Below are 57671 nucleotides of genomic sequence, written 5' to 3'. Positions count from 1 at the left end.
CGGTAGTATGGCTGATGTGGAACTTATCACTCATAAGGCTGGTTACTTCAGCCAAGATAGCTTGCTCGCTGCGGGAAGCCGAGTCAGCGACAAGATGGACGCTCATAACACTTTTACCACTGGTCAAAGCCCAGATATGCAAATCGTGGATATTCTTGACCCCCTCAATGCCATAAAGCGTTGCCTCTACCTTCTCAATATCGATGCCCTCTGGAACCCCTTGCAGCAATATGTTCATGCTTTCCTTGAGCAATGACCAAGTCCTGGGCAGCACCCAGAACCCGATGCCAGCCGCGACAAGTGAATCAACCCAAGTCCAGCCGGTGAAACGGATCAAAAGAGCTGCGATGATGACGCCAATAGACCCCACCATATCGCTCCAGACCTCTAAATAAGCGCCCTTCACATTGAGGCTTTCCCCACTGGCAGCACTCAGTAGGCGCATTGAAACAAGGTTGACGATGAGCCCGAACACCGCAATGACCAACATGCCAGTCGACTGGATTTCCGCCGGGACTTTAAGTCGCAGATACGCTTCATAAACGATGTACATAGCGACTAAAAACAGCAAGACCGCATTGAAGGTGGCTGCAAGTATTTCAAATCGTGCGTACCCGAAGGTCCGCTTCCTATCCGCAGAGCGTTTGGCTATATGAATAGCGACCAAGGATATCGCCAAAGCCGCAACGTCCGTCAGCATGTGGGCCGCGTCGGATAATAAGGCCAGGCTGCCGGTGACAAAAGCTCCAATGACCTCCGCGACCATAAAGCTTGTCGTCAGGGTGAGTGCGATCCACAGCAACTTTTCGTGACCGGCGCGTACTTGGCCGTGACTGTGTCCTGAACTCATAACCTTTTCCTCAAACGCCGCTCGCTGAAACTCCAACCACCCAGGTAGCACCCTTGCTACGAGTCGATTGCAGGATATAAAGACCAGCTAATACCCAAAACCGTTCCATCTCATGAAACACCCTATTTCAGAATTGGTGCTGGTTCGAGGTATATCCCGATCAAAGCGCGAAATCGCAGCCTTAATCGAACATCTCCTGCAAAAATGATTTTTTGCGGTACGACTGTTGCCCCTGATGCCCACTCTGGTTTTGATGTCCACCATGACTTTGATGGCCGCTTTGATGGCCGCTCTGATGACTGCTCTGATGACTGCTCTGGTGGCCACCTTCTCTCCAACCGCCACCGTGACTTCCTCGCTGATCTCCATGAGCTTGGCTATCTCCATGCTGGCTGTAACCGGGTTGTACTGCTGGAGGAGCATTCTGTACTGCTGGAGGAGCATTCTGTACGGGTGGAATTGGGTTCTGTGGAAGAAACCTAACGGCCTCCTGTTGTTGGCTGCGCTCGATGATCTTGTCGAGTTCACCTCGGTCGAGCCAAACGCCACGGCATTGAGGGCAATAATCAATTTCGATGCTTTGGCGCTCAGTCATTACGAGGGCAGTATCTTTGCAGATCGGACATTGCATGATTTGATTTCCTTGTGTGGGCATGTAATTGAACACGAAGTCGCAGCTTTCGTATCACCGACGCAGTAGCCGCAGTCCGTTGAATACGACCAGCAGGCTCGCTCCCATATCGGCGAAAACAGCCATCCACAACGTAGCGTGGCCGGACAATGCAAGCGCCAAAAATACAACTTTGATACCCAAGGCCAGTCCGATGTTTTGCTTCAAAACAGAGGCACATCGACGACTCAGGCTAATAAAATCAGCAATCTTGCGTGGGTCGTCATCCATGATGGCGACATCAGCCGTTTCAAGGGCTGTGGCAGTCCCTGCGGCCCCCATCGCAAAACCAATGTCGGCTTGCGCCAATGCTGGAGCATCGTTCACACCATCGCCCACCATGCCAACAGTACCAAAGCGGCGTTTGAGTTCAGCGACGGCGGCTTGTTTATCCTCCGGCATGAGGTTTCCGCGTGCATCCTGTATGCCGAGCTGAGCGGCGATGGACTTGGCGGTTGCAGGGTTGTCACCCGTGAGCATCACCGGTACGACATTCAACGCTTTCAGAGCAGTTACGGCAGCAAAGCTTTCAGGCCTTACGGTGTCAGCCACAGCAAAAATCGCTACTGGACCGCTGGCCGCGCAGAGCACGATTACAGTTTTTCCTGCGTTTTCCAGTAGCGACAATCGGGCCTCAAGGGCCGGCGAGCATACGCCCAACTCTTCAACCAAGCGGTGGTTACCCAGGTGCCACGATTGACCGTCGATATTGCCTTTGACGCCACGACCGTTGAGTACGCCGAAGTCCTCAACCGGCAGAGTCGCCGCATCCGGTTGCTGTAATTTCCATCCGCTGACCAAGGCCTTCGCCACTGGGTGTGTACTGTGTTCGTCGAGGCTAGCTGCGATCTGCAAAGCCATCTCGATGGGCAGATCACCAAACGGCTCGTTATCGGTCAGTACCGGCTTGCCTTGGGTCAAGGTGCCGGTCTTGTCGAGCGCCACAACCTTAAGTAGTCGGCCGCTTTCAAGGTATGCACCGCCTTTAATCAAAATGCCATGCTTGGCAGCCGCGGCTAGCCCACTGACGACGGTAATTGGCGTTGAAACCACCAAGGCACATGGGCAGGCGATCACTAACAGGACCAGGGCCTGATAAAGCCAATCGCCCCAGGTTCCACCGATCAGTACAGGGCCCAAGACAGCGACCAAGAGGGCAAGAACCACTACAGCCGGGGTGTAATAACGTGCAAACTCATCTACAAATCGCTGAGTAGGGGCTCGTTGAGACTGCGCGTCTTGTATGGCTGCCGCGATACGAGCAAGAGTACTTTCTCCTGCTACGGCCGTCACAGTCGCTTCAACCACGCCGTCGGTAACGATACTGCCAGCGTAAAGTGGGTCCCCGACCTGCTTATCAACAGGTAGGCTTTCGCCGGTAATTGGAGCTTGGTCCAGTGCGGCGCGACCTGAGTCTATGCGGGCATCCAAGGGTACTCGCGAACCCGTGCGAACCCGAATACGACTACCAAGTAATACACTCGCCACCGGATGGTCTTTCCAGCCGCCATCAGTCATGACTTCAGCGGTTTCTGGCGCCAACGCGGTCAGCGACTTGATCGCGTTCCGCGCGCGCTCCAGAGAAAGTGCTTCGATAGCCTCAGCAACGGCGAAAAGGAAAACCACCATCGCGGCTTCGGGCCATTTACCGATGATGAGAGCACCAACGACAGCCAACGACATCAGAAAATAGATGTTCAGAGTGAGGTTCTTAACTGCAATCCAACCCTTTTTGAGGGTGGGCAAACCAGCGCTCAGAATGGAAAGAGCCGCAAGCACCATAACCGGCCAAGAACCTTCTTGTCCGGTTGTCCACGCGATGACTTCAGCGGCGATAGCAGCCAGGCCACTGATGGCCAGCAATCCTTTTAGTTTTGCGCTCAGGGCCGGGGGAACCGCCGATGGCGCGGCACCGGCTTCGATCAGGCTCGGCCCCATGTCCAACGCGACTAATGCGGTGACGATTGGCTGCGGATCATCCAAGCGGTGATGCACGGTCAACTCACGATTCAGGAGGTTGAAGTCGAGCCGAACAATTCCGGCCATCGGCTCCAGTCGGTTGCGGATCAAGCGCTCCTCTGTAGGGCAATCCATTTTATCGATGCGGTAGCGAACTCTACTGGTCCCTTTCGGGGCAGGGCTACTCTTAGTAATCGCAACACCATCAGTAGCTTGCGTGCCATGAGCACAGCACGCATTGGCATGATCGTGAGCATGCTCATGCTCATGCTCATGCTCATGCTCATGGTCGTGACCATGTTCTTTGTGATGCTTGGGTTCAGCAGCATTAACAGACCCATGTTGATGGTCAGATCCGCAACACTCTTCTTTCTTCTGTACGTGAAGACGGAGGACCGGCTTGAGCTTGTTTTCCTGGTTCATGGTGCTTCTACCGCTTGGGATAATTTCACCATTCAACAGCCTGTACCTACTACAGGGTCAAGCGTCCAATGAAGTTATTTGAAGCTGCTTTCGTGTGCGGATAGCTTGGTCCTCCATGGACATCACCTAATCCTCGGAAGGCAGAAGAGGGTTCAAAAACTTGATTTGAGGTCTCCTATTCGCCTATTTTTGGCTGCAATCTGTCCACAAACTCAGGTAAAAGATGAGATGTGGCCAGATAAAAATTGACTCAGATTTATAAACCAGCTCCGGTGTTATCACCTGACTTAGGCCTCTCGGCAGGCCGTTTATGCCCTGCATCCAATTGTAAGGGCCATTTGCACCGTCTACACTCCAGTCCATGAAACGCTATCTGCGGTTTTGCATCGTCTTCATGATTAGCTTGGCGCTTCCCCTCAGCGGGATGGCGGGCGTTCAGGCACCGACAGAACCGTGCCCAATGAAGACGATGGGCATGGCGATAATGGACGACATGGGGATGGACTGCTGCAACTATATGAAAAGCCCTTCCGAGCACGGCAAACCTTGTAAGCCGGGCCAGGAATGCAAGACAGGCGGCATGCTGCAAGTCTCGATCCTCAAGCCTCCTGTAACCGTATTCAGCCCCGTAGTGCTTTACTTCTTCAGCGATTCCCTACCCGTACAGACCCCGTCCGGGGTATGGCGACCGCCTCGCGTTTGATTCCTGTCCCACATTGAGCCTCATTCCGCGTTAGCGGGATGGACTAGCTGCGCGCATGTCTTTTGACGCGTGCAGTGGATGATCACAGGAATCGTAAACATGAACTCCAAGTGCTATTGCACAGGCTGGTCCCTCGTGGCCGGTCTGGCGGCAAGCGTACTGGCATTGCCGAGCTTCGCTGCCGCATTGACACTCGATGAAGCGTTGCGGCTGGCCGAAAACAATGCACCGTCGCTGACCGCACAAGACGCCAAAATTCAAGCTGCCAGCAGCGCGGCTATTCCAGCCGGTGAACTACCTGACCCCAGGCTACTGTTGGGTGTGCAGAACTACCCCATTGGCGGTCCGGATCGCTGGAGCATCGATCAGGACTTCATGACCATGCAAGTGGTCGGGGTCAGGCAAGAAATGCCCAACAGCGACAAGCGCAAAGCGCGCATAGAAGTGGCCGATGCGGCCATTGATCGCGCCGCTGCGGAGCGTCGAGTCGAACGTCTGAAAGTACGCCAGTCCACGGCGTTGGCCTGGATCAATAGCTACTCGGTTGAGCGCAAAGATGCGCTGTTCCAGGACTTCTACAAAGAAAACCGCCTGTTGACCGATACCGTCAGGGCCCAGATTGCCGGTGGCCGCGCTCAACCCGCCGATGCGGTGACGCCTAAGCAAGAAGCGGCTCAACTGGCGGAGCAACAGGACGATCTGATTCTCCAGAGAGCGCAGGCCCGAGCAGCCCTCAAACGCTGGATTGGCTCCGCCGCCAACGACAAGCCTGTGGGCAGCTTGCCGCATTGGCCCGTCGATACCTCCGGCTACGCCCATAAACTGCAACACCACCCCGAGTTGGCAGCGTTTGCGCCGATGACCCGCGAAGCGCAAGCCAAGGTTCGTGAAGCCGTGTCGGAGAAGCAGTCGGACTGGAGCTGGGAGCTGGATTATCAGCGTCGCGGCCGTGAGTTTGGCGATATGGTCAGCGTGCAATTTTCCTGGGAGCTGCCGCTGTTTCCTGACTCGCGCCAAAACCCCAAAATCGCAGCCAAACAGGCTGAACTCAGTCAGCTTGAGGCCGAGCGCGAAGCTCTGTCACGCGAGCACACTCAGCAACTAGAGAGCGAACTGGCCGACTATGAGCGCCTGAATCGTGCCGTGCGCCGAAACCAGGAAAGCCTGTTGCCGCTGGCCAAGGAAAAGGTCGAACTCAGCATGGCCAGTTATCGCTCGGGCAAAGGCGATTTAAACGCCGTTGTTGCTGCCCGACGTGAACTCATCGAGGCCCGCCTCAAACAGATCGACGTGGAAGAGCAGCGAGCGCTGACCAGTGCGCGGTTGTATTTTGCTTATGGGGAGTCCAGCCAATGAGCCTTAAAAAAGGGAACGGGGCATTGCTGGTTGGCATCTCGCTGGCCTTAGGTGTTGCCGGTGGTTACTGGTTGGCGCATCAGCGTATGAGTGGACTACCAAATACCACACAAGAGCAGAGCCTCAATTCACCGGGCGAACGCAAAGCACTTTATTGGTACGACCCCATGTACCCGCAACAAAAGTTCGATAAGCCGGGTAAGTCTCCCTTCATGGACATGCAACTGGTCCCGCAGTACACCAGCAGCGCAGGGGACCGAGCGACCGTCAGTATCGATCCAAGTCTGACCCAAAATCTCGGCCTGCGTTTTGCGACAGTCAGCCGTGCGATCTTTGATTCCAGCCTCGACGTGACAGGTGTGTTGGGATTCAACGAACGTGATGTCGCTGTGATTCAGGCGCGCACCCCTGGCTTTGTGGAGCGGGTCTATGCCCATGCTCCCGGCGATGTACTCAAAGCCAACGCGGCGCTGGCGGATGTTCTGGTGCCTGAGTGGGCCGCTGCCCAGACAGAGTTCCTTGCCCTGAAACGCAACGGGGATGCTGCCCTGTTGGATGCGGCCCGACAACGACTGCGGCTCACAGGGATGCCAGCAGCACTGATTACCGATGTAGAGCGTGGCGGTAAGGTTCAGCCCTACCTGACGCTGACCAGCCCCATTGCCGGTGTACTGCAAGAATTGAACGTACGTGCGGGAATGACCGTGGCGACTGGCGATACTCTGGCACGCGTCAATGGCTTGAGCAGTGTCTGGCTAGCCGTGGCCGTTCCAGAATCGGATGCCGGATCAATCACCGTGGGGCAGGCGGTCGAAGCGCGCCTGCCAGCTTTCCCAGGGACAATACTCAACGGCAGGGTCAGCGCGATTTTGCCCGAGACCAATCCGGACAGCCGCACTCTTCGCGTACGTGTCGAGTTACCCAATCCGGACGGACGCCTCAGACCGGGTTTGACAGCGCAGGTACACCTGAATCGTTCGACCGAGCAAAGTGTGTTGTGGGTGCCGAGCGAAGCGGTGATTCGCACGGGCCGACGTGCCTTGGTGATGCTCGCCGCAGACGCCGGCCGCTACCGTCCCGTGGCGGTGCAACTCGGGCAGGAAAGCGATGGCAAGACGGCGATATTGAAAGGTCTGGAAGAAGGCCAGAAAGTGGTTACCTCTGGCCAGTTCCTGCTCGACTCGGAGGCCAGTCTTAAGGGCATCGTTGCAAGCTCGGAGGAAGAGTCACCACCCAGCGCAGCAGCCTCCAGCTTTCATGAAGCGGATGGGCAGATCGTTGAGATCAACGACAAAGAAGTCACGCTCGCCCATGGTCCTTTCAAAACGCTGGGTATGCCTGGCATGACGATGACGTTCCCACTCGCCAACCCGGCGCTGATGCAGGGCTTCAAAACGGGTGACAAGGTTCGGGTTGCGGTGAGTCAGACCGACGATGGCCTGCGTGTTGAGCGCCTGGAAAAATCGGGGAGCCAGCCATGATCGCTGCCCTGATTCGTTGGTCAGTGGCCAACCGATTCCTGGTGCTACTGGCGACGCTGTTTGTCACGGCGTGGGGCATTTGGTCGGTGCAGAGCACGCCCATCGATGCACTGCCAGATCTCTCGGATGTTCAGGTGATCATCCGCACCCCTTTTCCGGGACAAGCGCCGCAGATTGTCGAGAACCAGGTGACCTATCCGTTGGCCACCACCATGCTCTCGGTGCCGGGTGCCAAGACGGTGCGTGGCTATTCCTTCTTCGGTGACAGCTTCGTTTACGTGCTGTTCGAAGACGGCACTGACTTGTACTGGGCGCGCTCGCGGGTGTTGGAGTATCTGAGCCAAATACAAAGTCGGTTGCCGGCCAGCGCCAAGCCGGCGTTGGGACCGGATGCGACGGGGGTGGGCTGGATCTATCAGTACGCACTGGTGGATCGCAGTGGAGGACACGATCTGGCGCAGCTACGCGCACTTCAGGACTGGTTCCTCAAGTTCGAACTCAAGACCCTGCCCAACGTTGCAGAAGTAGCCACCGTGGGTGGCATGGTCAAGCAGTACCAGGTCCAGCTTGATCCGCTCAAACTGGCCAGCCTCGGTATTACTCAGGCTGAGGTGACCGAAGCCATCGGCAAGGCCAACCAGGAAACCGGTGGCGCGGTGCTGGAGATGGCAGAGACCGAGTTCATCGTGCGTGCTTCCGGCTACCTGAAGACGCTCAATGACTTTCGGGCGATCCCGCTCAAGCTGGCTTCGGGAGGAGTGCCAGTAACCCTTGGCGATGTCGCCACGATCCAGTTGGGACCGGAAATGCGGCGTGGCATTACTGAACTCGACGGCGAAGGCGAGACCGTCGGCGGCGTGGTGATTTTGCGCAGCGGCAAGAATGCTCGCGAGACCATTGCCGCGGTCAAGACCAAACTCGACGAACTGAAAAGCAGTCTGCCGGCCGGGGTGGATATCGTCACCACCTACGACCGCAGTAAGCTGATCGACCGCGCCGTGGAAAACCTCAGCCACAAGCTCATCGAAGAGTTCATCGTTGTCGCGTTGGTGTGTGGGATCTTCCTCTGGCACCTGCGCTCATCTCTGGTGGCGATCATTTCGCTGCCGGTGGGGGTGCTGATTGCCTTCATCGTCATGCGCTACCAGGGCATCAACGCCAACATCATGTCCTTGGGCGGGATAGCCATCGCCATCGGCGCCATGGTCGATGCCGCCGTGGTGATGATCGAGAACGCCCACAAGAAGATCGAGGCATGGCACGCGGCCAATCCGGGGGAAGAACTGAAGGGTGAACGTCATTGGCATGTAATGACCGAAGCGGCGGCAGAGGTAGGCCCGGCGCTGTTCTTCTGTTTGTTGATCATCACTCTGTCTTTCATTCCGGTGTTCACCCTGGAAGCTCAGGAAGGACGGCTGTTCGGTCCTTTGGCTTTCACCAAGACCTACGCCATGGCCGCAGCGGCGGGATTGTCAGTGACCTTGGTGCCGGTGCTGATGGGCTACTGGATTCGTGGACGAATTCCCAGTGAACATCAGAACCCGTTGAACCGGTGGTTGATTCGGATCTATCAGCCAGCCCTGGACGCAGTCTTGCGTCGACCAAAGATCACGCTGCTGGTGGCACTATTGGTTTTTGTCAGTGCGCTATGGCCAATGTCTCGCTTGGGTGGCGAGTTTCTCCCCCCGTTGGACGAGGGCGACCTGCTCTATATGCCTTCAGCTCTGCCGGGATTGTCAGCGCAGAAAGCGGCACAACTGCTGCAACAGACTGACCGTCTGATCAAGACCGTGCCTGAAGTCGAACACGTCTTCGGTAAGGCGGGGCGCGCTGAAACCGCCACCGACCCCGCACCGCTGGAGATGTTCGAAACCACGATCCAGTTCAAGCCGCACGAGCAATGGCGTCCAGGCATGACCCAGGAAAAGTTGGTGGAAGAACTGGATCGAGTGGTACGAGTCCCTGGGCTGACGAATATCTGGATACCACCGATTCGTAACCGTATCGACATGCTGGCTACGGGGATCAAGAGTCCCATCGGAGTGAAAGTTGCCGGCACCAACCTGACGGAGATCGATGCCGCGACTCAGGCGGTTGAGCGAGTGGCCAAGGACGTGCCCGGCGTCAGTTCGGCTCTGGCCGAGCGTCTGACCGGTGGTCGCTATATCGATGTGGATATCGACCGCAAAGCCGCCGCCCGCTACGGGCTGAATATCGCCGATGTGCAGTCCATCGTGGCCGGCGCTATCGGCGGTGAAAATGTCGGTGAGACCATTGAAGGGCTCGCACGCTTCCCGATCAACGTGCGTTACCCACGGGAGTGGCGTGACTCGCTCGGTGCCTTGGAGCAATTGCCGATCTATACCCCGCTAGGTAGCCAGATCACCCTCGGCACAGTGGCGAAGGTCAAAGTCACGGACGGTCCACCGATGCTCAAGAGCGAGAATGCACGACCCTCCGGTTGGGTGTACATCGATGTGCGGGGGAGGGACATTGCGTCGGTGGTCGCTGATCTACGACGGGTCGTCAATGAGCAGGTCAAGTTGCAGCCCGGCATGAGCCTGAGCTACTCAGGGCAGTTCGAGTTTCTCGAAAGGGCCAACGCACGACTCAAACTGGTGGTGCCTGCCACGCTGTTGATCATCTTCGTGCTGCTCTACCTGACTTTTGCCCGCTTCGATGAGGCCTTGCTGATCATGGCCACTCTGCCATTCGCTCTCACGGGCGGGGCATGGTTCCTCTATCTGTTGGGGTTCAACCTGTCAGTCGCCACCGGGGTCGGCTTTATCGCCTTGGCCGGTGTTTCCGCCGAGTTTGGCGTGATCATGTTGCTCTACCTGAAGAACGCCTGGGCCGAACGTGAAGACCTCGGCGACAGCACTGAGCTCGGTCTGGTTGCGGCGATTCGTGAAGGCGCCGTGCAGCGTGTTCGACCCAAGGCCATGACCGTGGCCGTCATCATTGCCGGCTTGTTACCCATCTTGCTGGGCAGCGGGACCGGCAGCGAGGTGATGAGCCGCATTGCCGCGCCCATGGTAGGCGGCATGGTCACGGCACCCTTGCTTTCCCTGTTTGTCATTCCGGCAGCCTATCGCCTGATGCGTCGCCGGCACCTCTCCGTTGAAACCGTCAAACCTGAAGGAAGTGTCGTATGAAACTGACCCTGATTGCAGTTGCCAGCACCGTAGTAGCGTTGTCTTTTTCTGCCCTGGCAGAGGACATGCCGGGTATGAAGATGGACGGTATGGAGAGCAAGCAGATGACTGAGGAAACAAAGCAGGCTCCAGTCGCGAATGCCGATGGAACGATCAAGGCTATCGATACTGTGAAGCATACGGTGACTATCTCTCACGGCGCTGTGCCTGCCGTGCGATGGCCGCCGATGACCATGGTCTTTTCCGTAACGCAAGATAAGTTGACAGGGCTGACGGCCGGAGACCGTGTATCTTTTTCCTTCCTGATAGAGGGTGGTAGAGCTACGATTGTGTCCATTCAAAAGTGAAACAGCGGTGGTGAAAGTGGCCGGCGCGCTTGTCGAGCCGACCATTATCACTAAATCTGCAGGTCAGAAAAATGTACGCCTCGTTTTGAGTCGCGAGCAGTCGAGATGCGACGAAGTTGAGGCCGGTCTCTGTTGGGCTTCTTTTCCTTCCCTTTGGCGAATATCTTTCTGACCAGACCAATGGCTGCCGTTGACCCATTTCCGTCCGATGTGGTGCTCGAACGTGAAACAGCGGGCGTGTAGTCGAGCTTTTAGCTGACATCTTTGCCGATGCGCCGGAGAGTGCAGCCGCTCGTCGCAATAACCGGCAGGAATGGCCTCTATGCACGGTTATCCAGTGACTGGATCTGCTCTGCGCGCGAGCATAATGATGCGTCTTCTCTAATTACGAAATGAGAACCGGACGATCATGAGTGGGAGCGAGCGCTGGATAGTCAAATGCCAGGATACTGAGGATGGTAGCGGTGATGTCATCGTTGATTTACCCCCAGAACTGCTTGCCAAAATGGGAGTAGGTGTGGGGGACGATCTGACGATTACGGTAGCGGACGGCGCAATAGTGCTGAAGCCTACGCATGGAACAACATCAGTGCAGCCCGTGTTTGCTGGAGTCCTGCTTGATGAAGCTTATCATGCCTACCGCATCCGGCTGGAGGCGTCTCTTAATATCCCCTCAAACGCCTCTGACCAGGACATTCACGACATTATCGTAGCTGGCTTCTCGGCCAGCCTGATCCAGTCGCTTTGCGACGTTGGAACTATAAGTCCGGAAGAACGCGACAGAATTATTCCACTCAAAATGCTCAAAACAAAATTGGTCAGCAATCAGCTTTTAACGGTGGATGAGAGTGATCGCCTGTTCCGCTTTGCACATATTACCGCCATGGCCGATGTGATCTTCGGGGACGCAGAGAAGGCCAAACAATGGCTTTCCAAACCGAAATCCCGGTTTTCGGGTAAAAGTCCAACAGCGATGCTCACTACAACTCACGGCACACATCGGGTCGAACAAATGCTGATTGAGGTAAATGAGGGCATGTCATTTCGATCTAACCGCAGCTAAGTAGAACCATCACAATTGGGTACGCGCCCCCAAGGGCATTTTTGTCAAAATATTCATTCAGCTGGCATGCTCCGTTAAGCCGTTTACCCCTGAGTTCACTGAGCCGGTGGTGTCACATTATTTTGTTCGGCTGCAATCTCGACTTTAAAAAGGCTCCCGCGGGTAGTGTCAAACTATGTTGTTATAAACTCATCCCGTCATTCGGATATCGTTATGCGTTGTGTCAATCTATGTTGTAAAAATGGCATCGCGGCAGGTTCCGTAAACGACTGATTTTATTGGTTTCCGTGTGTCAAACTATGATGTTGGTCACCAGCAGGGATCGTTTAGCCGCCTGGTAGACGCTGATTTCGATGCTGCCAATGCAGCATTAGGCGAGGCTCTCAAGGGCCACAAGTTTCCTAATGATGCCTACAACGTCATTAACTGCCGTGTAGGGGCTATCGGAAGCACCGCGCCCAATGCGTACAACACGTATGCCACAAGCTACCTCAAGGGTTTGCAAGCCAAACAGGAAGTCATGCATGGGCAGGTCGGCTACTTCGATGTCACGGTAAATGATTGCACGATCAGCAAATCCATCGACACTGGCAACCGCTTCTCTACAGTGAAGCCAGATCCGGATGCACGCTTCCTCACTGTGAATGCAACCTTCAAGAACACCGATAACGAAGGACGGCTACCACTGGAAGGCAGCTTGTTCATCAGCAAGGACGGTAAGGATTTCAAATTCGACACTACGGAATCCATCATGAGCGAAGGCTACGGAATCCGTTTACGTTCACTGAATCCTCTCATCAAGCTCAACACGAAGATCGTCTACAAGGTGCCTAACGAGCTTTCTGGAGAGGTGTATTGGAAGCCGGGTAGAAACGCACAAGACAAGAAACTCTGGTGCACTTATCTACCGTCAGCCTGATTTATGCGGTTTGGAGTGACTAAGGCTGACATTCACGGTGCTGCTCGCAAATGTGGTCGAGCCATCAACTCTGAAATTGTCATCCGGCTGCTTTTGGCCGCTGGCTCTGTTCAGACTACGGGTGAGATCAATCCGCATACGGCTTCAGGACAGATTGAGGTTGATATCGCTTGAGCCAAGCAATTGAAGCCATGCTGAGCGCCGGCGTGCTCGACCTGAGCAAGGCGGCAGTTGAGCTTCGAGCGGCCAAGGTTGAATACGAGCGGTTGGTTCACCTCAAGAGCCTCGAAATGAACACCAGTGCGGCATTAGCCGCAAGTTAAGGGAAAGGTCCCGCAATCACCGTTTGAAGTAATCACCAAGCAGGCCCAGTGGTTTTGAACAATAAAGATTGACACAAAACAATAAAGTTTGACACTGATGAACATAGATTGACACAAGGCTCAACCCCCCGTATCTACAGGGGTTTTCCTTTCCAGGCTTTCCCTTTGGTCTGGATTCATCGCTTCAACTTTCAGCGGGTGTAGTCTGGAAAATGTTTTGAATACGGCCGCTTTGGCAGTCGTGTCCTTCTACGACTTTTTCTCGACGCGAGGTGAAGCGGTCCGCATCGACTGAGGAGGCGTGGGTTGCGAGGTCGTAAGTTTGCATCACAGCAGGACATTGAACGGCACATTGCAAATGGATTTGGCGAAGGCGCCGGGGCAAGCTACGTGCCTTGGCTGCGGGTACAAGATGTCCCGTCGATAGGTCGTTCGCACAAGATTCAAGGTGTGAAGATCGAGAGAATTCATCACCTACTGTCAGATCTCGAGCGTTCGTACTTCCTTGTGTGTGAATTTTCTGAAGACGTCGTGGATATCCGAGAGCAATACCCTTTACTACCCACAGAGCGTGCGCAAGCGATAGCGTCGGCGATAGCTGTACGCTATCCAAGATACCCTAGAACAACACTGCCTTATGTGATGACAACAGACTTCCTGTTAACTGTTAAAGACCCGAGCGGAAACTTCAAATCGGTAGCTAGGACGGTGAAGTATCGTTCCGATTTAATTGGCAACAGAAGTAAAAGAACGCTTGAGAAACTTGAGATTGAAAAGCGCTTTTGGGAAAGCCAAGGTGTTGATTGGAAAATCGTAACAGACGAGTTTTTTACACGAGATTTGATAAAAAATATTGGACTAATCAGGAGATACTCGAAGCTCTCTCGTGATTTAATGAAACTGCCGTTGCATTCGAATTTTATTGAGTGCCTAGTGAACAGCCGGGAATATTCGTGGACCTTGGCCACCTGTCTAAGAAAAATAGCATCCCTTCTGTCAATTTCCTATATAGACGCTCAAGCAATTTTCTTTCATCTGGTTTGGACCAAGATACTGAAAATAGATTTGGTTAACACTCCTCTCCATCTTACTGGTCTAGTTCCTGACTTCGAAGTTTCCGCGAGCCCTGTCCAAGTATCGTTGAAGGAGAAAATGTCATGACTGTTCTCGTTAATGGGGTTTGGGGAGCAATGGAACCGAAAACCAACGTAAGCACGAATTAGAGTTCGCTTTACTCGTATGTGACTGTTGATTGGAGAACTCTGATTGTCGAAACGAGTTTATCGAACCGCTTTTCGGATGTTTACGGTCCTTCCTGATGTTCGTTAAAGCGGTTTCATAAAACGGTGGTTTTATCGTACTCCCCAGACAGAGCGCTGGTTTGCGGGCAGGTACTGGGCTTAAGTGCGTTTACTGTTCCATTGCTCCCCGAACCCCGTAGAGCAGCACGAATATGATCAACAGCGTGGCAGGCACCACCAGTTTGAGTCGTGCGTTGGCCCTTTCGAGAAATTCGAACTGTCCTGAGTAGCTCAGGCTCATACCGGGCTGCAACTTAACCTGCTCGCTGACGATCCGTCGAAGATCGGCGACTACTGAGGCAATGTCCCGGCCACGCACGTCGATATACACCCAGCCTGAAGGTCGTGCGTTCTCACTCTTGAGCATAGGCGGACCATCGCTGACCTTGATCTTCGCCACAGTGCCAAGGGTGATCTGACTACCCAAAGGTGTGTAGATCGGCAACTGCTCCAGGGCACCGAGTGAGTCACGCCACTCGCGAGGGTAACGGACGTTGATCGGGAAACGAGCCAGCCCTTCAATCGTCTCCCCGACGTTTTCACCGCCTATTGCGCCGGCCACGATCGACTGCACATCGGCAATATTTAACCCATAGCGGGCCGCAGCGTTACGATCTATATCCACGTCAATATAGCGGCCACCGGTCAGTCGTTCGGCCAACGCTGAACTGACACCTGGCACGTCCTTGGCTACACGTTCGACGGCTTGGGTTACGGCATCGATCTCCGTCAGGTTGGTACCGGCAACTTTCACACCAATCGGGCTTTTGATACCGGTAGCCAGCATGTCAATGCGGTTACGAATCGGCGGTATCCAGATGTTGGTCAAGCCTGGGACACGCACCACTCGGTCCAGCTCCTCCACGAGTTTTTCCTGGGTCATGCCTGGCCGCCATTGCTCGTGCGGCTTGAATTGGATGGTGGTTTCGAACATTTCCAAAGGTGCGGGGTCAGTCGCGGTTTCAGCGCGGCCGGCTTTTCCGAATACGTGTTCGACCTCTGGAACTGTCTTTATCAGACGGTCAGTCTGTTGAAGCAGTTGCGCGGCCTTCTGAGCCGATAATCCCGGCAGAGCTGATGGCATATAGAGCAGGTCCCCTTCGTCCAGCGGGGGAAGAAACTCACCACCCAGACGAGAGATCGGCCACAACGCGCTGACAAAGACCAGCAACGCAACCAGCAGTGTTACTTTGGGTCGACGTAATACGGCGTCCAGAGCGGGCTCGTAGATCCGGATCAGCCAGCGATTTAGCGGATTCTGTTGCTCATTGGGAATTCGTCCACGAATCCAATACCCCATCAGCACCGGTACGAGAGTTACCGACAGTCCAGCCGCTGCGGCCATAGCGTAGGTTTTGGTGAACGCCAATGGACCGAATAGACGTCCTTCCTGAGCCTCCAGCGTGAACACCGGAATGAACGACAGGGTGATGATCAGCAGACAGAAGAACAATGCAGGTCCTACCTCGGCAGCCGTTTCGGTCATCACGTGCCAGTGATGCTCACCCTTGAGTTCCTCCCCTGGGTGGGCCATGTGCCAGGCCTCTACCTTCTTGTGGGCATTCTCGATCATCACCACTGCGGCGTCGACCATGGCGCCGATAGCGATGGCGATCCCGCCCAAGGACATGATGTTGGCATTGATGCCTTGGTAGCGCATGACGATGAAAGCAATCAACACCCCCACTGGAAGGGAGATAATTGCTACCAGGGATGAGCGCAGGTGCCAGAGAAAGATCCCGCAGACCAACGCGACGACGATGAACTCTTCGATCAGCTTGTGGCTGAGGTTTTCCACGGCACGATCAATCAACTTGCTGCGGTCGTAGGTGGTGACGATTTCTACCCCGGCCGGCAAACTGCTTTTCAGCTCGTCGAGTTTGGTTTTGACCGCCGCAATGGTTTCACGAGCATTCTTACCGCTGCGCAGAATCACCACGCCGCCGACAGTCTCACCTTCGCCATCCAGTTCGGTGATGCCTCGACGCATCTCAGGCCCCAACTGAATCGTGGCAACATCGCCCAGGGTGACCGGCACACCGCCGGTGCCCAGTTTGAGTGGGATAGCGCGAAAGTCATTGAGCGTCTTCAGGTAAGAGCACGTTGCTCTTCAACGTCAATCTGCTTGAGACGGGCTTCGATGAGTTCGCGTCGGGCGGCCACAACCGATTTCAAATCACCCTTGCCGGAGCGGTAGCTGGCCATGGTGAGTTCGACCTTTTCTTTAGCCAGCGGCAACAAGCTTTCCTGATTACGGTTGACTGAACGATTGAGGCGCTCGTAGTCGGCCAGTTCATCCTCTAGTTGCTGGGTATGCTCGCGTGACAGGGCTTCGCGCTCAGCCTCAAGCTGGTTTAGTTCGGCGTGCTTGGCCGCAATCTTGGGGTTTTGCCGAGAGTCAGGAAACAGCGGGAGATCCCATGAAAACTGCACGCTGACCATATCACCGAACTGTTGGCCGCGATGCTGATAGTCGAATTCCCAGCTCCAGTCAGATTGCTTTTCCGCCTTAGCTTCACGAATCTTGGCTTGTGCTTCTCGGGTCATCGGCACAAAAGCAGCTAGTTCGGGGTGATGTTGCAGCTTATGGGAGTAACCAGAGGTTTCGATGGGCCAATCAGGCAAGCTGCCCACCGGTTTGTCATTGGCGGCAGGGCCAATCCAGCGCTTGAGGGCAGCCCGGGCCTGCGCACGTTGGCGAACTAAATCATCCTGCAGCTCGGCCAGTTGAGCAGCTTCCTGTTTAGGTGTGACCGCATCGGCGGGTTGAGCGCGGCCACCCGCAATCTGTGACCGGACGGTATCGCTTAGAAGACGGTTTTCTTTATAGAAGTCCTGGAACATCACATCTTTACGCTCAACCGAGTAGCTACTGATCCAGGCCAGTGCCGTGGACTGTCGGACGTTCAGACGCGCCACTCGACGCTCGGCGGACGCTCTATCAACAGCCGCATCCGCGACCTCGATACGTGCTTTGCGCTTGTCGCTGTTAGGCATCTCCTGCCTGATCCCGACCACTTGCATGGTCATGAAGTCCTGGTCGATGCTCCATCTGTCCGGACCACCAATGGGGTAGTTCTGGACGCCCAGCAGTAGCTTGGGATCTGGTAGTTCGCCAGCGGGAATGGCCGCGCTGGTGGCTGCTTGAATTTTGGCGTCTTGTGCGGTCAACGACGGTGCATTGTTTTCGGCCAGCCGCAAAGCTTCATCGAGTGTCAATACGCCAGCGAGGCACGGCAATGCCAGTACGCTTGCCGCCAGGCCGGCCACAAGGGACCAACCTGTGCAATAGCACTTGAAGTTCATGTTCACGATTCCTGTGATGATCCACCGCGCGCTTCATAAGACATGCGCGCAGATATGCCATCCCGCTAAAGCGGAATGAGGCTCAGTGTGGTACAGGAATCAAGTACGGGGCGGTCGCCATACCCCTGAAGGGGTTTGTACGAGTGGGAAATGGCTGGAGAAGGGCAGAACGAGAGGACTGGACAAGGTGATAGGAGGCTTGATGATCGAGACTTGCAGCATACCGCCAGTTTTGCATTCCTGGCCCGGCTTACAGGGTTTTCCATGCTCGGTGGGACTTTTCATGTCGTGGCAGCAGTCTTGCCCCATACCATCCATCATCGCCATGCCCATGGTTTTCATCGGGCATGGTTCAGTCGATGCCTGAACACCCGCCATCCCGCTGAGGGGAAGCGCCAAGCTAATCAGGAAAATTAGGCAAAACCGCAGGTAGCGTTTCATGAGCTGGAGTGTAGACGGTGCAAATGGCCCTTACAATTCACCCTTGAGACTCCTTTGTCGGCTATCACCAACCGCTATGCGGCGCTCATTTCCATTACTGGGCTTAAAGTACCTAACCATGCTATGAGACAAATAATGATGACTGCCATTGAAAATTCGAGCTTCATGCTACGGCGCAAGGCATTGACCGCGACAGCATAGTCTCCATTTCGAACAGAACGTTCCAAGAGCGGGCTTAGGTGAAAACGGTTGAGCGTCGCTAATACGATCATCCCGGCAAAGAGCAGGACCTTCAAAAATAGCAACTCGCCATAAGTGCTGAGCATCACCTCATCGAGATTTGGCCCAACGATAAATAGGTAGTTCGCCACTCCCGTAATGCTGATGATCACTACAATCACCGCGCCGGCCGATTCAAACCCTGTCAGTACCCGAGCAAGAATTCGTGCTTCTCGCTCACCTTTCAGTGATTTCAAACGCAGCAGCAGGGCAAATGCCGCTAGCGCACCCAACCAACCGCCTGCGGCCAAAAGATGGAAGATGTCGCTAATAAAGTGCCAGTAGCGACGGCTTCCCTCGTCCATTGCTCCGTGCCCCGTCCATGCCAGCGTCGCTAGCGCAATCGCGCCACAGACAGTGACAATCCAAAGACTCAGTGTTGGAAAGCGCTTGTTCAGGGAAACGCCAATAATTGCCGTCACCAACGCCCCTATTCGGACCATCCAGGTCAAACCGACGTCAGTCCCCATGAGAACCATTTGAAAAATATGGTGATGTAGCTCCATAAAGCCCGATACGCCACTCATTGCTTTCGCAAGCAACAGCATGGCTGCAAGGGACAGAGCTACACCTACAACAGATGTACCGTAAAGAAGCGACTCAAAATTCAAAACCGCTCCCGATACTCTTTCTTTACCCCTCAGGCTATAAAGACCGAAAATTGCCAGTCCAAATAAGAGCATAAGATCGAAATAAAGGGCAAAGCGAACAGCGATATTTATTGAGTCGCTCATGAATCATTTCACTTTGAAGGAAAAGTTACCGGTAATCGGGTGAGTGTCCGAGGAGACGGCACGCCATTCGACTTTATAAGTACCCGTGGTCAATGGCGATGCGGGCGTGATAACCATCGTCTTCGGATCACTGCCACCTGCAACGCCGGCTTTTACGCCCATAGGAGAGTTCGGCATGCCAGGCATATCGGTCATGATCAGTTTGGCACCAGAGAACTGAGTCGTTAGATTCTCAGAAAAGTGCAGTTCAATTTTAGAAGGAGCCGCCGCATCCGACCCTTCAGCGGGAGTAGAAGAAACCAGCTTTGGATGCGCCTGAGCAACTGCACTCAGAAGCAAACCCGCAGTCAGCGCAACAGCTACGGTGGTAGTTTTAAGGAATGACATGCAAGACTCCTCACAGCAAGAGCTGTTGGTTCTAGGTTTTTTAGGGAATATCTAGTTTTTACTTTTTGACGCTTGTTAAAGCCACTGGCGAATACCTAGCAGATTCCGTGTCCTAGGGCGGGCTGGACAGGAAGAAATCACAAGAACTCTAACGTCACAGTGCGAGTACACGATGCCACATGAACGCAAACTATTCGATTACATTTCAGTCAGCTTGAGGTGGGATTTTGGACACTGATAAGCGCGTATACAGGGCCGAATACGTGACTCCCTTTGCGACGCGCCAAGAGGTTTCCGTCATCCACGAACGTTCCCTTTGAGCTAACCACATGCTGCTATATATATATGAGCAACGGGCCTTACGCCTTTTTTTCATCCGCACAAGGGAGTTCAATATGAAAGGCTGTTTTTCCGCTTGATGACGTACACCAAATCTTGCCGTCATGCGCTTCTATGATTGATCGAGTGATCGACAAACCTAGCCCTGCATTGCTTGGGCTCCCTTCTCTGCGAGCCGGGTCCACGCGATAAAAACGATCGAACAACTTTTCAAGATGCTCAGGCGCGATTGGCTTTCCAGGGTTCTCCACGGAGACCGATATTGAAGTTCCTTTCTGCCGGATATCGACACTAATACACTCCCCTTCGGGGGTGTACCGGAGTGCATTTGAGAGCAGATTAGAGATGGCCCTGTCGAGCATAAGGACGTCACCTCGGACGCTCCCCCTCCCTGTGACTTTGAGGTCGATCCCTCGCTCATCAGCAAGCAAGCGGTAGTATTCGAGTAATTTCTCTACTACCGCTACCAGGTCTATCGGTTTGTTTTCATGTGTAATCAGACCGTTGTCTGATTTCGCCAGAAAAAGCATGTCATCAATCATCCGGCCCATACGTTTTAAATCATCAAGATTTGAGTACAGATTATCTTCGTAGTCCTCAATATTCCTTTTTCTAGATAAAACCACTTCAGTGTGAGTCATCAAATTACTGACCGGCGTTCGTAATTCGTGAGCAATGTCCGCAGAGAAGTTCGATAAACGAACAAACGCATCGTCCAATCTGGATAACATTGCGTTGAACGACAACACCATCTGCTGGAGCTCTTTAGGAACGGGACCTAACGGAATACGCTCTTTGAGTGATTTAGCTGACATTGAAGCCGCGACCTGAGTAACTAGGCGGATAGGCCGTAGGCCACTACTCGCGACCATCCAGCCCAGTGCAGCACTGACCAGCGCGCTGATCACCAGCCCTATCCAAAACCAGCGTTCAAGCGTCTCGAAGAAAGCCATATGTTGAGTAACATCAAAGATCAACATCACGGTCAATGGCTTGTCTTGCCCTGTCACAATGGCTTGTGCCGTCACTCCTCGAAATACCTGCTCCTCATCTCGCCACTCCCAGACATTGCTGTTTGTGATTGTTCGGTAGTCTTCCGGCACTACGATCGGACCAGGATCAGCAAACAGGAGCTTGCCGTCACCATCGATGATAAGTGCTGTCAAATCACGATGAGCACCAAGCAGCGCCTCCAGCTCGGGCTTAACATCACTGAACTGATCAATGCTATTCAACCCAGTCAAAATTCTTTGCGTCGAGTGAAGCTTTTCGTTCAGCGCCTGCTGATCCAGCATCTTGAAGTGATGCCGGCTAAGGTTGTTAAAACTGAGTCCGGCGACGGTGAGCACAGCTGTTACAGCAAGCATGAACATCAGGCTCATGCGGGTAGTCAGTGACATTCGCTTCATTCCGACCCCGAGTCCGGTGCGTCCAACATGTAACCCATCCCCCGAGAGGTGTGGATCAGCTTGACCTCAAAATCATCATCAATCTTCGCTCTGAGCCTCCTGACCGCGACCTCGATGACGTTGGTATCGCTGTCGAAGTTCATATCCCAAACTTGGGAAGCAATAAGTGACTTGGGGAGAACCTCGCCTCGACGACGGAGCAGCAATTCGAGTAACGCAAACTCTTTGGCTGTGAGATCTATACGTTTGCCTCCACGGACAACCCTGCGCTTGAGCAGGTCAACCTCAAGATCCGCCAATTTCATGTGGGTTTGGGAGGGGGCTGTGCTCCCTCTTCGCAGCAGCGTTCTGACGCGGGCCAGCAATTCAGAAAATGCGAAGGGTTTTATAAGGTAATCGTCTGCCCCCAGCTCAAGTCCTTTGACGCGATCCTCAACGCGGTCTCGCGCCGTGAGAAAAAGCACGGGGACATTTTTTCCGGATGCTCGCACCTTCTGAAGTACTTCCCATCCGTCCAGCCCAGGCATCATCACATCGAGAATCAGCAGGTCATACGCCTCGCTCAAAGCGTGCTGAAGCGCGTCTTGGCCATTGGTAAAGCGATCAACATTGAACCCCGCCTCAGTGAGTCCTTGCTGCAAATAGATACCTATTTTGGGTTCGTCTTCCGCAACCAGAAGTCTCATGGGGGTGGCTCTCAAATAATTGTGAGGCTGAGTCTGCAACGAAATGCTTCTGCCAACCAGCAACTGACAGAAAAGTAATATTGGCTTCAGGTAGTTGTCAGCGAGCGCTGTCTAGGGTTCAAACATGAGTACTTCTTGGTGCTCGACCGACTCTTCAGCATGAAACCTAAGGGAGCCGGAAAATAAATCCATAAGGAGCTGTCCTATGAATCGCCTAAAAGTCCTTTTCTTTGTGAGCTCGATACTCGTCTCGGCTTCTGCGTTGGCTGAAGGTGGCGCAGACCGGATCGCGGAGCGTATGGAGAGCCTGCGCGACAAAGCAGAAGCAACCTTGGTACAAGCTGAAAAAGCCCCTGAAGGACAGCGCCATGTACACATGGCCGAGCATATGAAAATGCTGGGCGAAATCATGAGCCAGCTCCATCAAGATCACCCAAACGCATCAATGTCACCTCAGCAGCACCTCGCCTGGATGGAAAAACACGATGCTATGGTTGATGACGTTTTGAGCCAAATGCAGCGCGAGCACAAACTGATGCTTTCTGAAAACCATCAGTGACCAACCAGGTCTCATTGGTTTTTTGAACCGGTCCTCTAAACACGGCGTCATTCGGGCGCCGCGTTTTCTTTTGAAAACTTACAGAAATGTAGTGTTCAGGTCAGTTAAGTGGCAGCTCCGCCCCTTTAGCATAGCCAGTGATTCGCTCTTAACCCACGAGGTCACCATGAAAAATAAGCTTATTACCCCAGTTATTGCGGCAATCACCCTACTCTTCGGTGCTACAGCGATGGCCAGCGCAGGTCATGGGAAAGAGGATATTGGCCAGCCTGGAGTCGCCTCTGAGGTTACTCGCACGGTTGATGTGGAGATGGGTGATATTTTCTTCAAAACTAAAAACATCGACGTAAAGCCCGGTGAAACAGTTCGCTTTGTACTTCACAACAAAGGGGCGCTGCTGCACGAGTTCAATATCGGTCAGGCCGCTGCTCATGCGGCGCACCAAAAAGAAATGGCGAGCATGTTCCAGAATGGAACGCTTACACCCATCGGTGCTGGGAAGATGACGGGCAACATGGGCCACAGCATGGGAGGGATGAAGATGGTCGGAATGGAACATAACGACCCGAACAGCGTGCTGGTCGAGCCAGGAGCAACCAAGGAGTTGATCTGGACCTTCAACAACAGCGCCGGACTTCAATTTGCCTGCAACGTGCCAGGTCATTACCAGTCGGGGATGGTCGGTCAATTTGACTTGAAGTAAGCCTGAGCTGACAGCTAAAACCGCGTCGACGCGAGAGTTGACTACGCTCTGAGGCAGAGATCAGAGCAACTCGCTCACACTGGGGTCTAGATCATGAATAACCATCAGCATCCGTTTGGAAGCACCACCCCTCCATTTTGGAGGCGCAAAACAGGCGTTGTACTGATCATGCTCATCGCGATCGGTGCCTTCTACGTGGTGCGGGAACATTTCAGCCACGTTTATCCGTATTTGCCCTATCTCATTCTGTTGATCTGTCCATTGATGCATTTTTTTGGGCATGGACATGGCGGACATGGTCATGGCGATCAGGCAGCAACCAACAAGGACGAAAAATAGCTATGCCCACTACACCGAGCCATCACGATCACGGTCCCGCCCACGCTGCCTCGCCCCCTGACGGTGATCTACGTGACCCGGTGTGCGGTATGGCGGTTACGCCTCCAAGTAAATTTGGCGAGTCTTATCAGGGACAGATGTATCAATTTTGCAGCCAGAAATGCCAAGAGAAATTTCGGGCAGATCCAGACCACTACAGTGGTAATCATCCCAGCACTGAACCCAGCATCTCCGCTACAGAGCCTGTGCTACAAGTAGCCACTGAATTTACCTGTCCTATGCACCCGGAAATAAGACAGCCAGGGCCCGGCAATTGCCCTAAATGTGGCATGACATTAGAACCGGTCATGCCCGCGCTAGATGACGATGACAAAACCGAGCTCCGGGATTTCGCTCGCCGCTTTTGGTGGTCGCTGCCTTTAACCGTGATAGTGACCCTTCTAGCCATGGCGGGTCATTCATTACAATTCTTCCACGGCTCGGTTCAAAACTGGATCGAGTTCGCTCTGGCGACGCCGGTCACCTTATGGGCAGGTTGGCCCTTTTTTGTAAGGGCCATAGCATCTGTTAGAAATCGCAGTCCAAACATGTGGACTCTGATTGGGCTGGGGACTGCCGCAGCCTATCTTTACAGCGTCGCGGCAACCCTATTTCCCCAAAGTTTTCCCACCACCTTCATGCAAGATGGACGCATCGGCGTCTACTTCGAAGCCGCTGCGGTCATCATCTCGCTCACCTTGCTTGGGCAGATTCTTGAGCTCAAAGCACGTTCACAAACCTCCGCCGCCATTAAGTCCCTTCTAGGCCTGTCTCCCAAGACTGCACGCAAGATCAACGCCGATGGTCAGGAGGAAGACATTCCTCTTACCCATGTTCACTTGGGAGACCATTTGCGGGTCAGACCTGGTGAAAAGGTGCCAGTTGATGGCTCCGTACTCGAGGGAGAAAGTGCGGTGGATGAATCCATGCTCACTGGTGAACCTGTGCCGGTAATGAAAAGAGCAGGGGATAGTTTGATCGGCGCCACGCTTAATACTCATGGGAGCTTGGTGATGGAGGCGCAAAAGGTCGGCGCCGACACCATGCTGTCGCAGATAGTACAAATGGTCGCTCTAGCCCAACGCTCCAAAGCGCCAATGCAACGAATGGCCGACTCGATTGCCGGCTACTTTGTGATGGGGGTTATCGCGATTGCGTTGCTGACACTCTTAGGCTGGGGGCTATTCGGCCCAGAACCCAGCTGGGTCTTCGGCCTGATCAACGCTGTCGCCGTACTTATCATCGCTTGCCCCTGTGCACTGGGTCTCGCAACGCCCATGTCGATCATGGTTTCGACGGGTAAAGCCGCCAGTATGGGTGTGCTGTTCAGGGATGCCAGAGCCATCGAAAACCTTTGCAAGATCGACACACTGATTGTCGATAAAACTGGGACCCTGACAGAGGGACGGCCGGTATTTCACAGTGTGGAGGCCACACCAGATTTCAACCCACACGATGTTCTTCAACTGGCCGCTAGCCTTGATCAAGGCAGCGAACACCCTTTGGCTCATGCCATCGTCGATCACGCCCGAACTGAAAATGTTGCGCTCACCAAGCCTGAATCGTTTGAGTCCGGGTCAGGGATTGGAGTCAGTGGCCTCGTTGATGGTAAGAAAGTACAGCTGGGCAACACTGCACTGATGGAAGCTGCCGGCGTGAGCACTAAGGTCTTACAAGACCGTGCAGAGTTGTTGCGCCTTGAAGGCATCAGCATCATCTATCTAGCAGTTGACGGGGTCTTGGCAGGATTACTGGCGGTCTCAGACCCGATAAAACCGACCTCTAAAGAAGCAGTCACCAAGCTTAAGGCTGATAACGTAAAAATCATCATGGCCACCGGAGACGGGCTCACCACCGCACGTGCTGTCGCCAGGGAGATGGGTATTGAAGAGGTTCATGGTGAAGTGAAACCTCAGGACAAGGAGCGCCTGGTGGCGGACCTCCAGCAATCCGGTCGAAAGGTTGCCATGGCCGGCGACGGTATCAACGACGCACCGGCCTTGGCGCGAGCAGACGTGGGCATTGCCATGGGTACAGGGACTGACGTCGCGATGAATAGCGCGCAGCTCACGCTGGTAAAAGGCGACCTGATGGGGATTTTACGAGCACGGGCACTTTCGGTTGCAACGGTGAAAAACATGCGGCAAAACTTGGGGTTCGCCTTCCTTTACAACTCAATGGGTATCCCCCTCGCCGCAGGCCTGCTCTACCCACTGACGGGGCACCTTCTGTCGCCAATGATCGCTGCGTTAGCCATGAGCGTCAGTTCTGCATCTGTAGTTTTCAATGCTTTGAGACTGAGGAATACCCGAATAGATTGAGCGTAACCGATGCTCGCAGCCCGTTAATACATAACCCTTGACCTTGCCATTGTGTCAACGTTGATGCTGGTGTTGCGGTGAAAAGAGACCGCTCAGCACAAGAGGAATAACCATGTTCGTCTTAAACGTATCAGGCATTGGTTGCGGTAGCTGCGTCAGCAAAATCACCAAAGCAATTCAGTCACTGGACAGCAAGGCTACGGTTTCCGTGGATCGCGCGGCAGGTAAGGTAACCGTTGAAAGCAGCGAACCCCCAGAGCAGGTCCGTAAAACTGTGGAAGCACTCGGTTTCCCTTCCCAAATCAGCGCCTGAGGCGCTGATTCCCTCGCTGGGTGAGGTTTATTAGTCACCTCGTAGAGCTTTAAGTAGCCCCTTAAATGCTCCATTCAATCGAGTAAAAGCAGTTTCGAAATGAATCGAATTTTCCGTATATTTTGCCACCTCGACCTGTTGATCCACAGTATTTTGATCAATGGAAGGTTGGTTCGGCGTGCTGTAAAGCAAAGCGCCGCTGTGAATATCACTTGCTAATTCGTTTACGGCAATATGTTTTGGGTTTGTTGTTTTCAAAGAGAACGGAGTAGCAAAACCTCCTTTTGTCTGGCTAGCCAGGACAGCGGAAAAGTCCAAATCTCTGGCCTTAAAGTTAGGAGTGTCGACATTAGCGATATTATTGCTAAGCACCTCAGCTCGTTGGCTGCGAAAAAGTAATGCTCTTTCTGCGGAGCCAAGCGCTTTTTCAAAATTAATACTCACCGGTGGCCACCTTTAGTTACGCTAAGTTACGCTGCCATTTAGCATTCCCACCTATATCGAACACTCAAGTGCTTAACGTAGTGCATCCGAGTCGAGATACAATTCAAGTGCGAACGAAAAAACGTCAAACCTCCGCGAAAGTGACCGGAAGATTACACAACCGCACAGGTAAGTTTTAAAGAGTAAATGGCGGTTATGTGACGCTGGATGGCTTAGACCTTACGGACTATTCACTCTGTATCTCAAGAGAAATATCGCAACCTGACACAACTGTAATATTGGCCTAAGCTTCCTGTCAGGGGATGAGTCTTATAGTCCTATTGAGCCTCAAGCTCACCTCTTAGAGTCAACGATTGATGTGGATTCAGGGGGCATCAATACTCATCCGAGGAACCCCAAATGAATCCTATCAAAACCTTGTTCGTCATCGCTGCTCTGACCGTTTCTTCTTTGGCTATGGCTGAAGGCGGTGGTGACCGGACTTTCGCACGCATGGAAGTGGCCAGGAATAATTCGATGGAATCGTACCGAGTGGCTCAAACGCAAAATGCCCAACCTCCTGTCGCTGAAAGCAAAGCCAAGGCGATGGACCACAAGAATTGCTAAATAGCTGGGCCCTCCAAGCTGACAGAAATGTAATCACTGCGGTGGTTTAAATGTGGCAATTTCTGAACTCGCTTGCCGTAAGAGTTTGTCTTTTGTGACGGTGGGCAAAGCTGATCCGGGCAACTCATGATCGGTTGTTTCGCACGGCTTCCCTTTTGACTGATTGGAAATAAACGGCATGCATTCCAAAACCTCTAGACGGACATTCGTAAAAGGCTTGGCCGCTGGTGGCATTCTCGGCGGCTTTGGCCTTTGGCGCACTCCTGTATGGGCGGTGACAAGTCCTGGTCTGCCGAGCGTACTCACCGGCAATGAATTTGATCTGTTTATTGGTGAAACCCCGGTAAACATAACCGGCTCGCCGCGAACAGCCATGACTATCAATGGATCATTGCCAGGACCTTTGCTGCGTTGGCGCGAAGGAGAGACGGTCACTCTGCGTGTAAAAAACCGCCTGGACCAAGACACCTCAATCCATTGGCACGGGATCATCCTGCCGGCCAATATGGACGGTGTACCTGGCTTGAGTTTCCATGGCATTGCACCCGACGGCATGTACGAGTACAAGTTCAAGGTTCATCAGAATGGTACGTACTGGTACCACAGCCACTCGGGCTTACAGGAGCAGGCAGGGGTTTACGGACCAATCGTTATCGACTCGAAAGAGCCTGAACCTTTTCAATACAACCGCGACTATGTGGTGATGTTGACTGACTGGACCGATGAAGATCCTAGTCGTGTCATGGCCAAGCTTAAGAAACAGTCGGGCTACTACAACCACCATAAACGCACTGTTGGTGATTTCATCGACGATGTCAGTAAGCAAGGTTGGTCAGCAACAGTAGCTGACAGGAAGATGTGGGCTGAAATGAACATGAGCCCAACCGACCTTGGAGACGTCAGCGCAGATACTTACACCTATCTCATGAATGGCCAGGCGCCCAACGGTAACTGGACCGGTATTTTCAAGCCGGGTGAGAAGCTACGCCTACGCTTTATCAACGGCTCGGCGATGAGCTATTTCGACGTCCGCATTCCTGGTTTGAAAATGACCGTTGTGGCCGCCGACGGCCAACACGTGAACCCAGTGAGCGTTGACGAATTCCGCATCGCCGTAGCTGAAACGTATGACGTGATCGTAGAGCCTGCCAGTGAAGAGGCTTACACCATCTTCGCCCAGTCTATGGATCGGACGGGTTATGCACGCGGAACCCTCGCACTTCGTGAAGGGCTAGTTGCTCAGGTACCTGCTATAGATCCACGTCCAATCGTCACTATGGATGACATGGGGATGGGCGGTATGGCTGGTATGGACCATGGCAGCATGGCCGGTATGGGCGGCGCCGAGAAGAAGTCAGGTGAAATGTCGGGCATGGCTGGCATGGACCACAGCAAGATGACCGGTATGGACCAAAGCGACATGACCGGGATGACCGGCATGGACAGCGGTGACATGACTAACATGGCGGGTATGGATCACAGCAAGATGGCGGGCATGGACAAAGGCGACATGTCCAGCATGGCCGGGATGGACCACAGCAAGATGGCTGGAATGGGTAGTGGTGATATGTCAGGGATGGCTGGCATGGGCGGTATGGGTGGAGAAATGCAGACACACCCTGCCTCCGAAACCAACAACCCCCTGGTTGACATGCAAGCCATGAATCCAACGCCAAAACTAAACGATCCTGGAATAGGCTTGCGGAATAATGGTCGTCGAGTGCTCACTTACTCCGACTTGAAAAGCACTTTCCAAGACCCTGACGGCCGCGAGCCAAATCGTACCATCGAGCTTCATTTGACCGGTCACATGGAGAAGTTTTCGTGGTCGTTTAACGGCATAAAATTCTCTGACGCCGAGCCGCTTCGCCTGAAGTACGGTGAGCGTCTGCGCATCACCTTGGTGAACGACACCATGATGACCCACCCCATCCACCTTCACGGCATGTGGAGTGACCTCGAGGATGAGAACGGCAAGTTCATGGTGCGCAAGCACACGATCGATATGCCGCCAGGTACCAAACGCAGCTATCGAGTTACCGCTGATGCCTTAGGCCGTTGGGCCTATCACTGCCACCTGCTTTTCCATATGGAAATGGGCATGTTCCGTGAAGTACGGGTTGATGAGTAAAGGAGACGATCTGTGAGCACATACCTTAATCGTAATTCCCTGGTGGGTTGCCTCTTTGCCGTTGGCCTGCTGGGTGGACTCCCGCCCATGGTGCTGGCACAAGAAAATGGCAGCGATCATTCAACCAATGTTCCTGCTACAGCAACGGACAAGCCAGCAATGACGGCGAACGATTCGAAGCTAGATCACGGGGCAATGGACAATAGCAAGATGAGCCATGAGTCGATGGATCATGACCAAAAAACCAAAAAGGCAGATTGAGATCATGACCAGTAAATTTTTACGCCCAACGTTGATGGCACTTGCAGTCTCTACCAGTCCTGCATTTTTCTTCATGGCCCAAGCTGCTGAGGAGATGGATCCGTCGATGGCGATGCCATCAAGTGCGAACGCGAAGCCTTCAACTGCGCAGAAATCCAAACCAGCCAAAGCAAAAGATGGCGCAATGGATCACTCCAAGATGGACCACGGCTCAATGGGAACTATGGACCATAACAAGATGGGGGCCATGGATCACAGCAAGATGAGCATGGACGACGGGCAAATGGACGGTATGGAAAGCATGGCTGGAGGGGCTACGACCACAAGCCGAACCCCTGTCCCCGTACTTACCGACGCTGACCGTGCAGCCGCCTTTCCAGATGTGGCAGGTCATGGTGTACACGACAAAAAAATCAACTCGTTCATCCTTCTGGATAAGTTTGAGTACCAAGACGCTGACAACGGGAGTGCGTTGGCCTGGGATGCCAAAGGGTGGATCGGCGGTGACGTTGATCGCCTGTGGCTGCGTTCGGAAGGTGAACGTACCAATGGCGTGACGGAAAACGCCGAACTCCAAGCACTCTGGGGGCACGCCATCGGTCCATGGTGGGATGTCGTCACGGGCGTTCGGCAAGACTTCAAACCCGGGTCGCCTCAAACATGGGGAGCGCTCGGTATTCAGGGCATGGCCCTCTATAACTTTGAAGCTGAAGCGACTGCCTATATCGGTGAAAACGGTCAAACCGCTGCTCGATTTGAAGGCGATTACGACATCCTGCTGACAAATCGCCTGATCTTACAGCCGACAGTCGAAGTAAACATGTATGGAAAAAATGATCCCCAGCGCGGCATAGGATCTGGATTGGCCAACACCGAAGTAGGGTTCCGGTTGCGTTACGAGATTGTTCGCCAATTTGCCCCTTATGTCGGGGTTACCTGGAATCGCTCCTACGGCAAGACCGCCGACCTGGCCAGCGATGAAGGGGAAAAGACCAACGAGGCTCGATTTGTAGCCGGTATTCGGATGTGGTTCTGAGTGGTTTGAGCAAAAGCCCTACGATTTTTGAATAACAGGGGGGCGGCTCCCCGACTCAAATATAATACCTTCAACCAAACCTTTGCAGCGGCATTCATCTCGCCGCCGCCAAGGGAAAAGGAAATATCCATGACAGGTAGCTTCCGACTCTCAAGTCGATTTCTGCGTATCGCAACGTTCGCCGCACTGTTCATCGGTTCAACCGCTCAAGCAGCACAGGCGTTGGCCATCGATGTTCACCGAGATGCTAACTGCGGATGCTGTAAGAAGTGGATTCAGCATCTTGAGGCCAATGGCTTCACCGTCATAGATCATGTAGAGACCAACATGAGTGCTGTCAAACAAGATCTGGGGGTCGCTCCACGACTCTCGTCTTGCCACACTGCGATGATCAACGGAAAGTTTGTTGAAGGTCACGTGCCTGCCGAGCAAATAATTGCGATGAGCAAACGTGACGACCTTCTCGGAATCGCCGCCCCTGGTATGCCAGCAGGTTCTCCAGGAATGGAAGTCGACGGAGTGCATGAGGCTTACCAGATCATCGGCCGGAACAAAGCTGGCACAGATCAGGTCATTGCTGAATACCCCGAAAACTAACCCCCCCGATCCATCCCGTTACAGCATGGTCACCGTTCATGGCCATGCAGTGGGACTTGCTCTGTCGACATTATTCTCAAACAATTCGCCAAGGACGATCAGCAACAGTTGTACAGGCGCACTTAAACCACATCGGATAACCCCGCACCGCTGTCCTCAATAACAATTTTAGATGAGTTCAAGTAATTGGTGATGACGCCGTGACACGCACTGCGCAGCAGATTGCTGACCGCGATAGTGATCGGTTTGGAAATGGCGTTGCCCCTCAGCTTGCCCTCCCAAACCAGGACATCTGTCTCGGCTGAAAAAGTTGAAAATGTAAATGACGGTGGTTTAAGAGTTCTTTTTTTGCAGGCTTTTCAGGCGCAGGGTCGCCCGTTGTACAGAGGCCATTTTTTCTGGACGCTTCATTCGTTTCCATTTTTTGATGTCTTCCTTGGTGCGACCGCAGCTGACGCACAGTTCGCTGTTCAGCTGGCAAACAGAGATACAGGGATTTTCGATGTCCTTGGCCATTGTTCAATTTCTCGTCGAACTCTACGTGCTACGGGTTCATTGCGAAGCAAGCACGGCGAGCTGATCGGGTGAATCAGCGACCAACTTCGTGCGGTACTCAACTGTCAAATGAGTGATCTCATGAACCGTTGCAAGCCGTTCTCGTATGTTTTCCGCATTCACTGCTGGGCTGCCCAGAACACTCACAATCGCAGCGCGGGCTTGCGGCCCCACCTGCCAGACATGAAGATCAATGATCGAAGCATCTCCCGGTTGCTCAACCAGTTCACGAATCTCTTCAGCGACATGATCATCTGTCTGATCGAGCAATACACCCGCAGTCACCCGCATCAACGACCAAGCCCAGCGCGCAATGACAACTGCACCCACAATCCCCATTGCAGGATCGAGCCATACCCAGCCAAGGTATCGACCAGCAAGCAGTGCTGCGATGGCCAGAACCGAAGTCAGTGCATCTGCAATGACGTGAACGTAAGCAGAGCGCAAATTATTGTCGTGACCATGCGCATGGTGAGATTCATCGTGGCCGTGGTCATGCCCATGGTGATGATCATGACCACCAGACAGCAAAAGCGCGCTCACCACATTCACTGCTAATCCTACAATTGCGATAAAAGGGGAGCCTACAGAATTCGGAAAAAATCGTACGCTAAGGTTTTCCGATCAGTCATAGGCTCGCCAGTTTGATGTGTTCCGTTCCTGGCCCAGCCAAAACCTATCGGTCTTCGCGGGTGTGCCACAGGCGCAGCAGGTAGATAGTGGAATCCACTATCTCGTAACGCATCTCGTATTGGCCGATCTGAATTCGGCGTACATCCCTTGGTTCGAACTCTTCTAGTCGTTCGCCAATGCGCGGATTGGTCAGCAGCGTGGTAGGTGCTGCTGTAAGTTCATCTACATAGCCTAGGGAGGCCCCTTGCAGGGGCAACGTATCGGCTATGTCCGGGTCAACAGCTACGAACAGAACCCGAAATGTCAGCTGAAACAAAACGAGGTGAACAAACTGTTCACCGACAAGGCCTCTGCCAAGGATACCCAGCGTCCGTAACCGGAGGCCATGCTTGGCTTCGTCCGTGAAGGTGATACGGTCGTGGTACACAGCATGGATCACTTGGCCCGCAACCTGGATGACCTGCGCCGCCTGGTGCAAAAAAATGACCAAGCGCGGCGTGCGTATCGAGTTTTAGAAGGAAGGGCTGGTATTCACGGGAGGTGATTCGCCGATGGCCAACCTGATGCTGTCGGTCATGGGAGCCTTCGCCGAGTTCGAGCGAGCGCTCATTCGCGAGCGAATCGCCCAGGCCAAGCAACGCGGCGGTTACCGGGCTCGTAAAAAAGCCCTGTCCGACGAACAGACTGTCGCAGTCCGGCAACGGGCCGCTGTCGGTGAACCAAAGGCCCAGCTAGCCCGTGAGTTCGGTATAAGTAGGGAAACCCTTTACCAGTACCTACGCACGGATGACTGATACATGCCCCGTCGCTCGATACTCTCGGCTTCTGAGCGCGAGACTTTGCTTGCGCTGCCGGAAAGCCAGGACGATCTGATCCGCTATTACACCTTCAACGAGTCCGACCTGTCGCTGATCCGTCAGCGACGGGGTGATGCCAATCGTCTCGGCTTTGCCGTGCAACTCTGCCTGCTGCGCTACCCCGGTTACGCGCTGTCCAGCGACAGCGTGCTGCCAGATCCGGTCATTGAGTGGGTGGCACGACAGGTTCAGGCTGCGCCCGAAAGCTGGGCGAAGTACGGTGAGCGCGATGTCACCCGCCGTGAACATGCCCAGGAGTTGCGAACCTACCTGGGCTTGTTGCCGTTCGGGCTGTCAGACTTTCGCGCCCTGGTACGTGAGCTGACCAACCTTGCCCAGCAGACCGACAAAGGTTTGTTACTGGCTGGGCAGGCTCTGGAGAGTCTGCGTCAGCAACGGCGGATTTTGCCGACCCTGACGGTGATCGACCGGGCCTGCTCCGAAGCAGTGGCGCGAGCGAACCGGAGGATCTACCGTGCTTTGATCGAGCCGCTAAGCCAGCAGCATCGCAACAAACTCGACGAACTGCTGACCATCAAGACAGGCAGCAATAGTACCTGGTTGACCTGGCTACGGCAGTCACCGTTGAAACCGAATTCGCGGCACATGATGGAGCACATCGAGCGGCTGAAGATTTTTCAACTGGTGGCCCTGCCCGAAGGGCTCGACCGGCATATCCACCAGAACCGCTTGCTCAAGCTTGCCCGCGAAGGTGGGCAGATGACGCCGCAGGATCTTGGCAAGTTCGAGAACGAACGGCGCTACGCCACCTTGGTTGCCGTGGTGCTGGAAAGCACCGCGACAGTGACCGATGAACTGGTGGATCTACACGACCGCATCCTAGTCAAGCTGTTCAGCAGCGCCAAGAACAAGCATCAGCAGCAATTTCAGAAACAGGGCAAGGCGATCAACGACAAGGTTCGCTTGTACTCGAAGATAGGTCAGGCCTTGCTGGAGGCCAAAACTACCGGTGGCGATCCGTTCGCCGCCATCGAGGCGGTCATCCCCTGGGACGAATTCGCCCAGAGTGTGACCGACGCCGAGCTACTGGCCCGTCCCGAAACCTTCGACCATTTGCACCTGGTCAGCGAAAACTTCAATACTCTGCGCCGCTACACTCCAGCCTTTCTGGAGGTGCTTCAACTCCGGGCCGCACCGGCAGCTCAACGTGTGCTGGATGCCATCCAGCAGCTGCGCGAGATGAACGCAGACAACCTGCGCAAGGTGCCATCGGACGCACCAACTGCGTTCATCAAGCCGCGCTGGAAACCGCTGGTGATCACGCCGGAAGGCATTGACCGGCGTTTTTACGAAATCTGCGCCTTGTCTGAACTGAAAAACGCGCTGCGTTCCGGCGACATTTGGGTCAAGGGCTCACGGCAGTTTCGTGACTTTGAAGATTACCTGCTGCCGCCCGCGAAGTTTGCCGCGCTCAAGAAGGAACAGGCGCTGCCATTGGCGACCAATCCCAACAGCGACCAGTACCTAGAGGAGCGCTTGCAGCTGCTAGAGCAGCAACTGGCGACCGTCGCCAAGCTGGCCAAGGACAATGAACTCCCCGACGCGATCCTCACAGAGTCCGGACTGAAGATCACGCCGCTGGATGCGGCAGTACCGGTCACCGCCCAGGCGCTGATCGACAAGACCAGTCAGCTACTACCGCGCATCAAGATTACCGAGCTGCTGATGGACGTGGATGAGTGGACAGGATTCACCCGTCACTTTACCCACCTGAAGGATGGTGCTCAGGCCAAGGATCGAACGCTGTTACTGTCAGCAATCCTTGGTGACGCCATCAACATTGGGCTGACGAAAATGGCCGAGTCGAGTCCGGGTATGACCTACGCCAAGCTGTCTTGGCTGCAAGCCTGGCACATCCGTGACGAAACCTACTCGGCGGCTCTGGCTGAATTGGTCAACAATCAGTTCAACCACACCTTTGCGGCCAACTGGGGAGACGGCACCACCTCATCCTCCGATGGCCAGCGCTTCCGTGCAGGCGGTCGAGGCGAAAGCACCGGGCACGTCAACCCGAAATACGGCAACGAACCAGGGCGGCTGTTCTATACCCATATCTCCGATCAGTACGCGCCGTTCAGTACCCGAGTGGTGAATGTCGGAGTGCGGGATTCGACCTATGTGCTCGATGGTCTGCTGTATCACGAGTCGGATCTGCGGATCGAGGAGCACTACACCGACACGGCTGGCTTCACCGATCATGTCTTCGCCCTGATGCATCTGCTGGGCTTTCGTTTTGCCCCGCGCATCCGCGACCTGGGCGAAACCAAACTGTATGTCCCGCAGAGCGTACAGGACTACCCGACGCTGCGCCCAATGATCGGCGGCACGCTGAACATTAAGCACGTCCGCGCTCACTGGGACGAGATTCTGCGTCTGGCCGCGTCGATCAAACAGGGCACCGTCACTGCCTCGTTGATGCTGCGCAAGCTGGGCAGCTATCCACGTCAGAACGGCCTGGCCGTGGCCCTGCGGGAGCTGGGCCGGATCGAGCGCACGCTGTTTATCCTCGACTGGCTGCAAAGTGTCGAGTTGCGTCGTCGCGTGCACGCTGGATTGAACAAGGGCGAGGCGCGCAATGCCCTGGCCAGGGCGGTGTTCTTCAACCGCCTTGGTGAAATCAGGGATCGCAGCTTCGAACAGCAGCGCTATAGGGCCAGCGGACTGAACTTGGTGACCGCCGCTATCGTGCTGTGGAACACCGTCTACCTGGAGCGGGCAACCCAAGGGCTGACTGACGCCGGAAAGCCGGTGAATACCGATATGTATCAATATCTGTCGCCGCTGGGCTGGGAGCACATTAACCTGACCGGCGATTACGTCTGGCGGCAGAGCCGCAAGCTGGAGGAAGGGAAATTCAGGCCGTTACGACAGCTCGGAAAGCCTTAGCGTACGATTTTTTCCGAATTCTCTCGGCTCCCCTATGTAGCTGACTAAGGTAATTCGCGCTTCCGCCTGCTTATTCCACAGGCAATCCTCGTGACTCTCACTTTTCGACGTATTTAGCGCGTTTTCACACAGCCTGGGTCGATTGCAGTCTGTCGCGAGCGCCACGTGAGACTGGACCTGTGATCTAACGAAGACACATGCTCATGATATCGCCCATGGGAATCACGTTTCGGCCCACTGAGCTCCGGCCAGTCGGACTGCGCGGTGCTGTATGACTACTGAGTTAGCCGTTGGAGTACATTTACCCACTGGTTCGCCGGTGGGCACACATTTCATAGGCGAGACATAAAAAAACCGCTGCCTGTTTGAGCAGCGGTTTTTTCTTTCGGTCGGCGACCTCAGTTATCTCGAGACGCCGATGCTGCAACAGGGGTCATCCCAGCACGGTGTGTAGCGTCACAACACCGCTGGCAATGGAAGCTCCACTTAGCGTTTCCACCCCCGTCAATTCGATCACACTGTCATGAACTGCCGAGAAGGTGGCGCTGGCCGAGGTGTCTTGGACGATGTAAATATTACCCTCGAACTGGAACCAATTGAGCAGTGTATTCACGCTGCCATTCCCAGCCGTAGCGGCATCCAGGTACGCCTGGAAGGAGGCTTGCGTCGTCACTGGCGCGGAGAAACTCGTCTGCACTGAAACCTCCGCCGCGCCGCCCAACGCCCCGGCGAAGCTGATAATGTCGCCATCACCCAGCCCGGTGACTTTGGCAATTGTCGTTGCTGAGGTGGACGCAGCGGTCAGGTTGATCCGGTCGGTGCCCGCGCCAACGTCAATGGTCATCAAACCGTTGATAGCCCCCACGTTGACAATGTCGTTGCCCGCCCCGGTGCTGATCGCCCCTGAACCACTGATGACGTTCAGCGTGTCGATACCCGAGCCGCCTACGTAGTCGATAGTCCCCGCGCTGGTGAGGCCGATTGTCATGTTGCCGCTGGTTCCGCTTGCGTCGATAGTTGGCAGCACCGCAGAGCCGAAGCTGGCGGTCAGGCCTGCTGCGCCACTCACTGTCACGTATTGAATGGCCGACAAGCCCGTCGTGGAGTTTAGTGTCAATGTCTGATCGCCGTTGAGCATCAGAGAGTGAAGGCCGCCAAAGGTGTTATTGGCCAGCGTGGAAGCTGTGCCAGTGGTGGTGATGTTCAGCGTCTGATAGATGTCGGCGTCGTCCAGCGTGCCGCCGGTGAGGCCGTTGACGGAAAGGTTGAGGGTGGTGTTAGTCGGTGTGTCCAGTCCGCTGTTATCAATGATGATGTTGCCTGAACCGCCCTTAAGGGTCAGGTGGGTCAAGGCGTTGTCTACAATGTAGGCACCCGTGTAGTTGTTAATCGTGATGTCCGTGATCGTGCCCGGAGTATTGCCCCCCTGTGAGCCATCGATGATCCGCACGTCTGACTTGCTGACACCGGCGACGAGCCCGGTTGCTGTGACGGCAGCTGCATTGTCGATGATGACCGACGTGGTATCGGCGCTGCCCTGCACGTGAACGCTGCCAAGGCGGGCGGTGGTGTTGACTGCGTTTTCAGCGCCCTGGGTCACATGTACAGTGGTGCCACCGGCCACAACGATCGTACCCATCGAAATCGCTTCGGTAGCGATATGGGTGACGTCCACGGCACCTGTTGGGGTGACATCGTCGCCGATCCGAATTTGGGCGCTACTTGACCCACGGGCGTTGACGGTGACATCCGAGCCACCCTGGAACGTCAGGTCCATATTGGCCATGTTCTCCACCGTGGCATTGATCACCGTGCTGCTGCCTGCTGTCACGGAGGCGTAGCCTTGGCTGGAGGTCGTCAGGTGGGTCAGGCCGGTCCAATCGGTCGTGTCGACGTTCAGCGTGCCGCCGGTGGTGAGAGAGGCTGTCTCGACATTGGTGACGGTGATGCCTGAGGTGGATATCTGCGACGCGCCGGTCACCACCAGCGTGTCGTTGCCACCGCCGCCATTGATCGAGTCACCGGAGGAAAAGGCGCCATCCAGCGTGGAGCGAATGGTGTCAGCCGAGGCCGTGCCGTTGATAGTGTCAACGCCGGCAGTCAGGGTGAAAGTTTGGCCGCTTGGCGTTGTGGGCGTGGTTTGGGTGCCGGTCGCGATGGCCACGGCGCTGCTCAGGCTGTTGGTCGCCGCTTGCAACGAAGCGGCATCTGCGCCAACGGTTTTAAGGAACGAGCGGGCGTAATCCAGGGAGGCGCTGCCACCGTAGCCGCTGAGCTCTGCAGAGGTATCGACCTGCGCCGTAAAGGCTTTGGCGATAGTCAGCTTGTTGGTCACAGCCGTGGCGTCACTCGTCAAGGCGCCAAGCAAGATGGCCAGCGCGACTTGCGCTTGAGGTACTGCGCCGCCGTCCAGTTGCTGCTTCCAGTAGGCCAGACCTGCAGCGTCAGGTTGACGATTGAACAGGTTGACGTAGATGGCGGTGATCACCTGATCAGTGGTCAGTTGTCCATACAGCGTATCGGATTCTGCCGACGCCGAAAAGCCGCCGATGACCCCGGAGAGGCTGCCGTCTTCGGCATCCACCTGGTTGGCCCAATAGGCCAGACCGTCGGGGTCAGCCGGACGTCCGAGGTAAGCAAGGTAGATTTGTTGAATCTGATCAAAATACGCTGAAGCAGCCATCGGTAAAGACTCCATCACAACGTCGCGGAATGCTCGATTGAAAGGAAGCTTCTAGCTTAGATTCGAGAAATTTCCTACGTGAAAAATAATTTTTTTCAGACACCAGAACATGAAAACAGCTGCCATTGCGGGCAGCGTTTTTTCCATTCATCCAGCTCAGTTACAGGCAGGTCCGCTGTTACAAGGACTGAGGAAGGTCTATGGCATAGCCCAACGCCACCACATCGCTGATGACGGCTGTGTTGGTCAGATCGACCAGTACTGACAATTGGATCACGCTGTCGTGCCTTATCGCGAGGGTTGTGCTGGCCGAGGTTTCCTGGACGATGCGCGCTGCCGTCACCAAGGGTCGCCGCATCCAGGTAGGTATCCAGTATGGTTGGGCCGGTCGGTTTGCTGCCCAGGTTGGTTTTCATTGATACAACTGCCGACCCGCTAGTGCGCCGTTGGAGTTGATGAAGTCGCCACTGTCCAGCCCAGCGATGTGCGCAAAGCCGGTTTTTCTGCTGGCTATGCCCGTGGCTTCGCTGGTTTGCGCACCGAACAGAATAGTCAGCTCCGCTTGCGCCTGAGGCACGACGCCGCCGTCCAGTTGTTGCTTCCAGTGGCCAGGCCTGCGGCGTCCGGTTGACGATTGAACAGCTTGGCGTAGATCGCTAATCACCTGGTCGGTACACATCGACCCGTATAGCGACCTGGATTCCGCAGACGCTGAGAATCCACCAATGACTGTGGCGAAGCTGCCATCCGCCGCATCGATCTCGTTGGCCCAATAGGCCAGACTGGATGGATGAGCCGGACGGCCCAGGTAGGAAATATAGATTTGTAGGACCTGGTCAAGATACGCAGAAGCAGCCATCGGCTGATACTCCCTGAAATCGCGGCGGAATGCTCGATCGAAACGGCAGTGATCTCGTATTGATATTTTAATTAGCTTGCACATTGGTTTACTTTCCCGCAAATATTTTCAAGCGCTAGGATTGGCCGCTTAAAAACACTTGAAAGGTCGCCGGGGCAGCCTTGTACACTGCGTCGTCTGCACCCTTCCTTTGCGGCATTAAGGCTTTACGCACCATGGAACTGACGTTGGCACTGGATGCATTGGAAACCGTTAAGCGTGCAGCGCATTCGTCCCTGCTGTGGCAACGGCTGTGCAAATACGTCGGTGAGTTGCCAGGCGATGCGCGGGCGCAGATGGTCCAGCGCATTACGGCCCTTGAAGTCGCCCCTGGCCAGGCAGAGTGGCTGCGGTGTTCGGTGCTTGCCGATCTGACTAAAGACCCGCTCTGGTATGCCCGGCAAGGGGCGCAAGCTGACGCTAGCTGGCCAGCCGATGCCTTGATGAGCCTGCTGGGTCTGGCCTGGCACAACGCTTTAGCGCGAGCGACCGACCGCACTCAAATGATCGAGCGTCTGCGCAATGTCGATGTACTGCGCCTACAACGTCTCATCGCCGCACAACTGGCCGCACCGCAACGCCCTGCTCCCGCCAAGCCCATAGGACGCCCTGGCACCCGGCGCCTGCGCATTGCGCTCTATACCCCGCACATCGCCAGCCCCAACCACGGTGGCACGCTGTTCAGCCTTAATGTGATGAGCGTACTGGCCCAGGCATCTGTCGACTTTCATACCTTCACCGCCCAGGAAAACGCTATACCGGCGATCGGCAGCTACCTCGGCGGCAACGAATACGTGGTCCCGGTCATCGCGCAGCCGCAGACCTTGCAGCTCAAACGTGCAGGCGAGGCGCCGATCACCTTGCCCAACCCGGATTTATCGCTGCACGGGCGCTTGCAATCGGTGTCGGACGCCATCGACGCATTTGCCCCGGATGTGGTGCTGTTTGTCGGGTTTATATCGCCCCTCGTGCACAGCCTCTATGAGCGCTACCCGGTGCTAGGTCTGTCAGTGCACGCCATGCCCCCGCTGGCACCGGTCGACAGCTGGCTTTGCGCTGATCCCCATACTGATGCGGCATGCTGGCAAGGCTTGCCGGAGCCTGTTGCTTACCCCTTCACATATCGTTTCTGGCCGGTAGGGCAAGCCGCTGCGGTGCCTCTCACCTCGCTGAACCTGCCCGCTGGCGCGACTGTGCTGATTTCTGTCGGCTATCGCCTCGAAGTCGAACTAACCGCTGAGTGGCAAGCGCGCATGCTTGCGCTGGTTGATCGTCACCCCGATACGTACTGGCTGCTGGTCGGGGTGGGCGAGAACGTTGCCATGCACAGCTTGCCGCGCCATGCCAGGATCTACCGCGTCAGCCCGCAAGCCCAGGTGCAGGCTTGGCTGGCAGCGAGCGATATCTTCGTTAACCCGCCCCGGGTGGGCGGTGGCGGCGCCGTGGCAATGGCCATGGAGCAAGGTGTGGCAGTAGCGGCGTTGTGCGACGGTGATGCCGGGGACAAACTGGGACCATTTGCAGCGCAAAGCATCGATCAGTACTTTGCCACACTGGAAGACTGGATCGCCCAACCCGAGGTGCGCAGCCAGGCCGGTGCAGCGCTCAAAGAGCGTTTCTTCGAGCGCCTGGATTTTTCAAGTGCCGCCGCCGCCCAAGGCTTAATCGACGCCTGCTACGCGGCGAGTGCCTACTTCCAGCAACGTCGAGGGCTGACCTGTGAGTAACTTTTATCAGAATGCGCTGGACGATACCCGTCCGGTGGTGGTGTTCGGCAACCTGCGCTCCGCGAGCCTGGCCTGGTACTGCCTATGCCACGACACGCCGTGGCAAGTCGCAGCCTTTACCGTGGACCTGGCGTACATCACCAACCCAACGTTTGAAGGCCTGCCGCTGGTTTCCTTCGAACACCTGGAAGCGTACTACCCCCCCAGCGATTACCGTTTGCTGATTCCCATGGGCTACCAACAGATCAACGGCGTGCGTCGTGAACGTTTCGAGGCGGCAAAGCGCAGGGGCTACGATTTCGTCAGCTACGTGTCGAGCCGCGCCAGTGTCTGGCCGGACCTGGACATTGGCGAAAACGTGTTGATTTACGAACACGCGATCATCCAGCCGTTCGCGCGCATTGGTAGCAATTGCATCATCCGCAGTGGCGCGCACATTTCCCACCACTGCCAGGTTGCCGATCATGCTTTCGTGGCCGCCGAGGTCGCCATGGGCGGTGAAGGCCAGGTCGGCGAGCAGGCGTTCATCGGCGTCGGGGCCGTATTACGCGATCGCATTCGCATAGCCGAACGCACCTTCGTTGGCGCCGGGGCAGTGGTGCTCAAAGACACCGACGCCGACGGCCTGTACGTCGGCAACCCGGCGCGCAAAGCGTCCAAGACCGCGCTGCAAGCGTGCGGAGGCTGAATGCAGGTCGGCAAGCCGTACTTCATCAATCTGGCGTGCACCGGCGTGATACCGACCAAGGCCATGAACAGCCATGTGCCATTACATTATGAAGAAATCCTGGCCGATGTCGCCCAAGCCTTGGCGCTGGGAGTGCAGATGGTGCACTTGCACGCTCGTGACAATGCGGGCATACAGACTGCTGACCCCGCGCCGTACGGCCGTTTGGTGGAGGCCATTCGTGCCTTGCCGGGCGGTCGGGAATTGATCGTCGGGGTTACCACCAGCGGGCGCCAGGACGCTGGTTTCGAGTCGCGCTCGCGTGTGCTGGAACTGGACGGCTTGGCCAAACCAGACATGGCCAGCCTCACCTTGAGTTCGCTCAACTTCGCGCAGTCGGCCAGCGTCAACGCACCGGATACCATCCGCCAACTGGCAGAACGCATGGCGACAAAAGGCATCAAGCCGGAGCTTGAAGTGTTCGACGCAGGCATGGCCAATTTCGCCGCCGTGCTGCTCAAAGAAGGCCTGCTCAAGCCACCGCTGTACGTCAACGTGCTGTTGGGCAACGTCGCCGGTGCGCAAGCGGATCTTCTACAACTAGCGGCAATTCTGGCGGCCTTGCCTCACGGCTGCATCGTCGGTGTGGCCGGACTTGGCCGCTTCCAACTGGCCGCCAACGGACTGGGCCTGCTTGCCGCCGATGGCGTGCGCGTGGGGCTTGAAGACAATCTCTGGTTCGACCAGCAACGGACGGTTCTGGCCAGCAACACACGACTGATCGAGCGGGTCATCGCTCAGGCGCATCTGCTGGAGCGCCGGCTATTGTCCACAACGGCGATCAGAGATCGTTTGGGGATGACTTCATGAGCCAGGATTTTATCGTTTTTGGCGCACCTGACATCTGCGAGGAGGAGATCCTCGAAGTCATCACGACGATGCGTTCCGGATGGCTGGGCACTGGCCCCAAGGTCAAGGAATTCGAAGAGCTCTTCGCCGCGTTCAAAGGGATGGATGCCGAGCAGGCTGTGGCGGTCAATTCATGCACTGCAGCGTTGCACCTCAGCCTGCTGGCAGCGGGGGTCGGTCCGGATGACGAGGTCTTGACTACCCCACTGACCTTCTGCGCAACCGCCAACGCCATTTTGCATACCGGCGCCACCCCAGTGCTGGTGGACGTGGACCCGCAGACCATGAACATCGACCCGTCTGCCATTGCCGCGCGCATCACCCCGCGCACCAAGGCGCTGATGCCGGTGCACTTCGCCGGGCTGCCTTGCGCCATGGACGAGATCCTTGCGATCGCTCGCGACCATCGTTTAACAGTGATCGAGGACTGCGCGCATGCCGTAGAAGCCACCTATCGCGGAAGGGCTACGGGCACGCTGGGCGATTTTGGCTGTTTCAGTTTCTATGCCACCAAAAATGTCACCACCGGCGAGGGAGGCATGGTTGTGTCCCGCGACATCGCACAGGCCCAGCGCATGCGGATGTTGGCCTTGCACGGCATGACCCGCGATGCCTGGAAACGCTTCTCGGATGAAGGCTACGCGCACTACCAAGTGGTCGAGGCCGGTTTCAAATACAACATGATGGATATGCAAGCGGCGATTGGCGTTCACCAGCTTGCGCGGGTCAACGGTGGCTGGGAGCGCCGGAAAACCATCTGGAATCGCTATCGCGAAGCGTTAGCGGATTTGCCGGTTATTCTGCCCGCCGAGCCACCCGGCTACGTGCGCCACGCCTATCACCTGTTCACGTTGCAGATCGACGCCACCCACAGCCCCGTCAGCCGTGACGTCTTTATTAGGCGCATGACCGCCGTCGGGATCGGGGTCGGCGTGCACTATTTAGCCCTGCCCGCGCACCCTTACTATCAGGATCATCTGGGCTGGCGACCCGATGACACGCCCCACGCCAGCGCCATTGGCCGGAGCACCGTCAGCCTGCCGTTGAGCCCGGCATTGAGCGATGCCCAAGTGCAACGGGTCATCAATGCCGTGACGGCCATCCTATGCCAGGCCTGACCCGCACTGTGCGCCTGTTCATCACAGGCTAGGCTTACCGCCGGTCACGCCATAGCGCGGATCAAAAATGTGGCTAGCTTCGTCCGACGTCGGCATCACATAGATGGCTGCGGACGTTTGCGCTGGGCCATGAACATATCAACCTTGCAGGCCTAAGACTGATCGAAAAACCTTAGCGTACGATTTTTTCCGAATTCTGTGGGCTCCCCTTCTGGGGGCGGGTCCGTTTCCGGCTTAGCCAGCGCGGCGGGGCACCGCCTTGGATGTCACAAATCATCCGAAAATCCCCCACCCGATAACGCCATAAACCACACAGCGGGCCCATAAGGGCCTTGCCCGTGCTGCGTGGATCATCTCGCCCAACGACCCGCTCATCCATAAAGTCGAGGATGCGCTTGGCCGCCTGCTTGTCCAGTTTGCGTAACTAGGTCTTGGCCGTGTCGGTGTAATCAATCGTCCAGACCAAGGTCTTTCCTTACGTCAGCAGCCGAATGCACGGCTTCCTGACCTTTACGAACCCGTTCTAGGACTTCTGCCGCGAGGTAGTAATCCTCTATGTCGATCAGGCCATGATCGATGATTTCACGCAAGTAATACGCTTTGGTCCGTCCCGTGCTGTTCGCCAAAAAATCGAGGCGCTGCTCGGTTTCGGGTGCCCGTCGAATGGAAGTGGCCATGCCTTAGCCTCCTATGTGATATGTGTATTCATTTGTCCACACACAGACAAAATCCACCGATGTGGGCTTCGATGATGAGTGACATTTAACGAAAGCGCCGTTAGGGGTTTAAAAGTGGCTCACCTTTAGCGCCATCCTGTATCTCGACATGACCCCGTATTGGAGCCAAGGAGAGTGTATTGCCGTTGATGTGGAATTGAACCAATTGCCGACACAACGCTAATCTCATATCAATCGGCAAACACACGGCGCTAGTCGTCGACACTAGCGCACTCGCGAGTAAGAGCAGCAGCGTCCTGGACAAAGTTGACTTCGCTCAGAAAGCATCGCCCGCGGCTTCGGCCTAAATGGTGATGCCAGCCACCATGTCGACGTGCTCTATCAGGCTGTCTTTGGTCGTGCAGCAGACGCTGAGGGTAAGTCTTTCTGGGTTAATGCACTCAACAACGGAAGCACCATAACTGACATGGCAAATAGCTTTGTGACCTCGGTGGAAATGACAGGGCACAAGCTGGCGAGCACAGACTGGGACCTGCACTTCTAAGAGCCTGTTCAAAGTCTTTTGAGCAGCAGGCTCAGGAAGGCTAAGTGGATGAACTGCAGGCTGGTTAAGCAGCCGCTCGCAGTTCTTCCACAACCGTCGGTTCTTTTCCAGCCAAGCGAAGCTGCGCTCCACTAACCGCCCGATCCGCAATCCGCTTGCGTAAACGATCCATCAAAATATCGTGGTCGACCCGGTCGAAGAATTTCTCCAGATCAACATCCACCACCACTTTGCGACCCGAGGATACGTGGCGCTGAGCCGCCAGAACGGCGTCCTGCGCAGAACGTCCCGGACGAAAGCCGTAGCTGTGTTCACTGAAGGTCGGATCGAGTAATGGCTGCAAGACTTGCAGCAGCGCTTGCTGGATCAAGCGGTCGGTGACCGTTGGAATACCCACAAGATTGCGCCCATGCTGGGCGCACAAAAAAAAGAGCAGCCTCGAGGCTGCCCTTTGTCATCATGAAGACGCTGGGAATATAGATCGCTAATTATTTAGCCAAGCGTCCGTAACGGTCTTCGAAGCGAACGATATCGTCTTCACCCAGGTAAACCCCGGACTGCACTTCGATCAACTCCAATGGCACCTTGCCCGGGTTCGACAGCGAATGCTTGACCCCCAGCGGGATATACGTGGATTGGTTCTCGGAAAGGATCAATTCATTGTCACCACAGATCACTCGAGCCGTACCGGACACCACGATCCAGTGTTCGGCGCGATGGTAATGCAGCTGCAACGACAGGCACTCGCCCGGTAACACGCTGATCCGCTTGACCTGATAGCGCTCGCCCTTGTCGACCGTGTCGTAGTGGCCCCAGGGACGGTTGACCAGTGGATGGGTGACAAACTCGGCGCGCTCTTCGACCAGCAGGCGCTTGACCACATCCTTGACCTGCTGGCTGTCGTTCTTGTTGGCGACCAGCACGGCGTCCTTGGTTTCGATGACAATCAAGTCATCAAGGCCGACGGTGGCCACCAAGCGGTGATGCGATTGCACCAGGCAGTTGCGAGTATCGATGGCCATCACGTCGCCTTCGAGGCGGTTCTTGTGGGCGTCGTGCGGGCCAACGTCCCAGATCGCCGCCCAACTGCCCAGGTCGTTCCAGCCGACATCCAGCGGAACCACCAAACCGGCGTCGGTGTGTTCCATTACGGCATAGTCCACTGACTCATCGGCGCACATCACGAAATGCTCGGATTGCACATGCAGGAAGTGGCTGTCCGCTTCGGCGTGTTCCAGCGCCACGTGGCAGGTGGCCAGAATGTCCGGGCGATGCTTCTTCAGCTCGGCCAGGAACACCGAGGCGCGGAACATGAACATGCCGCTGTTCCACAGATAAGCCCCCGAAGACAGGTACTCCTCGGCCACTTCCAGCGAAGGCTTTTCCTTGAAGGCGGCAATCGCGAAACCGCCCTGATCGATGGCAGCCCCGCACTGGATGTAGCCAAAACCGGTTTCGGCGTGGGTTGGCGTGATGCCGAACGTCACCAAATGCCCTTTTTCCGCATAGGCCTGAGCTTGACATACCGAGTCACGGAATGCTTTTTCATTATGGATATGGTGGTCGGCAGCCAGCACCAAAAGGATCGGATCGCTACCGTCGGCAGTGGCTTCCAAAGCAGCCAAAGCAATGGCTGGCGCGGTGTTGCGAGCCAGCGGCTCAAGAATGATCCGGCGGCTGGTCATCTTCGCCACCCGCAGTTGCTCGGCCACGATGAAACGGTGTTGCTCATTGCTCACGATGATCGCGGGTGAATGCTCCAGCCCCTGCAGCCGAGCCAACGTCCGTTGAAACATCGTCCCCTGATCTTGCCCATCCAGAGCGAGAAATTGCTTGGGAAAGCTCTGACGCGATAGAGGCCACAAACGTGAACCATTACCGCCAGCCAGGATTACAGGGGTAAACATAGAAGCTCCAGTCTTGTGCCACGAGGGCGTAGCGAAGGGCAGACATTATCCGGGGGGTGTAATAGGGATGCAATATGGATAGCGACATGAAGGCCGGGTATGAGCACGGATGACGATGTTGCGGGCTAATGGCGGGTGAAGTGCTAAAAATGCCTGAATCTCTCAGTCATGTTAGGCTCCGCGCCCTGATTTCCAATCACCTCTACACAATGAAATCAGGTCACTGGCTGGCGAGCTATTTATGCAATTCGTTGATCGAGATCGTTGAAGAATGAAGATTGGCTTGAGCTGTACGGTCTGGGCTGCCGGCGAGCGCGCTGGACACCTGGACGGTATTGGAACTTACTCACGTGCGTTATGGGATGGCCTGGACCAGACCATCCAGAGCAGCGGTTCCGATATCCAGCTACAACCCTATGCATTCGGTCGCGACTTGCCATCGATGGCCTGCGGCACGCCCAAACAGCTGGCCGTGCGCTACCCGGTGCATGCGCTGCTGAGCGGCATCCTCAAGCTTCCATTGCCTAACTCGCGGGCGATTGCCAGGGACATCGATCTGTTCCATGCGACCGATCACCATATCCCGCGAATCCACGGTGTGCCCACGGTTGCGACCATCATGGACGTGATCCCCATGCTGCACCCCGAGTGGATCAAGAACGACCTGCGCAGCCTCAAGAGTTGGCTGTTCGCCGCCGCGATCCGCAAAGCCGACCACATCATCACCATTTCCGAATACAGCAAGCAGGACATGGTCGAGCACCTGAAGATCTCCCCCGAGCGCATCAGCGTGACGCCATTGGGCGTGGAGCCGATCTACTTCGAGCGCATCGAAGCCGAGCAACGCCGCGCTGTCCTGGATACGCATGGCCTGCAGCCCGGGTTCTTCCTGTTTGTCGGCACTCTGCAACCGCGCAAGAATCTGCTGCGGGTGCTGCAAGCCTTCCAGCAACTGCCCGACGCGGTGCGCAAGGCGCATCCGCTGGTCATTGTTGGACGTGATGGCTGGAACAATGAAGAGTTGCTGCCGCAACTGCATGCCCTGGAGCAGAAAGGCGAAGGCCGCTGGCTCAGCTACCTGCCGCAATCGGACGTCTTGACCTTGCTGCAAAGCGCTAGCGCGTTGGTGTTCGCATCGTTGTATGAAGGCTTCGGCTTGCCGGTTATCGAGGCGTTCGCGGCACAATGTCCGGTGATTGCCTCAAATAGCACCTCGGTTCCGGAGGTAAGCGGCAATGCAGCGTGGCCGGTCGACCCTTACAGTGTCGAGAGCATCAGTGCGGTCATGCAGGACGTGCTGAACCAGTCGACGCTGCGCGAAGAGAAAATCCAGCTCGGCCTGGCCCGCGCCCATCATTACAACTGGAATGAATGCGCCAGGCAGACGCTGGATGTGTATCGCAAGGTGCTGAAAGACGGCTGAAGCGTCTTCCTTAGTGCCAGCGCAGTTCGAGGCATTAACTGCTTGAAATGGCTGCGCATGCTAGTCTCCGCCCCTGATTCCCCATGACATAGTGCCCATGCGGCAATTTTCGAAATGTCATACCTATTGAAGAGTTACATGCATGCTTGAAGTGGAAAACGTCTGCAAAGAGTTCAAGCTCTACAACAGACCCTGGCACAGGCTCAAAGAAGTCGTCATGCGCCGCAGCTTCCACCGCACACACAGGGCGTTAGACAACATCTCGTTTCGTGTTGCCAGCGGAGAAACGCTGGGCATTCTTGGCCGCAATGGCGCTGGCAAGTCCACGCTCCTGAAGATGCTCAACGGTGTCCTGCTGCCTGACGCGGGCCAGATCAAGATCACGGGCAGGGTCACCGGTTTGCTGGAACTTGGCACGGGTTTCGACCCCAATCTGAGCGGCCTGCAGAACATCACCGGCAACGGCCTGCTGCTCGGCATGACTCGCCAGCAGATCGAGGAGCGCCGCCAGGCGATCGTCGAGTTCTCAGAGCTGGGTGAGTTCATCCATGAGCCGATCCGCACTTATTCCTCGGGCATGAACATGCGCCTGGCCTTCTCCATTGCCATCCATGCCAACCCGGACACCTTCCTGATCGACGAAGCGCTTTCGGTCGGTGACGGCCACTTCCAGCAGAAGTGCATGCGCCGCATCAAGGAATTCCGCGCCAACGGCGGCTCGATCATCTTCGTTTCCCACGACCTGAATGCGGTCAAGATGATTTGCGATCGCGCCATTGTCCTGAGCGAGGGCAAGATCGTTGCCGACGGCGATCCTGAAGATGCCGTCAACATCTATAACCAGTTGCTGGGTGCCGACGAAGAGGAATACAGCAAACGTGAGTTGCTGGAAGCCGGTTACGGCACGCGCCAGGCGATTCTCGAAGACGTCACCTTCTGCGGGCAGAACTCGCAAAGCTCAATACTGGCCAGTGGCGACACCGGAACCCTGGATGTGACGATCGCCGCGCAGTCCGATCTGCCGGATGTTTCGCTGGGCCTGATGATCCGGGACCGTTTCGGCCAGGACATCTTCGGCACCAACAGCCACTACCTGAACTTCCCGATCGCCCTGGTCAACGGTGAGCGCAAGCACCTGCGCTACAACTTCCCGATGCGACTGGCGCCGGGCAAATATACAATCACGCTTGCCCTGCATGACGGCGCCGATCACACCATTAACTGTTACCACTGGCGGGACAACGCCATTGGTTTCGAGGTGGCCGGTATTACCGGGACATTCTTCGCCGGCGTATGCGACCTTGCTCCGACGCTCCAGGAAATGCCATCCGAGACTTTCAACGGAACTGTAAGTAATGCTGATACCCAATAACCCGGACCTCGACTTCCAGGAACTCAACCGTCGCATCGAGGCCGAGGTCGAGCGTTATCGGCTGGGCAATAGCGAGCGCGCGCTCCCGGTGTTCAACCCTTCGCCGGCCGAACGCTATGACCGCCCGTATGGCTGGATGCAACTGATCCAGTTGGAGGACGAGGCGCTGGCCCGCGCCGCCTACCCAACCCTGATCGGTCGCAAGGCCGAAAACGCTGAATTGCAGAGCACCCTGCACAAGTTGCGTTCCGGTTGGGACAAGTTCGAGGTCCTGGCCGAGTTGCGCTACTCGCCTGAAGGCAACGCGCACAATGCTGATGTACAAGGCCTGCGCCGAGCGCGTCTGAAGAACACCATTCGCCGCATCCCGGTGGTGGGCAAACTGATTCTCAGCGCCTACGGCCTGATGCTGACCGAGGCGCGTAACCGCCACTACATCGCCCGCCTGGACCTGCTGACCCGCCAGATCAAGCAACACAACGGCGAAATGCTGAGCAACAAGGATCAGTTCCAGACTCACCTTCAGGAACTCAATACCTACTTGCAAGACCATCAAAAAGTCTTGCAGGAGCACCACGAAGAGCAAAAACACCAGGCGGAACAATTCGCACGCCTGGAAGCCGAACTGAAACAGTCCCGGACCGTGCAACAAGAGCTGCGCGCCCGCCTGCAGCAGCTGGAGCGCCAGCCGCGCCAGGTGGCTGTCGCCGCGCCGCAAGAGACTGCCGCAGCGGTACCGGCTGTTCTGCAACACCAAAGCAACATCCCGGACAGTTTTTACCTGGCCTTCGAAAACCGTTTCCGGGGCGACGCCGAAACCATCCGTGGTCGCCAGTCCTATTACCTGCCGATCCTCGATGCGATCGTGCCGCTCAACCACGGGTTGCCACTGGTGGACATCGGCTGCGGCCGGGGTGAATGGCTGCAAATGTTGCCTGAGCACTACTCGCGCATCGGCGTCGATCTGAACTCGATGAATGTCGAGGCCTGTCACGAGCAGGGTTTGAGCGCCGTGCAGCAAGACGCGCTGTTGTGGTTGGCGCAGCAGCCGGAGAACAGCCTGGCAGCGGTCACCGCGTTCCATGTGATCGAGCACCTGACGTTCGAGCAGTTCAACACCCTGCTGGATGAGTGCCAGCGCGTACTCGCTCCCGGCGGCGTGATCATCTTCGAGACACCGAACCCGGAAAACCTGGTCAGTGCCGCCACGCACTTCTACACCGACCCGACACACCTACATCCGCTGCCGCCGGCTTTCACCGAATTCCTGGTGGAATTCAAGGGCTTCGAGCAGGTACAGATCCATCGCCTGAACCCGATCCCGCGCGAATACGCACTGAATGAAGATTCTGAAGTCGCTCGCCGTTGTGATGCCTTGTTCTACGGTCCTCAGGACTATGCCGTAGTGGCCAGCAAGAGCCTGACATGACCCCAGTTCGCATCGATCAATTCGCCCCCAGCGTTGCCGCCGGGGACGGCGTTACCAACGGCCTGCTGTTCACTCGAAGCCTGCTGCGCGACCTGGGTTACGAGTCGCACATCTACAGCTTCAACATCCCCGAGCAGATGGCCGGGGAAGTGCTGCCCGCACGTACCTTTCATCCGTCCAAATGCTCGCTGCTGCTGTATCACCACTCCATGGGCCACGATCACGGCCCATGGCTACTGGACCAGCGCTGCCCCAAGGCACTGGTCTATCACAACATCACGCCGCCAGAGTTCTTCCCCGCGGGAAGCGGCCTGCGTCGCTATGCCGAAATGGGCCTGGAGCAGCTTGAGCAATGGCGTGACGAGTTCGTCCATGCCCTGGCCGACTCGCCGCTGAACCAGAGCGAACTGATTGCCGCTGGCTACCCACGCAGCAAGACCTTGCCCTTGTTGGTCGATACCCGCCGGCTGGAAGGGCCGACTGCAGAACCCGGGTTCATCGCCCGGCAAGAGAGCGACACCCGGTACTACCTGGCGGTCGGCCGCCTGGCGGAGAACAAGCGCCAGTACCTGCTGATCGAGGCGTTCTACCATCTGCTGCAGCTGCAAAAGCAGGCTGACTCCAGCCAACCGCCGCAGCGCCTGATCCTGGTCGGCGGCACCACCAGCGAAGCCTATGCCCGGGGGCTGGAGCAGTACATCTTTGATCTCGGCCTGCAGGATCAGGTCCTGCTGGTTGGCAAATGCTCCGAGCCGGAGTTGCGCTGGCTGTACCGCAATGCCCATCAATACTGGTGTGCCAGCGCCCACGAAGGCTTTTGCATGCCGTTGCTGGAGGCGAACTATGCCTCGCTTCCGGTGGTCACACAGGCACGCTCCAACATCCCCGATACCCTGGGCGAAGGTGGACTGCTGCTGGACAGCGACGATCCGATTGTCTTCGCATTGACCTGTCATTTGCTCAATACCGAGCCCGGCCTGCGGGAAACGACGATCGCTGCCGGCCTGCGTAACCTGCAGCGCTATGAGCGCGACAACCTGCGCGACGCGCTGGTGCAGTGGCTCGGTCAGCTTGAATTTTTACCGCCTTGTGATGGAGCAAAACCGGATGCCACGTCTACTACTCACAGGAGCTAACGGCTTCGTTGGCAAGATACTGACGCGCCGCCTGCAGGACGTGGGCTATCAAGTGATCGCGCTGAGCAGTAGCGAGCCCCGGGCCGACCACGGCGCCGATGAGCACCTGGTGTGCGACATCCGGGACGCGGACGCGTTAGAGCAGGCCATGGCGCAGGCCAAGCCCAGCCACGTCGTGCACCTCGCGGCTGTCTCGCATGTGCCGACCAGCTTCAAGGAGCCGCTGCGCACCTGGCAGACCAACGTCATGGGCAGCATGAACCTGCTTGAAGCGATCCGGTTGCAGGCGCCGGATGCATTCGTGCTGTTTCCCAGCTCTTCGGAAGTCTATGGCGCCGCGTTCAAATCGGGCCTGGCGCTGGATGAACTGACGCCGTGCGAGCCGCTAAACCCTTATGCGGCCAGCAAGGTGGCGGCCGAAAGCGCGTTCCGCGAATACTTCCGCCAAGGCATCAAAGGCGTGATTGCCCGCCCGTTCAACCACATCGGCGCCCAGCAGAGCCCTGACTTCGTCAGCGCTTCGTTCGCCCGGCAGATCGCCCTGATCGAAGCGGGTCAGCAAGCACCGGTGCTAAAGGTCGGCAACCTGGAAGCCACCCGGGATTTCCTCGACGTCCAGGACGTCTGCAACGCCTACATCGAGCTGCTGAAACTGGCCGACAAACCAGGCCACCCAAACTGCGTGAACATCGCCAGCGGCCGCTCGCTGCAGATCCGGCAGGTCCTCGACCTGATGCTGTCGTTGAGCAGCGCCACCATCACGGTGGAACTGGACCCTGAGCGCCTGCGCCCTTCCGATATTCCGGTCGCACTCGGCAACAGCACACGCCTCATGCAATGCACCGGCTGGACACCAAGCATCCCGCTGGAGCAGACCCTGAAGGAATTGCTGGACTACTGGCGCGAGCAGGTCAAACACACCGATTAAGCACAAGCTCGCTTCTGCCCCTGCCCTAATGGGCCTTGCACCGGTCGAATTCAGGTTTGACCAGCTCGATCAGGTGACGGGTGTACAGGGTTCGGGCGGCGGCGTTGAGGTGGTAGTTGGTGTCAAAGAAGCGGTCCATCGGATACAGCGTATCCAGCGGCGAGCCAACATAGTTCAACCCGTGTAAACGTGCCTGTTCCGGCAGAGAAGTGTAGTAACGGCGCTCTTTGCCCTGGTGGTAATCCGCCCGATCGAGCATCGGTGGCGGCACGAACACGGCACATCCACCGGCCGCCGTCACCTCATCGGCCAGCGCCTTCCAACTGGCCCAGTTGGCGTTCCAGGCGTGGGCCTGCGCGCCATAACGCTCAACCCCTGAACGCTCAACCAATTCATGCATCCAGACTTCCTGCTGACTGGATTGGGTGTTGATCTGATCGCCGTGTTGGTCGAGGTTCTGGGGGCCGTACAACCCGCTCACCTTGAAACCCGATGGCAAGCCCCGGTAGCCATCGACGGCGCGTAAAACCGGCGTCAGCCAGAACACCTGGGCCAGCTGCACCAGGTTCACATCCAGGCGCCGAAATCCCGGGTGCCCCCACCAGTAATCGATGAAGGACATGTTGATCGAATAGCGACCATGGAACATCGGGTATTCCACCGGCAGTACAACCCAGTCGCCGGGCTTGATGGCCTGTCGGGCGTAGCTCTGGATGTAGGGCGGCAGGATCCCGGCATTGACGCCCAAGTTGACCACCGGACGGCCCAGGGCCTCGGCCACGGCCTTGGAGTCCACGCCGAACATCGCCGCGGAGCCTGCGACCACCAGCACCTTGGGTTGTTGGATCGTGTTCGCCTGGGCCAATTTGTACTCGTAGGCCTTTTCGACCCAATGCGTGCTGGGTACAGGGCGCCCGAGCTGTCCGGCCAACATCAACAGCCACAGCCCGCCCACCAGCGCCAAGCCAAGCAAGGCGCCCCGTAGAAAACCACGAGATGACGTCTCCGATTTCATGGCCACCTCAGAAGTTGAAATACAGGAAGGCGCGATCCGGTGCACCGGCCAGCGCCTTGAGCACCATGAATAAACCGACGGTCACCAGCAGGCCGCGGCCAAATGCACCCAACGTCAGGCACAAACGGCGGCTGCCCGGCAAGGTCAGGACCATCGCCAGCAGCGCCACACAGACCCAGGGCAAGCTCTTGTCGATGTGCATGCTGGCCACTTCCCGAAGCAGTACCAAGGGCTCGAAAGTCCAGGTCCAGCGCCAGTCGGCCAGCCCTTTGAAGATGTGCAGGCTGGTGGTCAGCGAGTCGGCACGGAACGGAATCCAGGCCAACATCACCACCAACAAGGTCAACGGCACTGCGACAACCCGCGGCAGCCGCCAGCGGCTCAGGTGCCGCCAATAGTGGTTGATGACCAACAACAGGCCATGCAGGCCGCCCCACAAAATAAACTGCCACCCCGCGCCATGCCAAAGTCCGCCTAACAGCATGGTGATCATCAAGTTGCTGTTGGCCATCAGGCGCCCACGCCGATTGCCGCCCAGCGTGATGTACAGATAGTCACGCAGGAAATGCGACAACGTGATGTGCCAGCGGCGCCAGAACTCGATGATCGAAGCGCTCTTATAAGGAGAGCGGAAGTTCGCCGGCAGCTTGATGCCGAACATCAGGCCCAAGCCAATGGCCATGTCCGCATAGCCGGAGAAATCGAAATACAGTTGAAGGCCATAACTCAACCCGGCCAGCAGCACACTCGGCCCCGGCAACGCGTCCCCTGCCTGGGCGTGATCGAACAGCGCGGCGACGCCTGGTGCCAGCGGATCAGCCAGCAACACCTTCTTCATCAGACCCACGGTGAGCAGCGAAATACCCAGCTGCCAGGTCAGTGGTCGATTGAACCAGCCTGCGGCTATCTGCGGAAAAAGGGTACGGGCATGAACAATGGGGCCGGCGATCAGTTGCGGGAAAAAACACACGAAGAAGCTGTACTCGAGCATCGTGCCCGTGTCCGGCAGACGGCGGCGGTACAGGTCCATATGCCAGGCAATTTTCTGGAACGTAAAAAAGGAAATGCCGAGCGGCAAAATGATGTGCCAGCTGGCGGAGGACGGCAAAAAAGAGAAAAAGAACCCCGCGTACTTGAAGTACGCAAGCACCGACAGGTTGAACACCACCGCCACGACCAACCAAAGCTTGCGGCGGGTTTTCACCTGCTGCAGTCCCAGCAGGTAATTGACGACAATCAGCCCCAGTAACAGCCCCAGGTAGCGCCAGCTCCACATGCCATAAAACACCAACGAGGAAATGACCAACATTGCCAATGCCGGCTGCTCGAGACGAAAACGCCGCAACAGCAGAAACAGACCGTAAACCGCCGGAAAAAACAGCAGCAGGAATGCATACGAACTGAAGATCATTAGGACTACTTGGTGAGGTACTGGCAGGCACAGCGAGCAAGGCGCCCGCTGCAGTTATCGAAGAACTTCCCGTTACAGGAAGTCGCGTATATCGCGCTCTAGGCGCCGACCGACCCAGATCGAAACGGTCAACAACCCCAACGAGAAGAGCGTCAACACACCGATTGCAAACAGGTTGGGCATTTGCCCGGTGATGAGTGCTGCCCGGTACGCGAGCACCAGGTGGTAGAACGGGTTAAGCGCCACCAGATGCTGGATGAAACCAGGCAGGATATTGGCGACATACACAATCGGCGTCAGCCAGAACCAGAACTGGACGACCACACCGACCACTTCCTTGATGTCACGCATGAACACCGAGAGGATCGCGCAGGTGATGCCCAACGCGTAGGCCAGCAATTGCTGGCACAGGAAAATCGGGATCCACCACAGTAAACTCCAGGTGAAGTTAAAGCCGATGGCGATCAAGAAAATCATGAAGAAACCGGTGGCGATCAGGTAATGCACGGTTTCGCTCAGCACTACATATAAAGGCAGCGACCACAGCGACATCCGTACTTTGCCGATCAGGTGGGCTTTTTCGTGAAAGACCTGAGTGATACGCGTCAGCGTGGCAGAGAAGCAGTTCCAGGCCAGCAGACCACTGACCAGATAGACGCTATAACCCCAAGGCCCCAGGTCCTGGCCCAACCCGCCCAGGCGCATGCCCATGATGCTGGAAAACACCAGGGTAAAAATAAGGATGTTGATCAGCGGCAGGATGAAGGTCCAGGCCGCGCCGAGCATGGAAGCAGAGTGCCTGTCGATCAGATCCTGGCGAGTGAAGTTGAGAATCAGGTTCCAGTTCATCAAGCCATCCGGTACAGAAGAAAGGGCCAGAGGATACGCACTCTCCGGCTATAAAAAAACCCGCCTTTTAAGGGGCGGGTTTTTTCACTTAGTCATAGACCCGAGGGCCGTGACTGAAGCAACTATTTAGCTAATTGCGATTAGGCAACAGCTACGTGGTTGCTCACGATAACACCGTTAGCGAAGCTAACGTCGGACAGGGAAGTAACGCCAGCCAGCTGAATCACAGCGATATTGTCTTCAGCACCAGCGGCAGTTACATGACCAACAGCGTTAGTTTCGATTACAGCACTAACAACCTTGGTGGTAGCGTCTTGGATGAAGAACACTTCTTTGACGCCAGTGTTGGTGCCAGTGAAGAAACCATCAGCTTCAACTTTAACGTTGTTGTTGAAGGTGAAACCTTCGCCAACATAGATCGCGTCACCTTTGTTGAACTGCTGGATGGAGAAATCATCCGTGGCTTTGACGCCGTCAGCAAAATGGAACACGTCAGAGATCTTGTTATCAGTAGCAGCAACTACGTTGGCGCTCAGGTCTTTAACG

50 protein-coding genes and 6 pseudogenes (1 of these 56 running past the window's edge) are annotated in these 57671 nt (G+C 55.9%); 31 read left to right on the top strand and 25 right to left on the bottom strand.

Going from position 1 to position 57671, the window contains the following annotated elements:
• The 3 genes from BLV61_RS30340 to BLV61_RS30330 form a co-directional block, all read right to left on the bottom strand.
• On the bottom strand, positions 1–850 hold the 5' portion of the coding sequence (locus BLV61_RS30340; protein WP_045058199.1) for a cation diffusion facilitator family transporter. The gene continues 65 nt to the left of window position 1, outside the view; only the first 850 of its 915 coding nucleotides appear in the window; the start codon lies at positions 848–850; its stop codon lies off the left edge, out of view.
• A 181-nt stretch (positions 851–1031) separates the two neighbouring features.
• On the bottom strand, positions 1032–1445 hold the full coding sequence (locus tag BLV61_RS31980) for a TFIIB-type zinc ribbon-containing protein (RefSeq protein WP_341865098.1): 414 nt from the start codon (positions 1443–1445) through the stop codon (positions 1032–1034).
• A gap of 90 nt (positions 1446–1535) precedes the next feature.
• On the bottom strand, positions 1536–3902 hold the full coding sequence (locus BLV61_RS30330) for a heavy metal translocating P-type ATPase (protein ID WP_425272132.1): 2367 nt from the start codon (positions 3900–3902) through the stop codon (positions 1536–1538).
• 361 nt (positions 3903–4263) lie between these two features.
• Here BLV61_RS30330 and BLV61_RS31775 point away from each other — a divergent pair, with 361 nt between their 5' ends.
• The 9 genes from BLV61_RS31775 to BLV61_RS30285 all read left to right on the top strand — a co-directional run bounded on the left by BLV61_RS31775 (position 4264) and on the right by BLV61_RS30285 (position 14410).
• Positions 4264–4605 carry a hypothetical protein gene (locus BLV61_RS31775; protein ID WP_090470171.1) on the top strand — a complete coding sequence of 114 codons (342 nt, stop codon included), beginning with the start codon at positions 4264–4266 and terminating at the stop codon, positions 4603–4605.
• 99 nt (positions 4606–4704) lie between these two features.
• Positions 4705–5961, top strand: coding sequence for a TolC family protein (locus tag BLV61_RS30315; RefSeq protein ID WP_090470168.1), 1257 nt, complete (start codon positions 4705–4707; stop codon positions 5959–5961).
• Positions 5958–7442 (top strand): efflux RND transporter periplasmic adaptor subunit, encoded by a 1485-nt coding sequence (locus BLV61_RS30310; RefSeq protein ID WP_045058204.1) that lies wholly within the window; start codon positions 5958–5960, stop codon positions 7440–7442. The genes BLV61_RS30315 and BLV61_RS30310 overlap by 4 nt, the downstream gene beginning before the upstream one ends.
• Positions 7439–10597, top strand: a complete 3159-nt coding sequence (locus tag BLV61_RS30305) for an efflux RND transporter permease subunit (protein ID WP_090470165.1) — start codon at positions 7439–7441, stop codon at positions 10595–10597. Before BLV61_RS30310 ends, BLV61_RS30305 begins: the two co-directional genes overlap by 4 nt.
• Complete coding sequence (locus BLV61_RS30300; RefSeq protein WP_045058206.1) at positions 10594–10944, top strand: copper-binding protein; 351 nt, start codon at positions 10594–10596, stop codon at positions 10942–10944. The genes BLV61_RS30305 and BLV61_RS30300 overlap by 4 nt, the downstream gene beginning before the upstream one ends.
• A 409-nt stretch (positions 10945–11353) precedes the next feature.
• Complete coding sequence (locus BLV61_RS30295; protein ID WP_082069125.1) at positions 11354–12007, top strand: antitoxin Xre/MbcA/ParS toxin-binding domain-containing protein; 654 nt, start codon at positions 11354–11356, stop codon at positions 12005–12007.
• A gap of 289 nt (positions 12008–12296) precedes the next feature.
• Positions 12297–12926 (top strand): DUF4352 domain-containing protein, encoded by a 630-nt coding sequence (locus tag BLV61_RS30290; RefSeq protein WP_090470162.1) that lies wholly within the window; start codon positions 12297–12299, stop codon positions 12924–12926.
• 170 nt (positions 12927–13096) lie between these two features.
• On the top strand, positions 13097–13249 hold the full coding sequence (locus tag BLV61_RS31395; protein ID WP_167361854.1) for a hypothetical protein: 153 nt from the start codon (positions 13097–13099) through the stop codon (positions 13247–13249).
• Between the two features lie 306 nt (positions 13250–13555).
• A complete protein-coding gene (locus BLV61_RS30285) occupies positions 13556–14410 on the top strand; it encodes a TnsA endonuclease N-terminal domain-containing protein (protein WP_010567715.1) in 855 nt (284 codons plus the stop codon).
• A 276-nt stretch (positions 14411–14686) separates the two neighbouring features.
• Here the strand turns inward: BLV61_RS30285 and BLV61_RS30280 are convergent.
• The 7 genes and pseudogenes from BLV61_RS30280 to BLV61_RS30250 form a co-directional block, all read right to left on the bottom strand.
• A pseudogene (locus BLV61_RS30280) lies at positions 14687–16645 on the bottom strand (efflux RND transporter permease subunit); the annotation flags it as partial.
• Positions 16639–17856, bottom strand: coding sequence for a TolC family protein (locus BLV61_RS30275; RefSeq protein WP_090470159.1), 1218 nt, complete (start codon positions 17854–17856; stop codon positions 16639–16641). The pseudogene BLV61_RS30280 and the gene BLV61_RS30275, both read right to left, overlap by 7 nt.
• 99 nt (positions 17857–17955) lie before the next feature.
• Positions 17956–18297, bottom strand: a complete 342-nt coding sequence (locus BLV61_RS31770; protein WP_080752870.1) for a hypothetical protein — start codon at positions 18295–18297, stop codon at positions 17956–17958.
• 74 nt (positions 18298–18371) lie between these two features.
• Complete coding sequence (gene copD / locus BLV61_RS30265) at positions 18372–19310, bottom strand: copper homeostasis membrane protein CopD (RefSeq protein WP_010565112.1); 939 nt, start codon at positions 19308–19310, stop codon at positions 18372–18374.
• Between the two features lie 3 nt (positions 19311–19313).
• Positions 19314–19697 (bottom strand): copper homeostasis periplasmic binding protein CopC, encoded by a 384-nt coding sequence (copC, locus tag BLV61_RS30260; protein ID WP_010565111.1) that lies wholly within the window; start codon positions 19695–19697, stop codon positions 19314–19316.
• Positions 19698–20056: 359 nt separating this feature from the next.
• On the bottom strand, positions 20057–21445 hold the full coding sequence (gene copS, locus BLV61_RS30255; protein WP_010565110.1) for a copper resistance membrane spanning protein CopS: 1389 nt from the start codon (positions 21443–21445) through the stop codon (positions 20057–20059).
• Complete coding sequence (locus BLV61_RS30250) at positions 21442–22131, bottom strand: heavy metal response regulator transcription factor (RefSeq protein WP_010565109.1); 690 nt, start codon at positions 22129–22131, stop codon at positions 21442–21444. Before BLV61_RS30250 ends, copS begins: the two co-directional genes overlap by 4 nt.
• A gap of 205 nt (positions 22132–22336) precedes the next feature.
• On the opposite strand from BLV61_RS30250, the gene BLV61_RS30245 reads away from it, so the two are divergent.
• The 5 genes from BLV61_RS30245 (at position 22337) to BLV61_RS30225 (ending at position 26405) form a co-directional block, all read left to right on the top strand.
• Positions 22337–22690: a co-regulatory protein PtrA N-terminal domain-containing protein gene (locus BLV61_RS30245; protein WP_010565108.1), complete on the top strand. Its 354-nt coding sequence runs from the start codon at positions 22337–22339 to the stop codon at positions 22688–22690.
• A 166-nt stretch (positions 22691–22856) separates the two neighbouring features.
• Positions 22857–23393: a cupredoxin domain-containing protein gene (locus BLV61_RS30240; RefSeq protein ID WP_010565107.1), complete on the top strand. Its 537-nt coding sequence runs from the start codon at positions 22857–22859 to the stop codon at positions 23391–23393.
• A gap of 93 nt (positions 23394–23486) precedes the next feature.
• The gene (locus BLV61_RS30235) at positions 23487–23732 is read left to right on the top strand and encodes a DUF2933 domain-containing protein (protein WP_090470156.1); all 246 of its coding nucleotides are present in this window, start codon (positions 23487–23489) and stop codon (positions 23730–23732) included.
• A gap of 2 nt (positions 23733–23734) precedes the next feature.
• Entirely contained in the window at positions 23735–26092 is a 2358-nt protein-coding gene (locus tag BLV61_RS30230) for a heavy metal translocating P-type ATPase (RefSeq protein WP_080943238.1), read from the top strand.
• Between the two features lie 112 nt (positions 26093–26204).
• Positions 26205–26405, top strand: a complete 201-nt coding sequence (locus BLV61_RS30225) for a heavy-metal-associated domain-containing protein (protein ID WP_010565104.1) — start codon at positions 26205–26207, stop codon at positions 26403–26405.
• A 30-nt stretch (positions 26406–26435) separates the two neighbouring features.
• Here BLV61_RS30225 and flgB read toward each other — a convergent pair whose 3' ends face one another.
• Entirely contained in the window at positions 26436–26849 is a 414-nt protein-coding gene (gene flgB, locus BLV61_RS30220) for a flagellar basal body rod protein FlgB (protein WP_010565103.1), read from the bottom strand.
• A 399-nt stretch (positions 26850–27248) separates the two neighbouring features.
• Between flgB and BLV61_RS30215 the strand changes: the two genes are divergently transcribed.
• From BLV61_RS30215 to BLV61_RS30200, 5 genes are all read left to right on the top strand, one after another.
• Positions 27249–27455, top strand: a complete 207-nt coding sequence (locus BLV61_RS30215; RefSeq protein WP_010565102.1) for a co-regulatory protein PtrA N-terminal domain-containing protein — start codon at positions 27249–27251, stop codon at positions 27453–27455.
• A gap of 178 nt (positions 27456–27633) precedes the next feature.
• Complete coding sequence (locus tag BLV61_RS30210) at positions 27634–29586, top strand: copper resistance system multicopper oxidase (RefSeq protein WP_016963499.1); 1953 nt, start codon at positions 27634–27636, stop codon at positions 29584–29586.
• Positions 29587–29598: 12 nt separating this feature from the next.
• The gene (locus tag BLV61_RS31220; protein ID WP_130926104.1) at positions 29599–29847 is read left to right on the top strand and encodes a hypothetical protein; all 249 of its coding nucleotides are present in this window, start codon (positions 29599–29601) and stop codon (positions 29845–29847) included.
• A complete protein-coding gene (locus BLV61_RS30205; RefSeq protein ID WP_017848904.1) occupies positions 29819–30883 on the top strand; it encodes a copper resistance protein B in 1065 nt (354 codons plus the stop codon). Before BLV61_RS31220 ends, BLV61_RS30205 begins: the two co-directional genes overlap by 29 nt.
• Positions 30884–31012: 129 nt before the next feature.
• Positions 31013–31480: a DUF411 domain-containing protein gene (locus tag BLV61_RS30200; protein WP_010565099.1), complete on the top strand. Its 468-nt coding sequence runs from the start codon at positions 31013–31015 to the stop codon at positions 31478–31480.
• Between the two features lie 333 nt (positions 31481–31813).
• Here BLV61_RS30200 and BLV61_RS30195 read toward each other — a convergent pair whose 3' ends face one another.
• From BLV61_RS30195 to BLV61_RS30185, 3 genes and pseudogenes are all read right to left on the bottom strand, one after another.
• A complete protein-coding gene (locus tag BLV61_RS30195) occupies positions 31814–31996 on the bottom strand; it encodes a DUF1289 domain-containing protein (protein ID WP_010565098.1) in 183 nt (60 codons plus the stop codon).
• Between the two features lie 36 nt (positions 31997–32032).
• A pseudogene (locus BLV61_RS30190) lies at positions 32033–32611 on the bottom strand (cation diffusion facilitator family transporter); the annotation flags it as partial.
• A 100-nt stretch (positions 32612–32711) separates the two neighbouring features.
• Positions 32712–32936: a type II toxin-antitoxin system RelE/ParE family toxin gene (locus tag BLV61_RS30185; protein ID WP_228022317.1), complete on the bottom strand. Its 225-nt coding sequence runs from the start codon at positions 32934–32936 to the stop codon at positions 32712–32714.
• Between BLV61_RS30185 and BLV61_RS31930 the strand changes: the two are divergent.
• Both BLV61_RS31930 and BLV61_RS30175 read left to right on the top strand, forming a co-directional pair.
• Positions 32913–33462, top strand: a pseudogene (locus tag BLV61_RS31930) (recombinase family protein). The gene BLV61_RS30185 and the pseudogene BLV61_RS31930 sit on opposite strands and share 24 nt — an antisense overlap.
• A gap of 3 nt (positions 33463–33465) precedes the next feature.
• A complete protein-coding gene (locus BLV61_RS30175; protein WP_065990646.1) occupies positions 33466–36432 on the top strand; it encodes a Tn3 family transposase in 2967 nt (988 codons plus the stop codon).
• Positions 36433–36865: 433 nt separating this feature from the next.
• Here the strand turns inward: BLV61_RS30175 and BLV61_RS30170 are convergent, their stop codons facing one another.
• Together BLV61_RS30170 and BLV61_RS30160 are read right to left on the bottom strand one after the other, a co-directional pair.
• Positions 36866–39115 carry a DUF4214 domain-containing protein gene (locus BLV61_RS30170; protein WP_167361853.1) on the bottom strand — a complete coding sequence of 750 codons (2250 nt, stop codon included), beginning with the start codon at positions 39113–39115 and terminating at the stop codon, positions 36866–36868.
• A gap of 412 nt (positions 39116–39527) precedes the next feature.
• Complete coding sequence (locus BLV61_RS30160) at positions 39528–39974, bottom strand: hypothetical protein (protein ID WP_090470147.1); 447 nt, start codon at positions 39972–39974, stop codon at positions 39528–39530.
• Between the two features lie 215 nt (positions 39975–40189).
• On the opposite strand from BLV61_RS30160, the gene BLV61_RS30155 reads away from it, so the two are divergent.
• Genes BLV61_RS30155 through BLV61_RS30140 form a run of 4 tightly spaced genes read left to right on the top strand, consistent with a single transcriptional unit; the run spans position 40190 to position 44434 of the window.
• Positions 40190–41740, top strand: coding sequence for a glycosyltransferase family protein (locus BLV61_RS30155; protein ID WP_090470145.1), 1551 nt, complete (start codon positions 40190–40192; stop codon positions 41738–41740).
• On the top strand, positions 41733–42428 hold the full coding sequence (locus tag BLV61_RS30150; RefSeq protein WP_090470142.1) for an acetyltransferase: 696 nt from the start codon (positions 41733–41735) through the stop codon (positions 42426–42428). Before BLV61_RS30155 ends, BLV61_RS30150 begins: the two co-directional genes overlap by 8 nt.
• Positions 42429–43277, top strand: a complete 849-nt coding sequence (locus BLV61_RS30145) for a beta-keto acid cleavage family enzyme (RefSeq protein ID WP_090470139.1) — start codon at positions 42429–42431, stop codon at positions 43275–43277.
• Entirely contained in the window at positions 43274–44434 is a 1161-nt protein-coding gene (locus tag BLV61_RS30140) for a DegT/DnrJ/EryC1/StrS family aminotransferase (protein WP_090470137.1), read from the top strand. The genes BLV61_RS30145 and BLV61_RS30140 overlap by 4 nt, the downstream gene beginning before the upstream one ends.
• Before the next feature lie 21 nt (positions 44435–44455).
• On the opposite strand, the pseudogene BLV61_RS31975 reads toward BLV61_RS30140, so the two are convergent.
• Positions 44456–44545: pseudogene (locus BLV61_RS31975) on the bottom strand (NAD(P)-dependent oxidoreductase); the annotation flags it as partial.
• Between the two features lie 338 nt (positions 44546–44883).
• Positions 44884–45111 carry a type II toxin-antitoxin system RelB family antitoxin gene (gene relB / locus BLV61_RS30130; protein WP_090470133.1) on the bottom strand — a complete coding sequence of 76 codons (228 nt, stop codon included), beginning with the start codon at positions 45109–45111 and terminating at the stop codon, positions 44884–44886.
• Positions 45112–45436: 325 nt separating this feature from the next.
• Between relB and BLV61_RS32275 the strand changes: the two genes are divergently transcribed.
• Positions 45437–45655 (top strand): DUF4214 domain-containing protein, encoded by a 219-nt coding sequence (locus BLV61_RS32275; RefSeq protein WP_090470130.1) that lies wholly within the window; start codon positions 45437–45439, stop codon positions 45653–45655.
• Positions 45656–45663: 8 nt separating this feature from the next.
• Here the strand turns inward: BLV61_RS32275 and BLV61_RS31970 are convergent.
• The 3 genes and pseudogenes from BLV61_RS31970 to BLV61_RS30115 all read right to left on the bottom strand — a co-directional run.
• Positions 45664–45790 (bottom strand): annotated as a pseudogene (locus BLV61_RS31970) (IS5/IS1182 family transposase); the annotation flags it as partial.
• A pseudogene (locus BLV61_RS30120) lies at positions 45789–46052 on the bottom strand (reverse transcriptase domain-containing protein); the annotation flags it as partial. The pseudogenes BLV61_RS30120 and BLV61_RS31970, both read right to left, overlap by 2 nt.
• A gap of 91 nt (positions 46053–46143) precedes the next feature.
• A complete protein-coding gene (locus BLV61_RS30115) occupies positions 46144–47562 on the bottom strand; it encodes a mannose-1-phosphate guanylyltransferase/mannose-6-phosphate isomerase (RefSeq protein ID WP_090470127.1) in 1419 nt (472 codons plus the stop codon).
• A gap of 271 nt (positions 47563–47833) precedes the next feature.
• Here BLV61_RS30115 and BLV61_RS30110 point away from each other — a divergent pair, with 271 nt between their 5' ends.
• From BLV61_RS30110 to BLV61_RS30090, 5 genes are all read left to right on the top strand, one after another.
• A complete protein-coding gene (locus tag BLV61_RS30110) occupies positions 47834–48985 on the top strand; it encodes a glycosyltransferase family 4 protein (RefSeq protein WP_090470125.1) in 1152 nt (383 codons plus the stop codon).
• 142 nt (positions 48986–49127) lie between these two features.
• Positions 49128–50357: an ABC transporter ATP-binding protein gene (locus tag BLV61_RS30105; RefSeq protein WP_090470122.1), complete on the top strand. Its 1230-nt coding sequence runs from the start codon at positions 49128–49130 to the stop codon at positions 50355–50357.
• On the top strand, positions 50341–51786 hold the full coding sequence (locus tag BLV61_RS30100) for a class I SAM-dependent methyltransferase (protein WP_090470119.1): 1446 nt from the start codon (positions 50341–50343) through the stop codon (positions 51784–51786). Before BLV61_RS30105 ends, BLV61_RS30100 begins: the two co-directional genes overlap by 17 nt.
• Entirely contained in the window at positions 51783–52922 is a 1140-nt protein-coding gene (locus BLV61_RS30095; RefSeq protein ID WP_090470117.1) for a glycosyltransferase, read from the top strand. Before BLV61_RS30100 ends, BLV61_RS30095 begins: the two co-directional genes overlap by 4 nt.
• Positions 52894–53850 (top strand): GDP-mannose 4,6-dehydratase, encoded by a 957-nt coding sequence (locus BLV61_RS30090; protein WP_090470114.1) that lies wholly within the window; start codon positions 52894–52896, stop codon positions 53848–53850. The genes BLV61_RS30095 and BLV61_RS30090 overlap by 29 nt, the downstream gene beginning before the upstream one ends.
• A 25-nt stretch (positions 53851–53875) precedes the next feature.
• On the opposite strand, the gene BLV61_RS30085 is transcribed toward BLV61_RS30090, so the two are convergent.
• The 4 genes from BLV61_RS30085 to BLV61_RS31390 all read right to left on the bottom strand — a co-directional run.
• Positions 53876–54865, bottom strand: coding sequence for a hypothetical protein (locus BLV61_RS30085; protein WP_244160009.1), 990 nt, complete (start codon positions 54863–54865; stop codon positions 53876–53878).
• A gap of 7 nt (positions 54866–54872) precedes the next feature.
• Positions 54873–56276 carry an MBOAT family O-acyltransferase gene (locus tag BLV61_RS30080; protein WP_090470106.1) on the bottom strand — a complete coding sequence of 468 codons (1404 nt, stop codon included), beginning with the start codon at positions 56274–56276 and terminating at the stop codon, positions 54873–54875.
• A gap of 72 nt (positions 56277–56348) precedes the next feature.
• Entirely contained in the window at positions 56349–57125 is a 777-nt protein-coding gene (locus tag BLV61_RS30075) for an ABC transporter permease (RefSeq protein ID WP_047539404.1), read from the bottom strand.
• A 140-nt stretch (positions 57126–57265) separates the two neighbouring features.
• The coding region (locus tag BLV61_RS31390; RefSeq protein WP_167361851.1) for a hypothetical protein at positions 57266–57671 on the bottom strand (406 nt) is incomplete at its 5' end.

It is taken from the genome of Pseudomonas mohnii (assembly GCF_900105115.1).
GTDB lineage: Bacteria > Pseudomonadota > Gammaproteobacteria > Pseudomonadales > Pseudomonadaceae > Aquipseudomonas > Aquipseudomonas mohnii.
This window is presented reverse-complemented; position numbering and strand designations above follow the sequence as displayed.

Excerpts from the sequence above, each read along its gene's own strand:
- BLV61_RS30155 (WP_090470145.1), top strand. The coding sequence starts at position 40,190 with ATGGAACTGACGTTGGCACTGGATGCATTGGAAACCGTTAAGCGTGCA.
- BLV61_RS30225 (WP_010565104.1), top strand. The coding sequence starts at position 26,205 with ATGTTCGTCTTAAACGTATCAGGCATTGGTTGCGGTAGCTGCGTCAGC.
- BLV61_RS30235 (WP_090470156.1), top strand. The coding sequence starts at position 23,487 with ATGAATAACCATCAGCATCCGTTTGGAAGCACCACCCCTCCATTTTGG.
- BLV61_RS30175 (WP_065990646.1), top strand. The coding sequence starts at position 33,466 with ATGCCCCGTCGCTCGATACTCTCGGCTTCTGAGCGCGAGACTTTGCTT.
- BLV61_RS30210 (WP_016963499.1), top strand. The coding sequence starts at position 27,634 with ATGCATTCCAAAACCTCTAGACGGACATTCGTAAAAGGCTTGGCCGCT.
- BLV61_RS30090 (WP_090470114.1), top strand. The coding sequence starts at position 52,894 with ATGCCACGTCTACTACTCACAGGAGCTAACGGCTTCGTTGGCAAGATA.
- BLV61_RS30295 (WP_082069125.1), top strand. The coding sequence starts at position 11,354 with ATGAGTGGGAGCGAGCGCTGGATAGTCAAATGCCAGGATACTGAGGAT.
- BLV61_RS30330 (WP_425272132.1), bottom strand. The coding sequence starts at position 3,902 with ATGAACCAGGAAAACAAGCTCAAGCCGGTCCTCCGTCTTCACGTACAG.
- BLV61_RS30275 (WP_090470159.1), bottom strand. The coding sequence starts at position 17,856 with ATGAACTTCAAGTGCTATTGCACAGGTTGGTCCCTTGTGGCCGGCCTG.
- BLV61_RS30160 (WP_090470147.1), bottom strand. The coding sequence starts at position 39,974 with ATGGCTGCTTCTGCGTATCTTGACCAGGTCCTACAAATCTATATTTCC.
- BLV61_RS30215 (WP_010565102.1), top strand. The coding sequence starts at position 27,249 with ATGAATCCTATCAAAACCTTGTTCGTCATCGCTGCTCTGACCGTTTCT.
- BLV61_RS30085 (WP_244160009.1), bottom strand. The coding sequence starts at position 54,865 with ATGAAATCGGAGACGTCATCTCGTGGTTTTCTACGGGGCGCCTTGCTT.
- BLV61_RS31770 (WP_080752870.1), bottom strand. The coding sequence starts at position 18,297 with ATGAAACGCTACCTGCGGTTTTGCCTAATTTTCCTGATTAGCTTGGCG.
- BLV61_RS30310 (WP_045058204.1), top strand. The coding sequence starts at position 5,958 with ATGAGCCTTAAAAAAGGGAACGGGGCATTGCTGGTTGGCATCTCGCTG.
- BLV61_RS30100 (WP_090470119.1), top strand. The coding sequence starts at position 50,341 with ATGCTGATACCCAATAACCCGGACCTCGACTTCCAGGAACTCAACCGT.
- BLV61_RS30095 (WP_090470117.1), top strand. The coding sequence starts at position 51,783 with ATGACCCCAGTTCGCATCGATCAATTCGCCCCCAGCGTTGCCGCCGGG.
- BLV61_RS30080 (WP_090470106.1), bottom strand. The coding sequence starts at position 56,276 with ATGATCTTCAGTTCGTATGCATTCCTGCTGCTGTTTTTTCCGGCGGTT.
- BLV61_RS30205 (WP_017848904.1), top strand. The coding sequence starts at position 29,819 with ATGACCAAAAAACCAAAAAGGCAGATTGAGATCATGACCAGTAAATTT.
- relB (WP_090470133.1), bottom strand. The coding sequence starts at position 45,111 with ATGGCCACTTCCATTCGACGGGCACCCGAAACCGAGCAGCGCCTCGAT.
- BLV61_RS30305 (WP_090470165.1), top strand. The coding sequence starts at position 7,439 with ATGATCGCTGCCCTGATTCGTTGGTCAGTGGCCAACCGATTCCTGGTG.
- BLV61_RS30200 (WP_010565099.1), top strand. The coding sequence starts at position 31,013 with ATGACAGGTAGCTTCCGACTCTCAAGTCGATTTCTGCGTATCGCAACG.
- BLV61_RS30115 (WP_090470127.1), bottom strand. The coding sequence starts at position 47,562 with ATGTTTACCCCTGTAATCCTGGCTGGCGGTAATGGTTCACGTTTGTGG.
- BLV61_RS31775 (WP_090470171.1), top strand. The coding sequence starts at position 4,264 with ATGAAACGCTATCTGCGGTTTTGCATCGTCTTCATGATTAGCTTGGCG.
- copC (WP_010565111.1), bottom strand. The coding sequence starts at position 19,697 with ATGTCATTCCTTAAAACTACCACCGTAGCTGTTGCGCTGACTGCGGGT.
- BLV61_RS30250 (WP_010565109.1), bottom strand. The coding sequence starts at position 22,131 with ATGAGACTTCTGGTTGCGGAAGACGAACCCAAAATAGGTATCTATTTG.
- BLV61_RS30240 (WP_010565107.1), top strand. The coding sequence starts at position 22,857 with ATGAAAAATAAGCTTATTACCCCAGTTATTGCGGCAATCACCCTACTC.
- BLV61_RS30245 (WP_010565108.1), top strand. The coding sequence starts at position 22,337 with ATGAATCGCCTAAAAGTCCTTTTCTTTGTGAGCTCGATACTCGTCTCG.
- copD (WP_010565112.1), bottom strand. The coding sequence starts at position 19,310 with ATGAGCGACTCAATAAATATCGCTGTTCGCTTTGCCCTTTATTTCGAT.
- BLV61_RS30110 (WP_090470125.1), top strand. The coding sequence starts at position 47,834 with ATGAAGATTGGCTTGAGCTGTACGGTCTGGGCTGCCGGCGAGCGCGCT.
- BLV61_RS30230 (WP_080943238.1), top strand. The coding sequence starts at position 23,735 with ATGCCCACTACACCGAGCCATCACGATCACGGTCCCGCCCACGCTGCC.
- BLV61_RS30075 (WP_047539404.1), bottom strand. The coding sequence starts at position 57,125 with ATGAACTGGAACCTGATTCTCAACTTCACTCGCCAGGATCTGATCGAC.
- BLV61_RS30105 (WP_090470122.1), top strand. The coding sequence starts at position 49,128 with ATGCTTGAAGTGGAAAACGTCTGCAAAGAGTTCAAGCTCTACAACAGA.
- copS (WP_010565110.1), bottom strand. The coding sequence starts at position 21,445 with ATGAAGCGAATGTCACTGACTACCCGCATGAGCCTGATGTTCATGCTT.
- BLV61_RS30315 (WP_090470168.1), top strand. The coding sequence starts at position 4,705 with ATGAACTCCAAGTGCTATTGCACAGGCTGGTCCCTCGTGGCCGGTCTG.
- BLV61_RS30140 (WP_090470137.1), top strand. The coding sequence starts at position 43,274 with ATGAGCCAGGATTTTATCGTTTTTGGCGCACCTGACATCTGCGAGGAG.
- BLV61_RS30170 (WP_167361853.1), bottom strand. The coding sequence starts at position 39,115 with ATGGCTGCTTCAGCGTATTTTGATCAGATTCAACAAATCTACCTTGCT.
- BLV61_RS30195 (WP_010565098.1), bottom strand. The coding sequence starts at position 31,996 with ATGGCCAAGGACATCGAAAATCCCTGTATCTCTGTTTGCCAGCTGAAC.
- BLV61_RS31980 (WP_341865098.1), bottom strand. The coding sequence starts at position 1,445 with ATGACTGAGCGCCAAAGCATCGAAATTGATTATTGCCCTCAATGCCGT.
- BLV61_RS30145 (WP_090470139.1), top strand. The coding sequence starts at position 42,429 with ATGCAGGTCGGCAAGCCGTACTTCATCAATCTGGCGTGCACCGGCGTG.
- BLV61_RS30300 (WP_045058206.1), top strand. The coding sequence starts at position 10,594 with ATGAAACTGACCCTGATTGCAGTTGCCAGCACCGTAGTAGCGTTGTCT.